The organism is Microcoleus sp. Pol11C2 (assembly GCF_036701505.1).
Classification (GTDB): Bacteria; Cyanobacteriota; Cyanobacteriia; order Cyanobacteriales; family Microcoleaceae; genus Microcoleus.
The window spans coordinates 1-47,905 of record NZ_JAUBQX010000047.1; the positions used below are offsets into that span (position 1 = coordinate 1).

The 47,905-nt window shown below is 46.7% G+C and carries 46 protein-coding genes and 2 pseudogenes; 28 read left to right on the forward strand and 20 right to left on the reverse strand.

Annotated elements, in window-relative coordinates:
- Window positions 1-164: 164 nt before the first annotated feature.
- The 5 genes from QUA42_RS21725 (at window position 165) to folP (ending at window position 3,432) form a co-directional block, all read left to right on the forward strand.
- A complete protein-coding gene (locus QUA42_RS21725; RefSeq protein ID WP_333139978.1) occupies window positions 165-671 on the forward strand; it encodes a hypothetical protein in 507 nt (168 codons plus the stop codon).
- A gap of 100 nt (window positions 672-771) precedes the next feature.
- A complete protein-coding gene (locus QUA42_RS21730) occupies window positions 772-957 on the forward strand; it encodes a PCP reductase family protein (RefSeq protein ID WP_006633749.1) in 186 nt (61 codons plus the stop codon).
- A 68-nt stretch (window positions 958-1,025) separates the two neighbouring features.
- Window positions 1,026-1,751, forward strand: a complete 726-nt coding sequence (gene tpiA, locus QUA42_RS21735) for a triose-phosphate isomerase (protein ID WP_445301349.1) — start codon at window positions 1,026-1,028, stop codon at window positions 1,749-1,751.
- 115 nt (window positions 1,752-1,866) lie between these two features.
- On the forward strand, window positions 1,867-2,427 hold the full coding sequence (locus QUA42_RS21740; protein WP_333139982.1) for a Uma2 family endonuclease: 561 nt from the start codon (window positions 1,867-1,869) through the stop codon (window positions 2,425-2,427).
- Between the two features lie 135 nt (window positions 2,428-2,562).
- Window positions 2,563-3,432, forward strand: coding sequence for a dihydropteroate synthase (gene folP / locus QUA42_RS21745; RefSeq protein ID WP_333139984.1), 870 nt, complete (start codon window positions 2,563-2,565; stop codon window positions 3,430-3,432).
- On the opposite strand, the gene QUA42_RS21750 is transcribed toward folP, so the two are convergent.
- On the reverse strand, window positions 3,423-4,262 hold the full coding sequence (locus QUA42_RS21750; protein WP_333139986.1) for a stomatin-like protein: 840 nt from the start codon (window positions 4,260-4,262) through the stop codon (window positions 3,423-3,425). The genes folP and QUA42_RS21750 overlap by 10 nt on opposite strands.
- Before the next feature lie 191 nt (window positions 4,263-4,453).
- Here QUA42_RS21750 and QUA42_RS21755 point away from each other — a divergent pair, with 191 nt between their 5' ends.
- On the forward strand, window positions 4,454-5,224 hold the full coding sequence (locus QUA42_RS21755; RefSeq protein WP_333139988.1) for a tetratricopeptide repeat protein: 771 nt from the start codon (window positions 4,454-4,456) through the stop codon (window positions 5,222-5,224).
- 96 nt (window positions 5,225-5,320) lie between these two features.
- On the opposite strand, the gene aroB is transcribed toward QUA42_RS21755, so the two are convergent.
- Window positions 5,321-6,415 carry a 3-dehydroquinate synthase gene (gene aroB, locus QUA42_RS21760; RefSeq protein ID WP_333139990.1) on the reverse strand — a complete coding sequence of 365 codons (1,095 nt, stop codon included), beginning with the start codon at window positions 6,413-6,415 and terminating at the stop codon, window positions 5,321-5,323.
- A gap of 77 nt (window positions 6,416-6,492) precedes the next feature.
- On the opposite strand from aroB, the gene petL reads away from it, so the two are divergent.
- Entirely contained in the window at window positions 6,493-6,594 is a 102-nt protein-coding gene (gene petL / locus QUA42_RS21765) for a cytochrome b6-f complex subunit PetL (RefSeq protein ID WP_190741595.1), read from the forward strand.
- 387 nt (window positions 6,595-6,981) lie between these two features.
- Here petL and QUA42_RS21770 read toward each other — a convergent pair whose 3' ends face one another.
- The gene (locus QUA42_RS21770; RefSeq protein WP_333139992.1) at window positions 6,982-7,107 is read right to left on the reverse strand and encodes a KTSC domain-containing protein; all 126 of its coding nucleotides are present in this window, start codon (window positions 7,105-7,107) and stop codon (window positions 6,982-6,984) included.
- 201 nt (window positions 7,108-7,308) lie between these two features.
- Between QUA42_RS21770 and QUA42_RS21775 the strand changes: the two genes are divergently transcribed.
- The 9 genes from QUA42_RS21775 (at window position 7,309) to QUA42_RS21815 (ending at window position 18,671) form a co-directional block, all read left to right on the forward strand.
- Window positions 7,309-7,899 (forward strand): chromophore lyase CpcT/CpeT, encoded by a 591-nt coding sequence (locus QUA42_RS21775; protein ID WP_333139994.1) that lies wholly within the window; start codon window positions 7,309-7,311, stop codon window positions 7,897-7,899.
- A 110-nt stretch (window positions 7,900-8,009) separates the two neighbouring features.
- On the forward strand, window positions 8,010-9,158 hold the full coding sequence (locus tag QUA42_RS21780) for an NAD-dependent epimerase/dehydratase family protein (RefSeq protein WP_015175194.1): 1,149 nt from the start codon (window positions 8,010-8,012) through the stop codon (window positions 9,156-9,158).
- 517 nt (window positions 9,159-9,675) lie between these two features.
- Window positions 9,676-9,840 (forward strand): hypothetical protein, encoded by a 165-nt coding sequence (locus QUA42_RS21785; RefSeq protein ID WP_333139996.1) that lies wholly within the window; start codon window positions 9,676-9,678, stop codon window positions 9,838-9,840.
- A gap of 28 nt (window positions 9,841-9,868) precedes the next feature.
- On the forward strand, window positions 9,869-11,002 hold the full coding sequence (locus QUA42_RS21790) for a glycosyltransferase (protein WP_333139998.1): 1,134 nt from the start codon (window positions 9,869-9,871) through the stop codon (window positions 11,000-11,002).
- Between the two features lie 578 nt (window positions 11,003-11,580).
- A complete protein-coding gene (locus QUA42_RS21795) occupies window positions 11,581-14,232 on the forward strand; it encodes a GAF domain-containing protein (protein WP_333140000.1) in 2,652 nt (883 codons plus the stop codon).
- A gap of 151 nt (window positions 14,233-14,383) precedes the next feature.
- Complete coding sequence (locus QUA42_RS21800) at window positions 14,384-15,526, forward strand: hybrid sensor histidine kinase/response regulator (protein WP_333140002.1); 1,143 nt, start codon at window positions 14,384-14,386, stop codon at window positions 15,524-15,526.
- Between the two features lie 150 nt (window positions 15,527-15,676).
- Complete coding sequence (locus QUA42_RS21805; protein WP_333140003.1) at window positions 15,677-16,507, forward strand: GUN4 domain-containing protein; 831 nt, start codon at window positions 15,677-15,679, stop codon at window positions 16,505-16,507.
- 734 nt (window positions 16,508-17,241) lie between these two features.
- The gene (locus tag QUA42_RS21810) at window positions 17,242-17,832 is read left to right on the forward strand and encodes a YdcF family protein (RefSeq protein WP_333140005.1); all 591 of its coding nucleotides are present in this window, start codon (window positions 17,242-17,244) and stop codon (window positions 17,830-17,832) included.
- Between the two features lie 293 nt (window positions 17,833-18,125).
- Window positions 18,126-18,671, forward strand: a complete 546-nt coding sequence (locus tag QUA42_RS21815) for a GAF domain-containing protein (protein WP_333140007.1) — start codon at window positions 18,126-18,128, stop codon at window positions 18,669-18,671.
- Window positions 18,672-18,938: 267 nt separating this feature from the next.
- Here the strand turns inward: QUA42_RS21815 and QUA42_RS21820 are convergent, their stop codons facing one another.
- The 3 genes from QUA42_RS21820 to QUA42_RS21830 form a co-directional block, all read right to left on the reverse strand.
- On the reverse strand, window positions 18,939-19,472 hold the full coding sequence (locus tag QUA42_RS21820) for a hypothetical protein (RefSeq protein ID WP_333140009.1): 534 nt from the start codon (window positions 19,470-19,472) through the stop codon (window positions 18,939-18,941).
- Window positions 19,473-19,626: 154 nt separating this feature from the next.
- Window positions 19,627-20,265 (reverse strand): lysophospholipid acyltransferase family protein, encoded by a 639-nt coding sequence (locus tag QUA42_RS21825; protein WP_333140011.1) that lies wholly within the window; start codon window positions 20,263-20,265, stop codon window positions 19,627-19,629.
- Between the two features lie 233 nt (window positions 20,266-20,498).
- Window positions 20,499-20,915: a substrate-binding domain-containing protein gene (locus QUA42_RS21830; protein WP_333140043.1), complete on the reverse strand. Its 417-nt coding sequence runs from the start codon at window positions 20,913-20,915 to the stop codon at window positions 20,499-20,501.
- On the opposite strand from QUA42_RS21830, the gene QUA42_RS21835 reads away from it, so the two are divergent.
- From QUA42_RS21835 to QUA42_RS21845, 3 genes are all read left to right on the forward strand, one after another.
- Window positions 20,905-21,327, forward strand: coding sequence for a hypothetical protein (locus tag QUA42_RS21835; RefSeq protein WP_333140013.1), 423 nt, complete (start codon window positions 20,905-20,907; stop codon window positions 21,325-21,327). The genes QUA42_RS21830 and QUA42_RS21835 overlap by 11 nt on opposite strands.
- A 204-nt stretch (window positions 21,328-21,531) precedes the next feature.
- On the forward strand, window positions 21,532-22,425 hold the full coding sequence (locus QUA42_RS21840) for a hypothetical protein (RefSeq protein ID WP_333140014.1): 894 nt from the start codon (window positions 21,532-21,534) through the stop codon (window positions 22,423-22,425).
- Between the two features lie 328 nt (window positions 22,426-22,753).
- Window positions 22,754-23,038 (forward strand): pentapeptide repeat-containing protein, encoded by a 285-nt coding sequence (locus QUA42_RS21845; RefSeq protein ID WP_333140016.1) that lies wholly within the window; start codon window positions 22,754-22,756, stop codon window positions 23,036-23,038.
- Here QUA42_RS21845 and QUA42_RS21850 read toward each other — a convergent pair.
- A complete protein-coding gene (locus tag QUA42_RS21850; RefSeq protein ID WP_333140018.1) occupies window positions 23,013-23,609 on the reverse strand; it encodes an IS630 family transposase in 597 nt (198 codons plus the stop codon). The two genes, QUA42_RS21845 and QUA42_RS21850, sit on opposite strands and share 26 nt — an antisense overlap.
- Window positions 23,606-23,959 (reverse strand): IS630 transposase-related protein, encoded by a 354-nt coding sequence (locus QUA42_RS21855; RefSeq protein ID WP_333047421.1) that lies wholly within the window; start codon window positions 23,957-23,959, stop codon window positions 23,606-23,608. The genes QUA42_RS21850 and QUA42_RS21855 overlap by 4 nt, the downstream gene beginning before the upstream one ends.
- Before the next feature lie 55 nt (window positions 23,960-24,014).
- On the opposite strand from QUA42_RS21855, the gene QUA42_RS21860 reads away from it, so the two are divergent.
- Window positions 24,015-24,461, forward strand: coding sequence for a pentapeptide repeat-containing protein (locus QUA42_RS21860; RefSeq protein WP_333140020.1), 447 nt, complete (start codon window positions 24,015-24,017; stop codon window positions 24,459-24,461).
- Between the two features lie 111 nt (window positions 24,462-24,572).
- On the forward strand, window positions 24,573-25,079 hold the full coding sequence (locus tag QUA42_RS21865; RefSeq protein ID WP_333140022.1) for a hypothetical protein: 507 nt from the start codon (window positions 24,573-24,575) through the stop codon (window positions 25,077-25,079).
- A gap of 103 nt (window positions 25,080-25,182) precedes the next feature.
- On the opposite strand, the pseudogene QUA42_RS21870 reads toward QUA42_RS21865, so the two are convergent.
- The 7 genes and pseudogenes from QUA42_RS21870 to QUA42_RS21900 all read right to left on the reverse strand — a co-directional run.
- Window positions 25,183-25,387: pseudogene (locus QUA42_RS21870) on the reverse strand (photosystem II q(b) protein); the annotation flags it as partial.
- Window positions 25,388-25,411: 24 nt separating this feature from the next.
- Window positions 25,412-26,188, reverse strand: a complete 777-nt coding sequence (locus QUA42_RS21875) for a DUF6816 family protein (protein WP_333140023.1) — start codon at window positions 26,186-26,188, stop codon at window positions 25,412-25,414.
- Between the two features lie 244 nt (window positions 26,189-26,432).
- On the reverse strand, window positions 26,433-26,840 hold the full coding sequence (locus tag QUA42_RS21880; RefSeq protein ID WP_333039443.1) for a ChuX/HutX family heme-like substrate-binding protein: 408 nt from the start codon (window positions 26,838-26,840) through the stop codon (window positions 26,433-26,435).
- Window positions 26,841-27,018: 178 nt separating this feature from the next.
- Window positions 27,019-27,972 (reverse strand): PhoH family protein, encoded by a 954-nt coding sequence (locus QUA42_RS21885; RefSeq protein WP_333039441.1) that lies wholly within the window; start codon window positions 27,970-27,972, stop codon window positions 27,019-27,021.
- A gap of 374 nt (window positions 27,973-28,346) precedes the next feature.
- Window positions 28,347-28,898, reverse strand: coding sequence for a KH domain-containing protein (locus QUA42_RS21890; protein WP_190663637.1), 552 nt, complete (start codon window positions 28,896-28,898; stop codon window positions 28,347-28,349).
- Window positions 28,837-29,121, reverse strand: a complete 285-nt coding sequence (gene rpsP / locus QUA42_RS21895) for a 30S ribosomal protein S16 (RefSeq protein WP_006633724.1) — start codon at window positions 29,119-29,121, stop codon at window positions 28,837-28,839. Before rpsP ends, QUA42_RS21890 begins: the two co-directional genes overlap by 62 nt.
- A gap of 81 nt (window positions 29,122-29,202) precedes the next feature.
- A complete protein-coding gene (locus QUA42_RS21900; protein ID WP_333140025.1) occupies window positions 29,203-30,537 on the reverse strand; it encodes a D-alanyl-D-alanine carboxypeptidase in 1,335 nt (444 codons plus the stop codon).
- A 214-nt stretch (window positions 30,538-30,751) separates the two neighbouring features.
- Here QUA42_RS21900 and plsX point away from each other — a divergent pair, with 214 nt between their 5' ends.
- The 4 genes and pseudogenes from plsX to QUA42_RS21920 all read left to right on the forward strand — a co-directional run bounded on the left by plsX (window position 30,752) and on the right by QUA42_RS21920 (window position 36,099).
- Window positions 30,752-31,801, forward strand: a complete 1,050-nt coding sequence (gene plsX / locus QUA42_RS21905; protein WP_333140044.1) for a phosphate acyltransferase PlsX — start codon at window positions 30,752-30,754, stop codon at window positions 31,799-31,801.
- Between the two features lie 163 nt (window positions 31,802-31,964).
- On the forward strand, window positions 31,965-32,966 hold the full coding sequence (locus QUA42_RS21910) for a beta-ketoacyl-ACP synthase III (RefSeq protein ID WP_333140027.1): 1,002 nt from the start codon (window positions 31,965-31,967) through the stop codon (window positions 32,964-32,966).
- 405 nt (window positions 32,967-33,371) lie between these two features.
- On the forward strand, window positions 33,372-34,253 hold the full coding sequence (gene fabD, locus QUA42_RS21915; protein WP_333140028.1) for an ACP S-malonyltransferase: 882 nt from the start codon (window positions 33,372-33,374) through the stop codon (window positions 34,251-34,253).
- A 349-nt stretch (window positions 34,254-34,602) separates the two neighbouring features.
- Window positions 34,603-36,099: pseudogene (locus QUA42_RS21920) on the forward strand (IS5 family transposase).
- A gap of 716 nt (window positions 36,100-36,815) precedes the next feature.
- On the opposite strand, the gene QUA42_RS21925 reads toward QUA42_RS21920, so the two are convergent.
- From QUA42_RS21925 to QUA42_RS21945, 5 genes are all read right to left on the reverse strand, one after another.
- Entirely contained in the window at window positions 36,816-37,370 is a 555-nt protein-coding gene (locus QUA42_RS21925) for an NYN domain-containing protein (protein WP_333140030.1), read from the reverse strand.
- 180 nt (window positions 37,371-37,550) lie between these two features.
- On the reverse strand, window positions 37,551-38,390 hold the full coding sequence (gene murI / locus QUA42_RS21930; RefSeq protein WP_333140033.1) for a glutamate racemase: 840 nt from the start codon (window positions 38,388-38,390) through the stop codon (window positions 37,551-37,553).
- Window positions 38,391-38,528: 138 nt separating this feature from the next.
- Window positions 38,529-40,325: an N-acetylmuramoyl-L-alanine amidase gene (locus tag QUA42_RS21935; RefSeq protein ID WP_333140035.1), complete on the reverse strand. Its 1,797-nt coding sequence runs from the start codon at window positions 40,323-40,325 to the stop codon at window positions 38,529-38,531.
- 571 nt (window positions 40,326-40,896) lie between these two features.
- Window positions 40,897-41,271 (reverse strand): hypothetical protein, encoded by a 375-nt coding sequence (locus QUA42_RS21940; protein WP_333140037.1) that lies wholly within the window; start codon window positions 41,269-41,271, stop codon window positions 40,897-40,899.
- Between the two features lie 477 nt (window positions 41,272-41,748).
- On the reverse strand, window positions 41,749-42,771 hold the full coding sequence (locus QUA42_RS21945) for an alpha/beta fold hydrolase (protein ID WP_333140039.1): 1,023 nt from the start codon (window positions 42,769-42,771) through the stop codon (window positions 41,749-41,751).
- Window positions 42,772-43,188: 417 nt separating this feature from the next.
- Here QUA42_RS21945 and infC point away from each other — a divergent pair, with 417 nt between their 5' ends.
- The 3 genes from infC to QUA42_RS21960 all read left to right on the forward strand — a co-directional run bounded on the left by infC (window position 43,189) and on the right by QUA42_RS21960 (window position 47,476).
- Window positions 43,189-43,725 (forward strand): translation initiation factor IF-3, encoded by a 537-nt coding sequence (gene infC / locus QUA42_RS21950; protein ID WP_006635262.1) that lies wholly within the window; start codon window positions 43,189-43,191, stop codon window positions 43,723-43,725.
- A 107-nt stretch (window positions 43,726-43,832) separates the two neighbouring features.
- Window positions 43,833-46,877 (forward strand): HEAT repeat domain-containing protein, encoded by a 3,045-nt coding sequence (locus tag QUA42_RS21955; RefSeq protein WP_333140041.1) that lies wholly within the window; start codon window positions 43,833-43,835, stop codon window positions 46,875-46,877.
- A 122-nt stretch (window positions 46,878-46,999) separates the two neighbouring features.
- Complete coding sequence (locus tag QUA42_RS21960) at window positions 47,000-47,476, forward strand: Crp/Fnr family transcriptional regulator (protein ID WP_333042796.1); 477 nt, start codon at window positions 47,000-47,002, stop codon at window positions 47,474-47,476.
- Window positions 47,477-47,905: the final 429 nt, after the last annotated feature.

Below are 47,905 nucleotides of genomic sequence, written 5' to 3' on the forward strand. Positions count from 1 at the left end.
GGCTTAACTGCTTATCAAGCTATTCAACAAGCCCTCTCTATTCATGGCTCCCTTTTTTCCCCTAGTTGAGCAATTACTTTTTGGCTAAAGTCCCACTATTAAGAACAGAAGCTATACTATAATCACTGGGAAACAGTAAATTACGTTGATAGAGGTCACTTACTATGGAAGTAGCACTGTCTAAGGTGGGAAACATGAGCGATGCCACTTCCAATGCCCTTCAAAGTGCTATCGCTGGTACTGTTGAAAATTGGATGTATGCAAACCCTGTAGTATCCTGGGTGATGAGTCACCCGTGGTGGATATCTTTAGTAGTGGTGGTGCTATGTATATGGATTATCAAGAGGTTATTACAGGGTTTAGGTAACTTTTTGGAAAAAGGATTGTTATTTATTCTGCAAATTCCTTTAAAATTAATGCAAGGGGTTTTGAGTCTCGGGTTGAAATCTGTAAGTAATCTCAGGGGAGTAGTTGTAAACTCATTGGTTTCAAAGAATCCCAAAGACAAAAATAATTCAGTTTTACAATTGAGGGCAGTTGAATCAAACAGTTTGGAGTCTCAGGAACGAATTGCTAATATTTTGACAAGGTTGGAGGCAATTCGACAAGAGCAGAATCAGCTTTTACAAGAAGCGTCGGCTATTTTAAGCAACAAAATTAAGGCAGAGTGAGAAGGTGTGGCCCGATCGCAACTCGTGGTAAATTTAAGACATCCAGGCTTTCCATCAAAGCCAGATCCATGAAGGCTTGTAGTCGATCGCTCAATACCCCATGCCCGATTCCGAATTTTCCGATGATCTAAAATGGACGCCAGAAGCCAAGGCGAAGCTGAAAAATATTCCCTATTTTGTCCGGGGACAAGCTCGCGTCCGCATCGAGCAGTTGGCCCGCGAAGCCGAAACCGAAGTCGTCACCGTTGACTTAGTTGAGCAAGCTCGCATCGAGTTTGGGCAATGAAGGATCGAAAGGTACGCTAAAGCTTTAGACTATAAATTGCGTTGTAAGGACAAGGACTTAAAGAAATAGTGCGCAAAATAGTTATAGCTGGCAACTGGAAAATGTACAAAACTAGGGCAGAATCCCTAGAGTTTCTTCAAGGATTCATGTCCTGCCTGACAGAAACCCCAGAGGAACGGGAAGTCGTGCTTTGCGTTCCCTTCACTTCCTTGGCTGTCCTCTCAAAAAATTTGCACGGCAGCCGGATCAGACTCGGTGCTCAGAACGTCCACTGGCAAGAGTCGGGAGCTTTTACTGGGGAAATTTCCGGGCCAATGCTGAGTGAACTTGGTGTCCGTTATGTCATTATCGGCCACAGCGAGCGACGCCAATATTTTGGGGAAACTGACGAAACGGTGAATTTGCGGCTGAAAGCTGCTCAGAAATACGATTTAATTCCGATTCTGTGCGTTGGGGAAACCAAGCAGCAGCGAGATGCAGGCGAAACTGAAGCTCACATTTTTTCTCAATTGGAAAAAGATTTGGTTGGTGTTGACCAAAATAAGTTGGTAATTGCTTACGAGCCGATTTGGGCGATCGGCACTGGCGATACTTGCGAAACGAAGGAAGCTAACCGAGTTATTGGTTTGATTCGCAGTAAATTGACTAATCCTGACGTGCCAATTCAGTACGGCGGCTCTGTTAAACCGGAGAATATTGATGAAGTTATGGCGATGCCTGAGATTGACGGGGTTCTTGTAGGCGGGGCCAGTTTGGAAGCTGCTAGCTTCGATCGAATTGTCAATTATCAGTAATTGCTAATTGGTAATTGTTAATTGGTAATTGGAACAAGGGCGGCGGGAATTAAACAGCGATCGCCTACAATTGTGATGTGCCGTTCAGTGTTTCTCGGATCGGGAGAATTAACCTATGACTGCGATCGTTAAACCCAAACCAGCCTTAGACGAGTTCCTCAAACTTCCTGAAACTGGACCGGCCTCAGAATTTCTTGAGGGACAAATCATTCAGAAGCCCCTGCCTCAAGGTGAACACAGCGTACTTCAAGGTGAACTCTGCAAGACTATCAATCAAGTAGCGAAAACTCGGAAAATTGCCAATGCTTTTCCCGAGTTACGCTGCACTTTTGGCGGCGCATCAATCGTGCCAGATGTAGCAGTATTCCGATGGGAAAGAATTCCTTTTTTGCCGTCGGGTAGAATTGCTAACCGCTTTGACATTAATCCCGACTGGTCGATAGAAATTCTCTCTCCAAACCAAAGCCAAACAAAAGTGCTGAGTAACTTACTCCACTGTTCGCGACACGGAACTGAGTTGGGGTGGTTATTAGACCCAGAAGAAGAGAGTATTTTGGCAGTATTTCCAGGACAAAAAGTAGAACTGTATAAACGTGCAGCTCTGTTGCCAATCATTGATAAAATCGAATTAGAATTGACAGTTGACACTGTTTTTAGCTGGTTAAGTTTTGGTTGAACAGTCCTGAACGCATTAAGAATCAAAGAAACCGGGTTTTTTACAGAATCTGTGGGTTGCAACGAAATATTGTCGTGAAAAACCCGGTTTCGGGCTACCCGTGCGTTCAGTCAAATCTCAAATCCCCCGATCGCCATGACAAATAACCCAGAAAAAATTATTATTAGAAATAAAGTTTTCGAGTGGGGAAAACGCACTTATTTAATGGGCGTTTTAAATGTTACCCCTGACAGTTTTAGCGACGGCGGAGATTTCTATACCATAGAATCTGCTTTGGCGCAAGCGGAAAACATGGTAAAATCGGGAGTTGATATTATTGATATTGGCGGTCAATCTACTCGGCCTGGTGCAGCGGAAATATCTTTAGAAGAGGAGATTGATCGCGTTATACCTCTCGTACAAATACTCCGGCAAAAAGCCGAGATTTTTGGCTCAGTTCCTATTTCGGTCGATACTACCCGAGCGCAGGTTGCGAAAGCTTCGGTTGAGGCGGGAGCTGATATAATTAACGATATTTCGGGAGCTACTTTTGACTCAGAAATGCTGTCAACCGTTGCTAAGTTAAAACTGCCAATAATTTTAATGCACATTCGGGGAACTCCCCAGACGATGCAACAACTGACAGATTATCAGGATTTAATGGGGGAAATTGGGGAATTTTTCGAGAGTCGAATTGCTGCTGCAGTGGCTGCGGGGATTGACAAATCTCAAATAATTCTCGACCCTGGTATTGGCTTCGCCAAGACTTACAGTCAAAACTTAGAAATTCTGCGAGATTTGCGAAAATTCCGTGTTTTAAACTGTCCGATTTTAATCGGAGTATCGCGAAAAAGCTTCATCGGTCACATTTTGAATCAGCCAGAAGCGAAACAAAGAGTTTGGGGGACAGCGGCGGCTTGTACAGGTGCGATCGCAAATTCGGCAGATATCTTGCGCGTTCACGATGTCAGAGAAATGGGCGATGTCTCTCAGGTAGCCGACGCTATCTTCAGGAATCAGTCTTGAGAAGTGTTAGTCTCGATAACTGTTATTTGGCTGCCCTCAGAAGGAGGCGTCACATCGGGCATAGAACCCATCAGCTCGCCCAGAGCTTCGCTCATGCTCCTCGGGTCCATAAACAGAATTTTGGCGTTGTCGCTTTCGCCCAATTTTTGTTGAGCGTCTAAGTATTTTTCGGTTACTAAGTAATTCAAAACTTGCTTGCTATTCGGATGAGAGTCTAAAGCTTCAACTAAGAGCCTCATATACTCCTTAGTGCCGATCGCCTTATTGACCATTGCTTGCCACTCGCTCTTGGTGGCGCGCTCCAATTCCATAGCTTCTTGCACCCTTTTCGGAGGTGTTATGCTTTGAATTTCCACCCGAATTACTTTGACACCCCAAGTTTCGGTAGCTTCGTCCAACTTTTTGAGTAACTTTTTATTCATGTCATCTCGGGAACCCAAGATGTCTTGCATTGGCAATCGACCAATTTCAGCGCGAAACGTCGTTAAAACTAAGTTGGCTATCGCATTTTCAATTTGATCTATTCCATAATAAGCTTTCTGTAAATTCACAACCCGCCAATACACAACGGCATCGACTTCGAGAGCCACATTATCTCCCGTGATCGCTGACTGAGGTTTAATGTCTAAAACTCTTTCACGGCTTGTGTCCACGCAGACGACTTTTTCGACCAGGGGGCTGATAAAGTGGAATCCTGGCTTGAGGGTGCGCTTGTATTGACCCAAACGTTCCACTAAAGCTTCGTCGCCACCGCTGACTATTTTGACGCTTGAGTTAACAGCGTAGCCGAGGATGAGCGCAAAGAGCATGGTAAGAATAGACTGCCCCATTTCTATTTTCCTGCTAAGGTTGACTGAGAATCGATCGGAATTCTACTCTAATTTAACTCAAACTCGGCCACACAGTGCTAAAATATCTCGACTGTTAATAACTAACTATTTCATCGGGTGGGCCCCATCGGCTCCGACTCTTACGGCGCTAGTGAAACCCAGCATATCAACAACACGTTTCCACAAAAGACATGAAAAACGATCGAGAGTTTCGCTGGTTCAAACCTTTGAGGTGGATTGCCCCAAGCATTTTGGTGGGTGCAGGAATCTGCAGTGTCGCAGCGGCGCAATCGGTACAAGCTGAGCCAATCGCCCTGCAACTCTCGCAAAACTTGCAGTCGCAGAACTTGCAGCCACCGCGCCGAGGCCCTGCGGTTCGAGAAGTTCTGTCCTACGAGATGAAGGGAGACGAACTCAGGATTTGCAAGCAGCAAGGCAACTCCGAGAAAAAGTGCCAAGTTGTAGGTAAAGGCTACACGATGGGTTTGAGAACTGCCAACGACCTTTACGGTCAAGGAAATGCTGTCAATGCCGAAGCTTTGTACCGGCAACTAATCGCTCGCTATCCCAAAGAAGCGGATGCTTATTACAAGTTGGGAAGTATGCTGTCGGGGCAAGGTAAAATGAGCGATGCGATCGTTCTATTCCAAAAAGCAATTGAAGTCAACCCGCAGCACGCCAAAGCTCACAACGATTTAGGCGTGGCGATGGCAAGTCAGGGGCAGTTACCCGAGGCAATTGTTCAGTGGAGACAAGCCGTTAAAATTAACGATCGATATCCCGATGCTTTAAACAATTTAGGAGTCGGTTTGTACCAGCAAGGAGACAAGGAAAACCAAGCGGAGGCCGTAGCCAGCCTGACAAAAGCTAAGGAGTTATTTATCAAGCAAGGTAGAACTCAAGCTGCTAACAGAGTAGATAAAATTTTGGAGGAAATTAATTCGCAGTCGAGCGGTTCCTAACTTCAACCGCCGATCCCCCATTGAAAGAAAAAACATCTTTGGCGATCGGCGTTAATGGGCGTTCAGCGACGGTTAAACACCCCCAAAAACGAGAATCTAAAGCATTTCCTTCAAAACTTGTATAATTAAATCCCCATCCACCCGATCGCTCACAGCAGCCTCACCCAAGCGCACCGGCAGCACAAACCGCACCTTGCCATCCTGTACCTTCTTATCGAGTTGCAAAGTATGCAAAATTTCCTCAACATCGACACCCGCCGGCAATTTGGCAGGTAAACCCGCTTTTTCAATCAAAGCAGACTGGCGGCGATCGCACTCAGCATCCCACATTCCCAACTCCACAGCCAACCGGCTTGACGCAGCCATGCCGATTGCCACTCCTTCCCCGTGATTTATCACCTTGTAATTGGTCAAACTTTCCACAGCATGACCAATGGTGTGCCCGTAATTCAAAATCGCCCGCAAACCCGATTCCTTCTCGTCTTTGCTAACCACCTCAGCCTTAGCTTGGCAAGACCTACTCAAAATTTCAGCCAACAAATCCGCCTTTACATAGCGCATTTGATCCAAACGCTTGCAATTCTCCAACTTCCCGAAAAGTTCAGCATCCCAAATCACCCCGTACTTGATGACTTCCGCCATCGCCGAACGAAACTCCCTCGCCGGCAGAGTTTTGAGTACATCCGGGTCAATTAACACCAAACGCGGCTGGTGAAAAGCCCCGATTAAATTCTTTCCTAAAGGATGATTTACCCCCGTTTTGCCACCAATAGAAGCATCAACCATCGCCAGCAGCGAAGTCGGAACCTGCACGACATTAATTCCCCGCAGCCAAGTCGCCGCAGCAAAACCCGTCATATCGCCCACAACCCCGCCGCCCAAAGCCACCATTGTCGAGGAACGTTCTAAACGGTTTGCCAAAGCCGCCCCGTAAATTTTCTGCACCGAATTTAAAGTTTTGTACTGTTCTCCCGGTGGTAAAATGCAGCTACTGACTTCCAGACCGGCCGATTCGAGGGCTGCTGTTGCTCTTTCGCCGTACTGCCGAAAAATCGACTGATTCGACACCAGCAGAACTTTTTTGCCCAAACTTAGATCGCCCATCATACTGCCGAGTTCGTCTAAACCGCCCGATCGCACGCAAACATTGTAAGATTGTGGCCCCAAGTCAACTTTAATTATGGATTGCATATTTATCTAATTTAGATATTAGATTTTAGATTATAGTTCTTATATGTCTTTTTATTGATTGTTTTGGAGAAATTGCAATGACTCTTAGCGGAGCAATAACTTATTTCGGGCTTTTCGGCGGAATGGTCGGCTTGGCGACAGTGCTGATGTTTGGTCTGCGGGCTGTCAAACTCATCTAATTTGCTAATTTAGATGTCTCAACCAGAGGATTTAATCTCTGGAAAAAGTATCAGTTGGACAAAGTATTTGCGCCCCAAATCTCTAGGTTTATCTGTAGATTGACGGCGCAAATGCTTGGAGTAATCTAACTTTAGGCGGCTAGAATTGATTAATTTGATATTTTATCGAAAGTAATTTGGTTAATGCTTCAATCTAAAATCTAAACTCTAACTAAAATCTAAAATCGCTCGATTCCCCACTTATCTAAAGATGAAAATCAGAAGTATCCCAAGCGGAGATTAAGGCCGTACTTATCGTCGCCGTTTCTTTACTTGTTCAGAGGGGAAACAATCAATAATGTCAGATAGCTTATAACTACCTTTGGAATCAGATTCCATCAGTTCCAACTAGACAGTCTTGGGAACTAAGTATCGATAGGTTTTGCCACTATTAAAAACAACTTCGAGGGTGTAGCTTTCCTCGTCATAACCAGCAGATTGGAGCCTGCTAGATTCAACAGGTTCTAGTTTCATGGTAATTCTGCGATGCTTTTCTGTAACTATTTATAGCCGATCGCCCTGCAATTTAAGTTTGCCCGAATAAAAAAACAGAATACCCAGATCCTCGACTTCGCAGAAGTCCGGGATGTAGCGCGCGATCGCGCATTAGATACCCTAAAATAACTTTTACCAGACCCTCAATCTAAAATCTAAAATCCCAAATCTAAAATCGAAATGACTCATTCCACAGATATCGTCACCCTCGCCCGCTGGATGGCAGCCGATTTCAGCAACCAAGCCCAAGCCTTTGAAAACCCGCCATTCTTCGCCCACATCCGCGTTTGCATGAGGCCTTTGCCGATCGAAGTTCTGGATGGGCTCAGCTTGTATCTAGAACAAGCCTACGATATTGAACTGAATGTACCGTACCGAGTCCGAGTTTTGAAATTAGTCCCGGTGGGCGATCGCATCGACATCGAAAATTATGCCATAGAAAACGAAGAACAATTCTACGGCGCTTCCCGCGACCCGCAACGGCTGCAAGAAATCAAAAAAGCACAACTGACACTCCTTCCCGGCTGCACCTTTATTACGCAGTGGACGGGCAACAGCTTCAAAGGGTCTGTCGAACCCGGAAAAGGCTGCATGGTGGTCAGAAAGGGCAAAAAAACCTATCTAGACAGTGAATTCGAGATTGACCAAGACAAATTTATTAGCCACGATCGGGGACGTGACCCAGAAACCGACGCCCACGTCTGGGGAGCCCAGGCCGGCCCCTTTGAATTCACCCGCCGGGCAAGTTTCGCCGACGAAATTCAGGTTTAATCTAAAAAAACAGACTCCTTCCTAGGCGAACAGGCTTTATTAAAGGTTCAGAATGCACCAATACCTGGTACATTAACCCAGTATTGGCAAGCAAGATTCACCGTTGATTTATGAAAGTCCTGGTTATTGGTGGCGATGGCTATTGCGGTTGGGCAACCGCACTCTACCTTTCTAACAAAGGTTACGAAGTTGGCATCCTCGACAGCTTCGTGCGGCGGCACTGGGATCTGGAACTGTGCAGCGACACCCTCACTCCCATCGCACCGATTCAGCAACGACTCCAGCGATGGCAAGATTTAACGGGCAAGTCGATCGACTTGTTCGTCGGTGACATCACCAACTACGATTTTCTCAGCAAAAGCATGAGAAAATTTGCACCAGAGGCGATCGTCCATTTCGGCGAACAGCGTTCGGCACCTTTCTCGATGATCGATCGCGAACACGCAGTCCTCACTCAAGTCAATAACGTCGTCGGGACACTCAACCTGCTGTACGCCATCCGCGAAGACTTCCCCGACTGTCACCTAGTGAAATTGGGGACAATGGGCGAATACGGCACGCCGAATATTGACATTGAAGAAGGCTACATTACGATCGAACACAACGGGCGCAAGGATACACTACCCTATCCCAAACAACCAGGCAGCTTCTACCACCTGTCAAAAGTCCACGACTCCCACAACATCCATTTTGCTTGTAAAATCTGGGGTTTAAGAGCCACCGACTTAAATCAGGGCGTAGTCTACGGCGTGCTCACAGATGAAACCGGCATGGACGAACTGTTGATCAACCGTTTGGACTACGACGGAGTATTCGGTACAGCGTTGAACAGATTTTGCATCCAAGCTGCGATCGGTCATCCTTTGACGGTTTACGGCACTGGCGGACAAACCCGCAGCTTCTTAGACATTCGGGATACCGTGCGGTGCGTGGAATTGGCGATCGCCAACCCCGCCGAAGCCGGACAATTCCGCGTCTTCAACCAATTCACCGAACAATTCAGCGTCGGCGACTTAGCCTCCTTGGTGCAAAAAGCAGGCATGGCAATGGGATTAAAAGTAGAAATCAACAACATCGAAAATCCCAGAGTCGAGAAAGAAGAACATTATTTCAATGCCAAAAACACCAATTTGCTAGACCTCGGTTTGCAACCGCACTATCTCTCAGATTCCCTGCTCGATTCTTTGCTGAATTTTGCTACAAAATATCAGCACCGTGTCGATAAAAACCAGATTTTGCCGAAGGTTTCTTGGAAGTAAGTTCTGGTATCTACCTGCGGGGTAAGAGATTTTTTAACGAACCGCGAAGGCGCGTTAGCGAAGCGGCGCGTAAGCGCTAGGGCGCGAAGTAAGAGAAAAGAAGGGAAGAGAAGAGAAATGTTTGCAAGTTCAGAAGGGATTTCGTTGTAGATTAATTTTTTCATATCTATCTTTTTGATCTTTTGTTTTGTGTCCTATGCGTCCTCTGCGCTTAATTGCAAAATGGCATAAGGTTTTTTGTGCCGGCTTTTGGGGAATAAAGCCGCACAAAGTCAAATTCTCGTTCTGTTGCTTTTGGTGGTTCTGCCGGGATTGTCAGCGAGGGCAGTTTGTGCTTATTATTTAATAGCGGAATGAGCTGCTGTAACGCCAAGTGATCTAAATTAGTGGCGAGTTAGCGAAGGCTTATCTGCCACTTAAAAAGCAAGATAAATTGCTGGAACAGCAGAGGAAATTCACAGAATTAATTGCTTGACCGAAAGTGTGGGAAGGCTTTTAGGTGGGATAATTGTATCAATTGGCATTCAGGGAATTGGCATTTTATCCCAAAAACCTCTCGCTCGAAATTAGCCGTCGTGCAACAGAAAGAAGAAGTGTAGAAAAGCAGCCGATCGCACGCCATGACTTAGCTCCCCGCGACACAGTGTATCCTGTTACCGATGACCTTGACCCCTGGCTATGATTATCGGCTCCCTAAGTAACTTATTTTTATGAAAATTGCTCTTTTCACTGAAACATTTCTGCCGAAAATAGACGGCATTGTGACGCGCCTGATTCACACTGTAGATCACTTGCAGCGCGCGGGCGAACAAGTTCTGATATTTTCTCCAGATTACGGGATTAAAGAGTACAAAGGCGCCCGAGTTTACGGTGTGGAGGGTTTGCCTTTGCCGATGTACCCGGAATTAAAAATGGCACTTCCTTCTCCGGCGGTCGGTCGGCAATTAGAGCAGTTTAAACCGGATATTATTCACGTTGTCAATCCCGCTATTTTGGGATTGGGCGGTATATATTACGGGAAAAAGTTCAACATTCCGATTTTGGCTTCTTATCACACGCATTTGCCCAAATACTTGCACCACTACGGTTTCGGAGTCCTCGAACCTTTATTGTGGGAACTACTCAAAGGAGCGCACAACCAAGCAGAATTGAATCTGTGTACTTCTACAGCAATGGTGGAAGAACTCAGAAACCACGGCATCGATCGGGTAGATTTGTGGCAGCGGGGCGTAGATACTGAAATGTTTGTCCCGGAATTGGCAAGTCGAGAAATGCGATCGCGCCTTTCTCAAAATAACCCAGACAGTCCCCTGCTGCTGTACGTCGGCCGCCTCGGTGCAGAAAAAGAAATCGAACGCATCAAACCAGTCCTCGCAGCGATTCCCGATTCCCGCCTCGCCTTAGTGGGAGACGGCCCGCATCGGCAAACCCTTGAACAATATTTTGCCGGTACACCCACCAATTTTGTTGGCTACCTCAAGGGGCAAGAACTCGCAACAGCTTACGCATCGGCCGACGCCTTCATTTTTCCATCCCGCACCGAAACCCTGGGCTTAGTGCTCCTAGAAGCAATGGCTGCGGGGACGCCTGTAGTGGCGGCGCGCAGCGGCGGAATTCCCGATATCGTCACCGACGGTGTTAACGGATATTTATTTGACCCCGCCGACGAAGAAGGATCTCTGGCTGCCACCAAGCGTCTGTTTGCCAATCCCGAAGAACGGGAAACCCTGCGCCAAAACGCTCGCCGAGAAGCCGAACGCTGGGGTTGGGCCGCCGCCACCGCACAACTGCAGCGCTACTATCAATCGGTGGTATTTGCCGAGTCTGTGCCCAGAGCGGCCTAAATTTCAGGATCTGTGCACCTTTAAACATCACCGCCAGCTTAGCTTCGCTGTTTGATCGTCATTTGGTAGCGAGGAGGGATGTCCTCAAAGATCGATCCAACTTTTTTGCTGCATAAATTACCGTCGCTATCCTGCTGTTGCGTTTACCATTAAACTATGAGTAAGCTCTGTAGGAATGCCTTGCGCGCTGCTTTCATAGCGCCCTTTACCTGACCGGATACGGTCGCCGAGTGCGCTAAAACAGTCACACCGCGCGCTGGCAGAGCACAGAGCGTCAAATCCACACTGCACTCTCGATCGAACTAAAGCCTGTCACCTAATTTTCAGGCTAGCAGTTTTGCGAACTCAAGTTCAGCTTGAATGGACGAACCCTCATCAGTATCATCGAGGTTGTAAAAAAGATCGAGCATACATAACAAGCAAACTGAAGTTGCGTGCGCCACTTTTGAACTCAGGATTCATTAAAACGGCAAGCGAGTGCCGACGCGCTTGCAAACAAATTCAAGAGTGTGCACTGCCGCCGAATCTAGCGCGGCTCAACCAGCAGTCAGTTTACCCTTCTGAGCAAGCAGTTAATCATGACCTTCTCCAATACTGGTAGCGTTCTGGCTACACTGACTCAAGTCAATTTTATGGGGGCATTGACCTCCCGTGTTAAGAGCCTGCCAGTTCCTGAATTAGTGTGCCTGCTGGACTTTATCACGGCTGAATTTCAGCAGTTTATCCGGGCGATGGACCTGATTAACAATGAAGCACTCGAAAGTCTCTTAGAGCAACTTTTAGATGCCTTCACTGTCAAAATTGGTCAAATTTTGCAAGCAGACCGGACAACAATTTTTTTGGTTGACTCCAACAAAAATCAACTGTGGCACAAAACAGTCGATCCACTTACGGGCGAGGATGTAGAAGTGCGCTTGCCTATGGATGCAGGCATTTTAGGCTACGTAGCAACAACCGGAAAATCGATCAATGTCGCCGAAGCTCGATCGCACGAGTATTTTAATACCGAAGTAGACGAGCCACCGGGCTACCAGATCGAGACCATCCTCTGTATGCCGATTTTTAGCAGCAAGAGCCAACACGAACCCGTAGCGGTGGTCAGACTGTTAAATAAAGCTGGCGATGCCCCCTTTAACGAGGAGGACGAACAGCAGTTCCAGGCTTTTGCAGATTCGATCGGGATTATTCTCGAAAGCTGTCAGTCTTTCTACGTCGTGGCCCGCAACCAGCGAGGGGTTGCCGCACTTTTGAGAGCCACCACGACTTTGGGTCAAAGTCTTGACTTGGAAACAACTTTGCGTTCTGTCATGGATCAAGCTCGCGACTTGATGCAAGCCGATCGCAGCACGCTATTTTTGTTAAATCGGGAAACCAACGAACTTTGGACAAAAGTCGCCAAGGCCGACGGCAAAACGATGGTAGATCTCCGCATTCCTGCTAATAAGGGAATTGCTGGCTACGTGGCTTCGACCGGTCAACCTCTAAACATTACAGATGCTTACGACGATCCCCGCTTTGACCCCTCTACAGACCAGCAAACGGGATACCGCACTCGGACTGTCTTGTGTATGCCGGTGCATAACGCTAAAGGTGAGCTGATCGGGGTAACTCAGCTTATTAATAAGAACCAAGGTACTTTCACCCCTTCTGACGAAGAGTTTTTGCGAGCGTTTAATTCCCAAGCGGGAATGGCGTTGCAAAATTCTCAACTGTTTCAGAACGTGATGGTGGAAAAGCAGTATCAGAAAGATATGCTGCAAAGTCTTTCTGATGCAGTGATTTCCACGGATTTGAAGGGGCGAGTTGTGACGATTAACGAAGCAGCCCTAGAATTGTTGGGCTGTCCGGTAAATCAAGCTAAAAGCAAACCAAATCCCCAGATTTGGGAAGATAAACTTGTGAATCGCTATGTTTGGGAAGTTGTGCCGATCGACAATTTGCAATTTCGACTAGAAGACAGTCTCAGAAATGCTGCCAGACATTACGTTCCCGAACAAAGTTTAACTGTGGGACTGTTGGTAGAAAAAACGTTAAATTCCCAACAAAAAGAAGAAGAAGAAAGTTATATTTTGGCCGTGCCCGATCGCGCCGATCCTAATTTCTATTACGCTTGGGGCGAAAACCGCGCGTGGACAGAGGAAGTAGCGCTGGCAGAATTAGCTAATGCTCAATCTCTCTTTGCGCTGCGAAATTCTGCCCTCTATCACCCTTATTGTCCGCTGCCCATTCCCGCCTCTAGAATTAAACTAATTGAACGCAGTTTGAATTTGACTGTCAACCCGCTGATCAATCCAGAAGGCGGCGTGCGCGGCGGTTTAGTGGTACTCGAAGACATCAGCCGCGAAAAGCGGATGAAAAATACGATGTACCGCTACCTGACTCCTGGAGTCGTCGATAAAGTGATGGCTTTAGGTGAAGGCGCCATGATGGTGGGCGAACGCAAAGAAGTGACTATTTTATTTTCCGACATTCGCGGCTACACCACGCTGACGGAAAATCTGGGAGCGTCCCAGGTGGTATCCCTGCTAAACGAATATTTTGAGACGATGGTGGAAGCCGTTTTCCACTACGAAGGCACTTTAGACAAGTTTATCGGCGATGCTTTAATGGCGGTGTTCGGCGCGCCCCTGCCGCTGAATCCCCCGGAAATTCACGGTTGGATGGCGGTTCAGTCGGCTTTAGATATGCGCCGGCGTTTGAAAGAGTTTAATGATTCTCGCCCCGGCGAAGTTCCGTTTCGCTTCGGAATTGGGATTAGTTCCGGAGAGGTGGTTTCGGGAAATATTGGTTCCCAGAAGCGGATGGATTACACGGTAATCGGGGATGCGGTGAATTTGAGTTCGCGATTGGAACAGCTTACGAAGGAGTACGGTTGCGATATAATTTTGAGCGAATTTACATACAGTTTGTGCCGCGAAGGGATTTGGGTGCGAGAGTTAGACAAGGTGCGGGTTAAGGGCCAAAATCAGCCAGTGGGTATTTACGAGTTGCTGCAAAATAGTTCTGAACCAATTGATGGGGAAACCCTTCGGTTTTTAGAACTTTACAGTAACGGTAGGGATGCTTATATTGCTAGAAACTTTCAGAAAGCTATTAGTTATTTTGAAGCGGCTTTAGCAATGCGACCCAGCGATCGACCTGTGGAAGTTCACCTCGACCGATCCCTGAGCTATTTGGTAGTACCCCCGCCCGAGGATTGGGACGGCGTGCATACGATGACAACCAAGTAGTAAAGTATATTACATCCGAGTGCTCAAAAGTAAAAAGATTTGATAAAGTCGTGAGATCTTCCTTATGACAGAGTTAAGAACTGTAAAAATGTGAAAACATAAATCGGATGCCATATTAAAGTTTAGTATTTATTTCCCGGTTAGCAATTAAATGAGTTATTTATCTGTTCCGAATGCCACAAAAGCCGATCGGATTCTGGTGGTAGACGACGCACCAGATAATGTTTTGTTGGTTCAGACAATCCTAGAAGAAGAAGGTTACGAAATTAGTACGGCCGAAAACGGCTTTTCTGCCTTGAGTCAAATTGACAAGTCAGCCCCGGATTTGGTACTGCTAGACGTGATGATGCCGGGAATGGACGGTTACGAAGTTACTAAACGAATCCGACAAAATAAGGAATTGCCTTTTATCCCGATTTTGCTGATCACGGCTCACGACAGTGCGAGCGTAGTGCAGGGATTGGACATGGGAGCAGATGATTTTATCCGCAAACCAGTCGAAATGGATGAACTGCTGGCGAGGGTACGATCGCTCCTGCGGCTTAAACACAGCGTAGACGAGCGCAATTCGATCGCCCTCCAGCGCGAAGATTTTGTCTCCCGACTCGCTCACGACTTGCGGACGCCCCTCGTAGCAGCCGATCGAATGCTAACTTTAATGCAGCAGGGAGCTTTGGGAGAAATTTCCCTTCCCATGCGTGACGCTTTCGGGACGATGGTTCGCAGCAACAAAAACCTGATCGCGCTCGTAAATATGCTGCTGGAGGTCTACCGCTACGAAGCAGGCGCCAAATCCCTAAGTTTCGCTGCAGTGGACTTGCGCCAGCTTATTACTGAGGTAGCTGAAGAACTAGCTCCCCTAGCGGATGCTAAAGGTTTGTCGGTAAATTTAGACTTGACAGAAAGTGCAGAAAGTGCACCGATTGCGAAGTATCCCGGCGATCGTCTGGAACTCCACCGCTTGCTGACAAATCTCATCGGAAATGCGATTAAATTCACCGACAACGGCTCAATAGATGTCAGCTTAAAAGCTGCCAATTCACCTGCTTATACGAGCTTCAAAAACCAACCGCTGGCATGGGTGATAATAGAAATAAAAGACACTGGTGCCGGTATTTCTCCCACCGAAAAAGCAAAGTTATTTGAAAGGTTTGGTTCGGGAACTCACAAGAGATCCGCTACAGGTTTGGGACTACACCTCTGTCGGCAAATTGTCGAAGCTCACCGCGGGACGATCGAGGTAAAATCAGATTTGGGCAAAGGCAGTTTGTTTACTATTCGCTTGCCTTGTTAGAGCGGTATAAATAACTCTAACTTTCGGGTGCTAAATGCCCACATAAGTACAGAAAAACTCTCATGGTAGGGTGCAAAGTGCGTACCTAATAGAATTAGGGTTAATTTACGCGATGTCATATAATTACTTGGCAACCGAATTTATGGCAATATGTCTAACTGTCCAGTGTGCGGTGCTGAATACATAGAAGAAAAAGCAGAGTTTTGCTCGATTTGCGGCTGGGATTTGACTCCCTACCCGCAACGTGCTAAGCCTTCCAAAACTTATTTAAAAAAAGAACAAGTTAGATTGCAGTGGGCCAAACAAATGTGGGAATTGGCTCGCAACCAACAAAATTGGTCAGCTAAATTTGATCAGTTGCAGAGCGAATTTCAGGAAGGTGCGATCGCCCGCACATACATTCAATCTCAGTTAGAATGGGTTCTGTACCGCCTCGAACAACTAAACCCCGAATTGATTGTCAGCACTCTACTGCGACTGGAAGACAAAATCGGCGCAATACCTGACTCAACTCCGGCTATTTCCGAAGTGGGGATGGACTACCGCCAACTGACAAAGCTATTAGAAACCGGAAAATGGCGCAAAGCTGATGAACACACTTGGGAAATCTTGCTGAAAATCGCTGTCAGGGAAGACGAAGGCTGGCTGAGTGCAGCCGATATTAACAGTTTTCCTCCTACAGACCTTCGCACGATCGACCAACTTTGGCAACAATACAGCAGCGGGCGGTTCGGGTTGAGCGTGCAGCAGCAGATTTGGGAAAGTACCGAGGCAAATTATACTGAATTTTGCGATCGAGTCGGCTGGCGAGTCAAGGAAAATTGGAAATATTACAGCGAACTCTCATTCAACGAAGATGCTCCCCCCGGACATCTCCCCGTCACCGCATGGAGGCAGCGCGCCTGTTACGGTGCTGGTAAACTCACCGCAGCAGAAAACTTTGCCCGCATCGCTGCGAAACTCGCAACTGGCGATCGGTAATCATCCTGAATAAACAAATCAAAATCGACATTAACTGCTATAATCAAAACGGTTTAGCAACTGGGGCTGTGGCTCAGATGGATAGAGCAAGCGCCTCCTGAAGAATCGGGCACCCTGCGAGGAAACTCTGGGAGTGAATGTGGTCAAATTTGGTGAAACCTAAAGAGTTCATGGGTTCCTATGACTCTAAGGCAATACCAAGCCAAGCCTGAGTTCATGGCGATTAAAGGATTGCCTATATTGAAATCAGGAAGGTTTAGAGACTAGACGGTCACCACCTAAAGGCTGCAAGCCTATGGTGAAGGTATAGTCCAGAGAGTGGGGAAACTCACACAAATCTGAAGCGCTAGGTCGCCGGTTCGAACCCGGCCAGTCCCGTTAAAAATCAAGAAAAAGTAACAGCAGGAGGGGTAAGCCTAAGTTTTGCCCCTCTTTTTTGCATATCCGCTAACTAATGCGCCCACAGACGAATACTTGCTTGAAGATGAGGACTTACGCAGAACCTCTATAGAATCCATCTGAAATCTAAAATCTCAAATCTAAAATCACCTGTTTAAGCCCCACCACAAGCGTAGAGTCAATCTAAAATCTAAAATCTAAAATCTAAAATCTAAAATCTATGATCCCCCGACCCTTTTTTAAATTTTAATTTTTAATTCCTGTTAGTGGGCTATACGTGCGGTATTTTTTGTTATGGTTCCTTTGTGAGTTACATAAAATTTTTATAGGTTTAGATGTGGTTAAGAATCAACTCAAACACTCAGCGTTACAAGCGTTTGAACACTTCACGCAGTTTTTGGTTCCTAGTAGGGCTTTTGACGGCGTGCTGGTTTGGCTATCAGCAGGTTAAGAGCGAATTTCAGAGACCCCAAGCTTTGTTAGTTCTAGGTGGGGCTACGGAGCGAGAGGTGTTTGCCGCCAAATTTGCTCGGGCTCATCCTGAATTGCCGATTTGGGTGTCGTCTGGGAGCAATCCGGAGTTCGCGGAATGGGTATTTTCAGAAGCGGGAATTGAGTCCGATCGCCTGCACTTAGACTACAGAGCGGTGGACACGGTAACAAATTTTACCACCCTGGTAGATGAATTGAAAGCTCAAGGGATTGAGAGCGTGTATCTGATCACTTCTGACGATCATATGCGGCGAGCTCAGATTATCGGCGAAATCGTACTCGGAAGTCGAGGCATTACCTTTAAGCCTGTGGCAGTTCCGTCTGGGCGAACCCCCGAACCGGTGCAAAAAGCTGTTCGCGACGGCGCTAGGGCTATTCTTTGGCTGACAACCGGTTATACGGGTGCTGACTTCAGCCAAGCCCGAATTGAATAAACCCAGGAAAGCATTGAGCAAGTGTTAATTTTTTGCCATTGGCTCAGGTTTTAAAACTTGTTTTCTATAACTATTTAAGGAACCGGGAAGATGCTGATGATAAATGCTTCAGTTGACAGTTGACAGTTGACCGCTTTATAGCGATCTCTAACTGGAAGGAAGAGGATTGGAGTAATGAATAGTCTTCTTTTAATTTCCCCCGCTTATGCTTGGGGCTTTAAACCAATTCTTTCTGGTAACAGAAGAGAACGAGTAGTTTAAAATTAGTAGATGAACTTCAAAAGCTAAAGTTAATGACCGACCAAATTCTGCCGCAAGTTCTGGATAAAATTTTGAGTAACACCAAAACGCCGGATGCTGTTTTTTCGGCTTTGGTGCCGGCTTTAGGCGAGGTATTAAATTGCGATCGCGTCTTTCTCTACCTCCGCAATCCTGAAACGCAAATGGGCAGAGTACCTTACTGCTGGCGTCACAACTCGAACATTCCAGAGGTTTGGGACGCAGAATGGAAAAAAGAACCAGAATCTTTAGGGGAAGAAGACCCTTTGTTTGCAGCAGCTTTACGAACTGAACCTTCGATTTTTGTTGAGGATGTTGAAACAGCAAATCCTGAAGTTGTCAACAAAAATTTTGAGGCAAAAGAGTTCGGACATCGAGCTTTGATTCACGCTCACCTTTGTGCTAACGGCTTATTGTGGGGGGTTTTGCAACCTTGTATGTTCGATCGCCCCAGAGTGTGGACTGAGTTTGATCGTCAAGTTATCGCAGCAGTTACAGAAAAAATTTCGCCTTTAGCTGTCGCTTATGTCACCGCCTCAGCATCAAAAGATGAGCGATAAAAATCAATAATTTACCTGTAGGGAGCGCGTGGGCAATGAATGAATGTCCACTTCAGACTAAAACCGCGTCTAGAGCGCGGTTTTAGCCGAATCTCAATCCCCTTCCCGGCAAACGAAAGATTGTTTCCGGTCCCCCCCTTTTTTAGTGAGGGGGGATCGATGTGCTAATTTTCACACCAAAGTCGGGTACTAAATTTGAGCTGATTGTTATCACCAATGGTGAGGTGTGCATTGCCCTACAGATAGAGTTTGGTGCACAATTCCTATTTAAAAAACGCCCCAATTTTGAATGCCCCGACTGCTGAAAACCCCTTGAGCCCGACTAATATCATCCTCAGTGCCATCTACTACCACCAAATAATCTCCCGCCCGCAGGCGATCCGTGTAAGTTCTAGCTGTTTCTTCGGGAATTCCCAAGTCAGTCAAGGCCTTCACCACTCCACCGAAAGCCACAGCCGCGACGCCAGTGCTTGCTACGCTAGCCACCAGTGAGGCGCCCAAAGTACCGGCTGCAATTATCGGCCCGATTCCGGGAATAGCTAAACTTCCGAGACCCACTAGCACGGTGGCTAAAGCACTATTTGTCAGAGTGTCTGCTACCACTCCTGCTCCTGTGTCTAGATTTTTATCGCCCACCTGAGCGATCGTTTCAGTCTCGCCTACAGACTCGCCTGCATCCCTAGCAACAACCGAAACTTTATCCATTGGAAACCCGGAAGATTTCAATTCTGTCAGAGCTTGCTCCGCATCTTCGCGGTTAGAAAACAATCCCAACGCGCGGCTTTGATTGCTTGTTACCATATCTTTCTTCTTATCTCCTGTCCAATTAAACTCAAATTCAAGCCTAATTATTGCGCTTGTTTTCAATCACTTATATTGATATTTTTCGATGTTTATCTTCAGCATTCATCTATCTGTAGATATAACCTGAAAAACAGCAACAAAAGTTATAAAATCAGCGACCCAAATCGTGCATGGCATTAATCTCGATCGCACATCTTTGAGTCAGCGCTTGCAACTCCTCGCGATCCGAGGAACCGGGCGCTTCAATTAGCTTGCCAATTCGCACCGTCAGCGGCACCGGACGCGGCACTGCCGAACCTTTCGACGAAATCGCGTGAGTTCCCCACAAACTAACAGGTAACAGCGGCGCTTTAGCCTTAGCAGCTATCAGCGCAGCACCTAATTTCGGTTCAGTAATTCTGCCGTCTGGGGTGCGAGTTCCCTGCAAAAACACACCCGTCGCCCAGCCATTTTCCAAAGAATTGATCGCCGAGCGAATAGCACTGCGATCGGCACTTTCCCGCTTCACTGGATAAGCACCGTAAAGCGTAATTGCCTGCTTCAAAATAGGAACTTTAAATAACTCTTCCTTTGCCATAAATGCGACAGGCCGCCTCATGCAATTCGACAAAATCGGCGGGTCAAAATCGCTGGCGTGATTGCTGACTACTACCACAGGCCCATCTGTCGGAACATTTTCTGCACCGTAGATGCGGCCTCGAAAGTAAAGGTGCAGCATCGGGCTGACAATTGACCATTTGAATAAATAGTAGAGAAGTAAACTTTCGACTGGTTCGCGACTTTTGCTCACAGAAAAACCTTAAGTTTTAAATTACATCGAATATTAGCCTATCAGTTCAGCAATGACAAATGAATAGTATTTTGAGGTTTGTAGGGTTGCGGGCGGTTGGAAACCGCGTCTAGACAAACAAAACCCACCTACGTGGGTTAAAGAAGAAGTCCGCCTGCGCGGACGCAAGCTTGTGTAGCACCAGACTTCTGTCTGGTGGACTATTTCACTGAATGTCGGAGGTTTGCAAAGGCTCAATTTCCGGCCAGCATAGCTTTCTGTCCTTCCGAAGAAGTTGCATAGCCCAAGAAATCCTTAACTGCTTGGCTAGGAGGATTTTTGTAGGCGTAGTACAACTGCCGCTTGTAAGGATAGTTACGCGCATCCGGCGTCGCACTGTTGACTGGAACAACGCGCACCGCTTTCTGATTGACTATTTGAGCAAATGTGGCATAACCAATGCTGTTCTTGCCTAAAGCTTGCAGCAGGGGAGTTGTCGCATCTCGATCGAGCGTGGTAATATTTGACGCCCTGCCAAACTCGCCACCTCCGAGCACTTGTTCTTTAAACGTTTGGTGAGTGCCGCTAACTGCCGGTCTGTTAATTACTTTAATTTGGCCCGCCAGGCCGCCGACTTTTGACGAGTCTTGAGTATTTCCCTTGAAGATTATCTTGAACTTGAGCGGAGGAACTTATACCCTTACGGTGTCAGAAACCAATACGACAAAATCTGCGTATGGAGGTCAGTTGCGCCTCTATGACGTGCATATCGCCAAGATGTTTGAGGTGACATATTCGGACTGTCAGGAGATACCCAACGCTGGCGCTAGAACTTGGTATTACCGCGCCGGAAATGGTAAAATTGACATGGGGCAAGTCAGAATAAACTGTCAGTTGGCTAGCGATATTGCTAATACTTATGGTTTAGGAAAACCAGAGCGTAGTGCGATCGAATATTCTCAGGGCGAGGCTGGGCGGCCAATATCGAGGAGTCATTCTCTCCCAATTTTAGATATTACAGGTAATAAAGTTCCGCGCTGGATGACTTTTGTGCAGGCTTTTCAACCAATTCACCTCCTGTGATTACGGTTGGCAATGCTGATAGATTAATGAATGATTCAGAATATCGAGAACTTTGTGTTGAAGGTCTAATTGAGAGTGTGCTTAATATTAAGGGCTATATGGGGGTGAATCGGCTTTTCATCCTATGAGGGGGGAGCTAGATTGTTGAAGAAGTGCGATCGCAATTTGATTGCCACTAAATTTAGTGTTTAAAAAGTGATACCCATGTTAAAAGAATTAAAAACCATTACTCTTGCAACTCTGCTGGTATTAGGAACAGCTAAACTGGGATCTACTGCACCTCTACCAAGTCCTAATAATCAAGGGGATTATATAGGAAGAACTTATCATACTTATTGGGAAGTAGTAGACTCAGACCCAAAGGGGTTAAATTGTCGCATGAATTCTTCTTTTGAAGAATTTATGCGTGTTGACAACCGCACTCCATTTGATGTTTTTAATTGGTCTGTAGTTGGTGTTTTAAAACAGGGACAAAGTTTTGAAAGCTTTCCTGGTAATGCTGGTGTTACTTTCCGGGATACCAGGGGTTTACCTTGGCTTTTTGTAGGAAAAAGCTACGCTGCTGGTGCGGCGCAAGGTTGTTTTATTCGCGCTAATAGTCAATTTGTCAAACCAATACAGATGTCACCGACTCGCGTACAACCTCAAGCGAGTCAACCGCTCACAAGTTCCACAGCACTCCCGATGGATCTTGGTTTTGACGAAGGATTTGGATCGATTGTAGTACCAGAAAGCGATACCACAGCATCGGCGTATGGAGGACGCTTAAGGCGATATGACGTTCACATTGCCAAAATGTTTGAAGTCACCCACTTTATGTGTCAACAAGAAAATTTAACACCCGGTATTACTTGGAATTACGAGGCTGGAGGTGGCAGGATTAATATGGGAAGTTTTGTAATAACCTGCCGACTTGCTAATCAAATAGCTAGTGCCTATGGTTTAGGTAAGTCGGAACCTACGAATGTGACTTTTTCGGCTGGTGAAGTCGGTCGCCCTGCTGTCAGAAGTTTCAACATTCCCATCCTAGATATTACAGGTGATAAAGTACCACGCTGGGTGAGTTTTGTGCAGGGATTTCAGCCAGTGAGAAGGTAGGGTCATCGCATTTGTAAGATGTAGGGTGTGTCATAAGTAAAATTATTCTTTCATCTAAAATTACTCTCAATTTGATGCACCCTACATCTAAGCTTGTGATTAAACTGGTTAAAATGGCTAATTTTGCTATTGAAGCTCGGTCTCGTTAGCTAAAGGTTCGATAACACTGCCTCCTCGCAAGTCCTATTCTCAAATTGGAGATTTATTTTCCCTGACGCATCGTACAAGTGCTAAACTGTAAGAACTTAGTGCGATCGGTGCTGGAAGTCTGCCGACGTTAAGTTAATATTGATAATTTTTGATTTGGTTGTAGAGGCTCACTCACGATATGTATACTCAGGAACTTTTAAATCATTACCAAACAGGCAAAAGGGATTTCTCAGGTATTTACTTAAGCGATACCGATTTGAGTGGTGCTAATTTTACTTGTGCTAATTTAAGCGGTGCTAATTTAAGCAATACCGATTTGAGTGGTGCTAATTTTACTTGTGCTAATTTTACTTGTGCTAATTTGTGGAAGACTGATTTGAGTGGTGCTAATTTAAGCGGTGCTGATTTGTGCGACACTGATACAGCACTTCCGGATGTTATGAGGTACAGTAGCAGCAATTAGTAAACCAGTTTTTAAGATGTTTCGGATTAATTAAGTCAAGAGCCACAGCAATTATGGTGTCAACCTTTTTAGTGGTGGTTGGTGAAAACTGGATCAATAAAGATTTGAGTTGCGACCACCATAATTCAATTGGATTAAAATCAGGAGAGTATGGGGACAAACACAAGATAGAAGCACCTACCTCTTCAATCATGGGCTTAATTGAATCTACTTTATGCGCTGGTAAGTTATCCATCACTACTACTGCTCCCGACCACAATTGTGGCACTAAGCATTTCTCGATAAACACCTCAAATGCTTGGCTATCCATCGAGTTGTCTATGGTCATTAATGCCACTACTCGCTGGAAACTAATTGCACCAATTACTGTGACTTTCTTTCCTCGATAAAAAGGTTTGACTGCATAGGCTCTCGTTCCTCGTTGGGAACGTGCATGAGTTCTGGTTAAACCTAGCAATACTCCAGTCTCATCTAAAAATACTAGATTTTTGGGGTCGATATGCTTGACTTTTTCCCAATACTCTAACCTTAATTTCATGACTCTTTCAGTGCCGCCTTGGCTACTTCTCACTGTTTTTTTTTACGATTTAATCCCAACTTTTGTAAGGCGTTACACATAGCTGTTCTACCCACCCAATTTCCCGTCTTCTGGGCAAATAACTCACACAATTCTAGTAAGGTTGCATCGGGATGTGCTGCCACTATTTCTCTCAAAGAAGCTGTGGAATTATTCAAATGACTGTATCTCGGTTTCCCCCTGGGTTTCGGCTGTAAATTTCCCTCTATTTTTTGTTGCTTGACCAGTTTCTGAACTAAGCTTTTACTGACGGAAAATATCGCTGCTGTTTTTCTGATCGACAGCTTCTGATCTTGATGGGCTGCTACTATTTTTGTCCGCAAATCTACTGAATATGCTTTCATTGGTGTATTTTTTTAATCTATTCTTATTGTACCTCATAACACCCGGAAGTGCTGTATGTCTGGTGCTTACTTGAGAGGTGCTAATTTATGTGATGCTAATTTGTCGAATACTGATTTGTCGGGCGCTGATTTGTCTCTCACTTATTTGAGTGGTGCTAGCTTGTGTGGCGCTAATTTAAGCGGTGCTAACTTATGTCGTGCTGATTTCTCGGACACTGATTTATCTGGCGCTGATTTGAGTAGTGCTGATTTGAGTAGTGCTAGGTTATGTGGTGCTGATTTAAGCGGTGCTGATTTAACAGAAGCCAATCTTCAATCCGCGAATCTCCAAAGGGCACACCTCATAGCAGCGGATCTCACAGATGCAAATCTTGAAAGAGCATATATAAACCAGGCGAATTTTACAGAAGCTTACCTCACCAATGTAAATCTAGAATTAACCATCTCTGAACCGAGAGCAACAAACACCAGTGGGACTCAGCTAAAGTTAAATTTTACATAGGGAGAGACTTCTGACGCTAATATTTCTAAGCACACAAATGAAGAGACTTCTGACGCTAATATTTCTAAGCACACAAAAATACAGGGCATATTAGCTGAGCTGGGAAAAAGTTTGGGTTTTACAGTATGGATTGCTAGAAATGACCATCTAAACAAATATAAAAATCAACAACTAGGAAAACTTAGCTCAAAGAACTTTCCTTTAATAGTGCCTCAATATTTTCCTCGAAAAACTGAGAAAAATATTCAGCTCATAGATGTTATTTTGTTCCGAAAAGAATTTCAGCAAATTGAAGCAGCTTTTGAGGTGGAATGCACTACGAGGATTTACTCAGGTTTGCTGCGAATGGCAGACCTTTCACTTTGTTTAAAACGTGTGCTGTTGGCATATAATGCTCCTGATTGTCCTTGCTATATAGTTCTTCCTAAAGCAAAGAAAAAGCTTTTTGAAAAACAGTTAGGCAGACCCATATTTCAAGAGCTTCAAATCTTTCAGCTTTGCAAAGCAATTAATATTGAAGATATAGAATCCAAATGGAAAGAATCCAAGTGGAAGAGTGACCCAAATATTATTCAGAAGATATCTTATGGTTTGGGTCAAGATGCACCCATCAATTGATCGATTGGTAGCTACTTACCTCTTGACCTCATAATGGAGCGATACTTTAAACAAAAAGCGCTTATATTACTACGAGCGCTCTTTGTCAATCAAAAGCTAAAACTTAGCCATTGATAGAAGGAGCAACCATTGCTACTGGGGTGGTTTCACAAGCAGCCAAATCAAGCGGGAAGTTGTGAGCATTGCGCTCGTACATCACTTCACTACATCACTTCCATACCCCAGTTAGCGCGGTTAATCACATCAGCCCAAGTATTGATGACACGACCTTGCGAGTCGATAATCGATTGGTTGAAGTTGAAGTTGCTAGGTCGATCGAGATGACAGCTTAATTATGCCCGCACCAACTCCAACCGATATCGATACAGAGCCACAGGATGCCCCCCAGCAGCAAAATAATCCGGGTCTTGCGGCGACAAATAAATCGCTGTCATCTGATCGGCTTCAATTCTTTTACTCGCAGAATCGCCATTTTCTCCGCCTCCAACCACTCGATAAGCCGTTGTAGTTTCCACCTCGTTTAAATAAATATCAGACTCTCCCCGAAAAATCTGCTGAGAAATCTCTGTAGACACAAATTCGGGAGGATTCGGCGTTTCAGTGCCGCGACTGGTAACAATCGATATTAATTGGCGTTCCCCTTTCAACACAGTAATTTGGCGGTTGGGATTGGTCGGATCGACTTTCACCGAAACTACGCCACGATCGCCTAAATAAGCCTTGGCAATATTCAAACCGTTAAAAGTGCGATCGGCTACAATCTTTTGAGCCTTTTTAAAGGAATAATTAGAAATCAAGCCAATATTTTTTTCCTGTTGAAATCGCACTTTAAATAATACCGGGTGCTGCAAATACTGGCGGTTGCTTTCAAACCCTGGCGTGACAATATTTGGCGCTAAAGGAGCGGCTAAGTCTACCAAAGTGCTAGCAACATTCCAATTCCCCGCCATCCAGTCGGGATATACCAAATCTCCCTTAGCTACAGCGATAGGAGGCTTGCTTTCCCAATTGGGAAAACTTGATATGCGATCGCCCAAAACCCCCGCCCTCGCACCGCCACCCCACAGCAACACCAGAAAAACCAAACAAAAACCCCAAATTACCTTCATACCCAATTACATTCAAACAACTCACCTTAGATTTCTCTTTCTCTTTTCTCTGCGAGTTCTGCCCCCTCTGCGGTTCATCAATTCAAAAATTAGACAACAAATCCGTTAAACATCATATTTTATACCATTTTCATAAACAGGCAATATGCCTGTTTATGAAAATAAATATTCTGCTTGTGGGGAGTAGGGGTTGGGCATCCTACCCGCCCCCAATATGCAATTCAAAGGTGGAAAAGCCTATGTTTTAAAGCGCCTCAACAGGTGCGGGTTCCCAAACTTCCCCGTATTTTTCCTTCAATTCGTGCCAATTTTCCACCTGTCCTGGTTCGTATTCCCCCGGCTTTCCCCACTGCAAAAACGCGCTCAAAGCAGCCTCATTCTGTTCGTCCAGAAAACGGATTGCATAAGTAGTGAAATTGCCTCTTTTCGCCTCACCAGTTTCAAACTTCACCTGTTTTATTTTGTCCATATTTAGGTGAAACTCAAATATTTCGGCGTGCATATTGGCATACTTTCCCTTCGGCAACTCCGCATAAAACAGCTTGTGAATTGAACCGCGCACTTCCAGCACAGCCGCGCTGCTAGTCACGATTAAACGCAACGTTCCCAATTGTTCGCAAGCTTCCAAGAATTCTTTCAGAGTCGCAGTCATATCAATTTTGGATTGTGGATTGTGGATTAAATCGATAAGAATCAAATGGGAGTTAGGAATTAGGAAAAGGAATTATAGAAAAAAGGATAAATTTTCCTTCTCCCTTCTATCCCAGATAACTAAAGCCTTCCTTCTTCCTTATTTTTACCCGATCGCGAAGTCGAAGGGCCTTATTCCTTCATGTTTCGTGCAGTTCGTAAGCAGCGACGATCCGCTGCACTAGAGGATGTCGCACCACATCCGCCTGAGAAAATTCGCAGAAAGCAATGCCCTCAACGTTGCGTAGAATGTTTTGGGCGACTGACAACCCCGACTGTTGGTTTGGCGGCAAATCTGTTTGAGTGATATCGCCCGTTACTACCATTCTCGATCGAAAGCCCAGACGAGTCAACACCATTTTCATCTGAGCTGGGGTCGTATTTTGAGCTTCGTCCAAAATTACGAAAGCATTGCTGAGAGTGCGCCCCCGCATATAAGCTAAAGGAGCTACTTCGATCAAGCCTCTTTCCATTAAATCGGCCATTTTTTCAGGGTCGATCATTTCTTGCAGGGCGTCGTAAAGCGGGCGCAAATATGGATCGACTTTTTGCTGCAAATCTCCCGGCAAAAACCCTAATTTTTCGCCAGCTTCCACGGCTGGCCTGGTTAAAATTAGCCGTTCGTACTGCTTGCTTAACAGCGCTTGCACGGCGAAAATAGCAGCTAGAAATGTTTTGCCAGTACCAGCGGGGCCAATGCAAAATGTCAGGTCATGCGTGCGTACTGCTTGGACGTATTGCCGCTGCTTGAAGGTTTTGGCTCTAATTTCTTCGCCACGGCGGGTTCTGGCGAGAACGTCTCGCTGCAAGTCTTGTAAATCGCCTTGGCGGTTGGTATCCAAAGCTTGGCGCGCCGTCTGGATTTCAACTCCGGTAATATTTTTGCCTGATTTCCAATAGTCGGAGAGCGATCGCACTAATTTATGACACAATTCTACTTGACTTTTGGTGCCGGAAATCAGCAGTTCTTGCCCTCGCATTACCAGGGTAGCACCGGTTTGCTTAGAGATCATTTTCAGGTTTTCTTCTTGATTACCCGCCAGCGACATTGCGCTTTGAATGCTCGGTAACTCTATTGTTAGTTTTTCATTCATGCCAACATAAGCTCCTCCAAATAAGCAATTAAAAGTTAACAACTAAACGTTCAACCAGTCACTATTTGGGAACAAAAAAACGCCCGTTACTAGGTTTTACCTAGTATCTAAGGCGTCTTTTAGATTTAGCTCCCAAATGAGTTTGGTGCTTGAGGCACAAATCAAATCTCCCTTCTATTAAGTCAGGCAATTTTAGATTTTAGATTGGAAATTTTAGATTTTAGATTAACCTGATGCCGCTGACATTTGAAATTTTAAATTTCACATTTGTTTCAGATCGCAAAACCGGCAATTTCAAACCAAACGGGGCTTGTAATACAAAGTCTACAACAGGAAATCTAAAATCTAAAATTCTTTCTGGGCTCTGCAGTTAGTTAATAACCGGGAGTATTTCGGCTCGTTCTAAACGTAGGTGTGTTAGTACGGCGAGGTTGTTCTCTCGGAGTTCTGCTAGCTAAGGGACTCGGCGACGGAGGTGGCGTCCGGGGTCGGAAGTCGCCTCGCGGCTCCCGCGAGCCACGATCTGGGCGGTCGCGATCTGGGCGGTCGCGATCCGGGCGGTCGCGATCCGGGCGATCGCGATCGCCCCTAGGCGGGCCAGATCCACGATCGCCCGCTTCACCATCGTATATATCTAAGTAGAGGGACTGACCCGCCGTCTGCGCCACTGCTTCGAGCGTAGTTCTAATTGCCTGAATATTGCGTCCGCCCCTACCGTAAACCCGGCCTTTGTCGGGATCTTCAAAAGCAAGCCTAACCCAGACCCGCGATTGGCGCGGGTGCAGTTCGCAATCAACCCGCAAAGAGCCTGGGGTCTCTAAAAAAGGCCCAATTAAAAACTTAACCAGTCCAGCATAGTTGGGACTAGCTGACTGTTGCTGTGCTGGATTCAACGTTGGCTCCGGCTCCGACTTGTTCAAATACATGGGCTTTTCTCAGGATGTCACGCACGGTGTCAGTTGGCTGAGCGCCTTCTTGCAGGCGCTTGACAATCGCTGGAACATCCAGCCTGGTTTCGTTATTTCTGGGGTTGTAATAGCCGAGCTCTTCTAGGGGACGGCCGTCGCGGCGAGTAGAACTGTTCATCGCTACAATCCGGTAGCTTGTCTCGCGTTTTTTCCCGTATCTCTTCAATCGCAGTTTGATCATCTTCTTGCACAATAGTCTTGTTCCAATTCTAAGCTATTTTGTCAGCGCTCCTTCCCCGAACTCCAACTCAACCCCTATTTCTTAACCTCCCACCAAAATATCGCTACGATTTGCTGCCCCCAAGGCAGGTCTAGCGCCGTCAATGTGCGGTGTAATTGCTAGTGGCAAAATCGATGCACTTCCCCACTGCTGCACCAATTTTTGCAAAAATATATCCTGCTGCGCTCTCAAAGAGTCCCAATCGGTGCCGCGATTAATAATTGCAAACCAAACTAAACCCCGATCTCGCGTGGGTATGGCTCCAGCCAAAGCAATCACCGTGTCCAAAGTACCAGTTTTCACCACAGCAGATCGCGGAATGTGTCGGTTTTCCAAAGTTCCTCGATCGCGCCCGGACACCGGAAACAAGTCAGCAATCGTCAGCCCTGTAGTCTGAAGGTTGCGGGCAATCGCCTGCATCATCCCACAAGCCGCCCTCGGAGACATCTGATTTTCCACTCCCAATCCCGAACCATTAACTAATTGAAGTTCCTCCTCCGGCACCCCCGCAGCCCAAGTCGCTTGCTGCTGCACTATCTTGGCCCCGCCCAAATCGTCTGCCAGCATCTGAGCCATTTCATTATCGCTGTGGACGTTCATCTGCTTGAGAATTTCGGCTAAAGGGAGCGATCGGCGTTTCAGCAACAAATGCCCCGAACTCACAAATTTCTCAGCAATGACGCTGCCGGCAACCGTTACTTGCGGCTTTCTAGTTCCCGGAGCCATCTTAGAATACATGGCCACCACTTCCGCAGGCCAATTGCTACCCTCAAGAGCTTGCCGCAGTATCTCCCCGGCCGCCAAAGGATCGGACTCGTAATTCATGCGGAAATTGCCTGTCACCACCAAATTTCCCGCCACGCGCTCGATACCCATTTGATTGAGAGCATTGCCAACGGCGATCGCCTCCTCCCACACAAACAGCGGATCGCCCCCGCCGCTGACCACCAAATCTCCCTGCAACACCCCATTCCTAATCGGCCCGGTTCCCCGGAACCGTGTTTCAAACTGATAATCCGCGCCCCAAGTTTCCAGCGACGCCAGAGAAGTAGCAATCTTAGTCAACGAAGCCCCAGGCATCAGCGTCTTGCCCTGCTGACTTACCAGCGGCACCATTCCCGCTTGCACCCAAATTCCCTGATTCCCATCAATCAGGTTCTTGTCTTTCAAATCTTTTAAATATTCCCGCACCGTCGCTTCTGCTGGCAAGTCTGGATGTGCCGCATTAATTCCCCCAAAAGCCAAATCTTCAGCCACCACTAACCCAGGTATCCCTCCCCGCCAAGCCAGCACTGACGCAGCATTAGGCGCGGCACTGCCTACCCCAGCCATGTCCAGCCACAGAGATATGATTCCTGAGCTAAATAAATCCAGCATTTTTTACTCCTAAAGTCATGTAAACTATTGCATTGATTTTTTCAATTTGCAGTCAAAAATAGTAAAGTAGTGACAAAACAAGTTCTATCAGAGTAGTCGGAAATGAGAATTGTCCGATCGCCCTAGCGAGCGGATTTTAGTTCTTTATTCAGACTTCTGGATTCACGCTCCTGACTTCCTGGTAGAATTTTTAGTGTTTCTCAAACATTGGTCAATGGGATCGACACGCGCAAGAATTGCAATAGACGCTATGGGTGGGGATCATGCCCCCGCCGAAGTTGTAGCTGGAGCGCTTAAGGCACAAGAAGAATTAGGCGTAGAGATTTTGCTCGTGGGCGACCCGCAGCAAATAGAAGACTCGCTCCGGCAACAAGACGCGATCGGCCGCGTCTCTACAGGTCAGCTAGAAATCGTTCCTTCTGAAGGAGCGGTGGAAATGCACGAAGAACCTTTGAGTGCCCTCAAACGCAAGCCCAACGCTTCGATTAACGTAGCGATGAACTTGGTAAAGCAGCAGCAAGCTGATGCTGTGGTGTCCGCAGGTCACTCGGGCGCGGCAATGGCTGCTGCCCTGCTCAGGTTGGGCCGGCTCCCCGGAATCGATCGCCCTGCGATCGGTGCGGTTTTACCGACAATGGTACCGGGCAGCTCTGTACTCATTCTCGATGTCGGCGCTAATGTGGACTGCCGCCCCAAATTTTTGGAGCAGTTCGCTCTTATGGGAACTATTTACAGCCAGTGCGTGCTGGGCGTCGCCGAACCTAAAATCGGCCTGCTCAACATTGGCGAAGAACCTTCTAAAGGCAACGACGCGGCAGTGCGGACTCACCAGTTATTGGTGGACAACCCGAACATTCCTTTTGTGGGCAATGCCGAAGGCCGCGACGTGCTGTCGGGGAAATTCGACGTGATCGTCTGCGACGGATTTGTCGGCAACGTGTTGTTGAAGTTTGCCGAAGCGGTGGGCGAAGTTGTGGTGCAAGTTCTTAAGGAAGAATTAGTCAAAGGACTCCAACATCAAATTAACGATCCTCTGCTGCAAAAAAGCTTGCAAGGATTTAAGCAGCGGGTAGACCACGTTGAACACGGCGGCGGTTTACTATTGGGCGTTGCTGGAGTTTGCATTATCAGCCACGGTTCGTCTCAAGCTGGCTCGATTTTTAATGCCATTCGTTTGGCGAAGGAGGCTATTGACAACCAAGTGCTGGAGCGAATTCGATCGTCCAATCACCAAAGCGCTCTGGAACAAGAAGCTGTGAATTAGAGGCAGTAAGTAGGAATTAAAAATTAAAAATGTAAAATTAAAAATGTCAGCTTAAACCCACTGTTTTGCTTTAAAAAAAGTAAATTCAGCAGTTTAAAAAATAATTTTAATTGGTAGTTTTTAATTTTTAATTTCTCGATCGATCGCTCATAAATGGAGAGGAATGTTGCAGCAATCAGGGTTCGGCATTGCCGTCACAGGTAGCGGTTCTTGTACACCGCAGGTTTCGCTGGATAATAACGGTTTGAGTCAGATAGTAGAAACTTCTGACGAGTGGATTGGGGCGCGGACGGGCATTCGCTCCCGTAGGCTGGCGGACGCTCGTACTTCTTTGTGCGATTTAGCCTCGGAGGCATCGCTTCAGGCGATCGCAATGGCAGAAATTTCGCCGACAGATATTGATTTGATTATTTTGGCGACTTCGAGTCCTGACGATTTGTTTGGCACTGCCAGTAAAATTCAATATCAGTTGGGCGCCACAAAAGCTGTGGCTTTTGATTTAACAGCAGCTTGTTCGGGCTTTGTTTTTGGTTTAGTTACAGCCTCGCAGTTCATTCGGACAGGGGTTTATCAAAATGTTTTGCTGATCGGAGCAGATATTTTATCTCGGTGGGTGAATTGGTCGGATCGGGGTACTTGTATTCTCTTTGGAGACGGTGCAGGTGCGGTGGTATTACAAGCTTCAGAAGTCGATCGCTTTTTGGGATTTGAACTTCGCAGCGACGGCACACAAAATTCGTCTCTAAATTTGGCTTACAAAGCCGAGTCAAAAGAATTAATTGAGGGCGTCAGCGTCGGAGTTGGCGGCTTTAATCCCATCACAATGAATGGTCAAGAAATTTATCGCTTTGCCGTAAAAAAAGTGCCGGAAGTCATAGAAAAAGCTATGTTTCGGGCTAATATTAACGCTGCAGAAATTGACTGGCTGCTGTTGCACCAAGCCAATCAGCGGATTCTCGATGCAGTTGCCCAAAGGCTAAAGATTCCCCCCGAAAAAGTAATCAGCAATTTGGCGAATTACGGCAATACCTCAGCGGCTTCAATTCCCCTTGCCTTAGACGAAGCCGTGCGTCTGGGTAAAGTTAAACCGGGCGATACTATTGCTGCGGCTGGTTTCGGTGCAGGTTTGACTTGGGGGGCGGCGATTTTTCAATGGGGAAGGTAATATTTGGCGGCCGGCTGTAAACTTGCCGTGCTTATTGTCGGGGCTGTGACACTTGCAAAATACAAATCCTTGAACACGCCATACATAGGGCAAGGTGCACAGCCGCACACCCCCGGGGCAGGTGTTATTGACAAGCACGCCCAGAAATAGAAAATCCTCTATTCTTCGATAAACTTTCCCCGGCTAGAAGGTGGAAAATTTTGTTACTGCTATTAATTTAATTAAAGTAGCAAAAAAAATAGAAACTTCGTAAAAACTGCAATTATTATGTTATAATTGTGAGTCGCGAGTAGATAGTTCGTTAACCGAAAGATAGCGGATACCAGCGAGCGAACTTAGAAGCGGGAAAGAAAGAATTTTTGCAATCACCAATTAGCAACCACCAATTAGCAGATTACCGGAAAAATGACTAAAACAGCATGGGTATTTCCCGGACAAGGTTCCCAGGCGATCGGGATGGGTGCAGACTTATTAAACTTGCCAACAGCAAAAGCCAAATTTGAGCTCGCTAAAGAAATTTTAGGTTGGTCTGTCTCGGAAGTTTGCCAAAAAGAAGAAGCAAAACTATCTCGGACTCTCTACACTCAGCCTTGCTTGTTCGTAGTAGAAAGTATTTTGACCGACTTAATGCGAGAAAAAAGCGATCGACCAGCAGTGGTTGCCGGTCACAGTTTAGGAGAATATGTTGCCCTCTACGCAGCAGGCGTCTTTGACTTTGAAACCGGATTGCGCTTAGTCAAACGCCGCGCCGAACTCATGGACACTGCCTCCGGCGGGCAAATGGTGGCTTTGATCGGGTTCGACAGGCAGGAACTAGAATTGCAAATTCAATACAGCCGAGACGTAGTGCTGGCAAACGACAACAGCGAAGCACAAGTCGTGATTTCTGGAACGCCCGCAGCAGTAGAAGATTTGCTTGCCAAAATCAAAGTCAAACGCGCCGTTAAATTGAATGTTTCCGGTGCGTTTCACTCTCCCCTGATGGCATCAGTGGCGGCAGAGTTTCAACTAGCCTTAAAGTCTGCCAGGTTTTCCGATGCTAAAATGCTGGTACTCTCGAACGCAGAACCGTCAGCCACTACCAGCGCAGCCACTTTAAAGCAGCGGTTGACTCAGCAGATGACCAAAGGCGTGCGCTGGCGAGAAATTTCCCTGCAATTGCCACAACAAGGAATCGATCGCGTAGTGGAAATTGGCCCCGGCAAAGTTCTCACAGGTTTGATCAAACGGACTTGTCCTGATTTAGCGCTGGTAAATGTTAGCAGTTTTGCAGATTTGCCCGCTTAATCTATGTTTAACCTGTTATTAAACGGCAGGTTATAAAATTGAGAGTTAACAGGCATGAAGATTGCCGAAAAATGAATCGCACAACAGGCAAATCCGAATATTGCCTGTTGTGTAAATTGGGGATAGACGATCCAGACACTTAGAAAATATGTTGCTTAATCCGGGTATTAAAAAAATCAGTTGAAGATCCAGAAGCTTTGTGGATACTGGTTTCTATGACTTGCTATTTAGGGCTTGCTGAATAATCGATCACATATTGGGTGGTCTGGGTTTCGATAGCGCGAGCGAGAAAAAAGTGCAAGATCAACAGGTAAAATAGGTCAAAACCCGTGCATCACCACCTGCGAACGTGTACAGAAAAGCTGAACTTGCTACCCACTCACCTTCTGACTTTGAACTCCCCTCCTGTGGAAAATTGTCACTCCTTAACCGTTGGGTAAAAATGGCCGAACTTATCCCGTGGTCAGAATTTGAAGCAGAATATGCTAAAAACTTCCCCGATCGAAATGGGGGTACCGGCCAAATCCTTTCGGAGGGCGTTGGGGGCATTAATCATCAAAGAAAAACTCGGAATTAGCGATCGGGAGACCGTCGAACAAATCCGGGAAAACCCATATCTGCAATACTTTATCGGTCAATCAAGTTACATTAACGATCTGCCATTTAACCCATCACTATTAGTTCACTTTCGACGGGCGTATTAGTCCCAACCTAATTAATCAAGTGAACGAGCGAATGGTCGAAAAAATACGCTCCCTCACCCCAGTTAAAACGGAAAAAAAAAGGATTCGGACGCCAAAAATAAGTCAGTCAATAGCGGAAAATTCATCATATATCCTCCCTCTGCCCCAGCCGACATTAGTTACCCGACCGACTTAGGACTATTAAGCGGAGCCAGAGTTCATACCGAAAAAATTATAGACATCCTGTATAAACAGATCAAATATCAAACCAATAAAAAACCAAGAACCTACCGTAATCTCGCTCGAAAATATTACTTATTAATAGCCAAACAAAGAAGACCATCCAGAAATAAAAAAAGACAAGCCATTAAAAAACAACTCCAATATATTAAAAGAAACTTGGCTCATATTGAACAGCTAATTGATTCAGGTTCTCCCTGAGAAGGTTTGAATAAAAAGCAATATAAAACTTTGCTAGTCCTCACAGAAGTTTATCGCCAACAGCAATGGTTATTTGACAATAATAAACAGAGCATTGAGGATAGAATAGTAAGTTTAAGCCAACCCCATATCTGTCCCCTAGTCAGAGGAAAAGCCGGAAAAAGCGTAGAATTTGGAGCTAAACAAGAGCGCAAGCTGTTTTGAAGGATATGTATTTTTAGACCGGATGAGCTGGAATAATTTCAACGAATCAGGAGACCTAAAAGCACAAGTAGAAGCATATCATAGCTTCACAGGATATTATCCAGATTCCGTTCATGCAGATCGAATTTATCGAAGCGCTAGAAAACCGAGCTTGGTGTCATGAAAAAGGCATTAGAATCAGTGGACCGCCTTTAGGAAAGCCTCCAGTAAATGTTAGTAAAGAAAAAAAGAAGCAAGCATTGGAAGATGACAGAATTAGGAATGCGATTGAGGGTAAATTCGGGGAAGGTAAAGGAAGATTTGGTCTCAATCGGATCATGGCAAAACTTGATAATACTTCACAAACAACTATTGCTATCACTTTTTTAGTCATGAACCTTTCTACCTGGTGGCGCCGGGTTTTTTATGTATTTTTATGTCGAGCTGATCAAACAATGCCTGTTTTTGGACTTAACATAATTTGCACTTATATTTTTTTCGAACTCAGGCAGGAAAAACTCATCTTTAACTCGGCTTGAATATATTGCTCACTCCTGCTAGTGGTCTGCGAGCAATTATTCAGCAAACCCTAGCTAAGGGTGGGTAGTACTACTCTTAGCTTCTGTCAAAGGGAGTTCTGACGCAAGTCAGACTCCCTCTTTTTTATCCCATCAGCGCTTGCTTAGTCTAAACTCCAGTATTATAGAAAAACCTATCTGAAAATAAAAACAAAAAATCTGAAGCTGGAAAATGCCAACTTCAGATTTTTACTAACTCCCCGGGTAGGATTTGAACCTACGACCAATCGGTTACACTTATCCCAACGTTTCCGAAGGGGGCGGACTATTTCATCATCCCTACAAATCATGTTTGTGATCTGTCGTCGGATGTCGGGCGCTATGAGATTTATTGGTTAGGCTCCTCATCTCTAGTCTCTGCACCTTTCCGGCTACTTGCGATCGTAACCGCTGCCTTTCGCCAGACTTGGCTCAAGATTGCCGCCACCCGAAGTGCTGCGGTTTCCTTGAATTCACCCGATTTTTCAGTATCCGTTACCGGATAGAGCTGCTATGTCACTAGGGCTTTTGGTTGATGCCAAAGGCTTGCATTCATTACAGCCGACCGCTCTGCCACTGAGCTACCGAGGATTGGGGGTTTTTGTTACCCACAATTACTAACAATAGCTGAACTTACTCGATTTGGCAAGGCCTTTGACAAACTTTTTTTTTGTCATACAGCGAGGGGGTTTCAGCAGCTAATGCAGCCCCATTCTCAACTTGGCGAGGCGCTGCTGGGATTCGGGATCGAGGGAATTGGCGAGAAAGCGACTGGAGTTGTGTTTGCGGGATTTGTGCTGGCGCTCGCTGCGACGGGCAGTGGATTCTACGTCAGCCGCTAGTTGTTCGGCGGACATCCATTCGGCACCGTAGCCGACTACGGTCAATTGCTGCGCTCGGTCTGAGGTGGCGACAATCATGCGGCCTTTGCCTTTGACCGATCGCAACTCGTACCGCAAATTAGCACAAGATTTTTCAATATAAGTATCTGCAGTCTGACCGAAGTCAGTGTAGTGCACCGATAAATTTTTAGTAATAATTTCTTTAACGCCGGGAGTATCTCGATAGTGTGCGTCAAACACCAGTCGAGCCTCAAAATCTTGAACAGCGCTGTAGTTAACTAAAACCTCTATTAACTCGCGGCGAGCTGTTTCGAGTTCGTCGCGATCGCGCTTCTCTCGGAGTCGAGGCCAAAGTCCAATTATGTTATAGCCGTCTACAAGTAAAACTGCTTGTGATACATAGGGTGACATGGTTCAAGGCTGAAGAGCTCCAGCACGTATAGGACATTATTTGCATTGTTCATCAAAGCTTTTGTTCAATAATATTACCTATTGATGTGTAATTGCTAGGTTACATCGCAATAATTAAACCCCCCAGAGCCAGCTTTACCTGAGTTTTGGGGGGTTAGATTAACCGATAAATTTTCTGGCTTATTCGCCAGATTCCAGCGATACTGGCGATCGTACAACTGTCGGCAGGGATATTTTCTCAACAGCAGGAGTACAACCGAGCCACTGCACCGACAACTCCGCAAACTGCTGCGGGGGGCCACTCACGCAAAAACGAGTCGGTAGCGCAGTACCAGGATTCCGCAACCCTAAAAGCTCCAATTCTCTGGCAGCAGCAGCCACCACCCGTACCGCAGGATCGATCAATGTCACCCCAGCAGGCAAAAGCGAGCGAAGCACAGGAGCCAACAGCGGATAATGAGTGCAGCCGTAAATCAGCGTATCGATGCGCTGCTGAATCAAAGGAGCCAAATATTCCCGAGCCACCTCACAAGTATAAGGGTCGTGAATCCGGTTTTGCTCCACCAGCGGCACAAAAGCCGGACAGCTAACCTGCCACACCACGCAAGAATCGTCCATCTCCAAAATCGCATTTCGATAAGCATTGCTAGCAGCCGTAGCAGGAGTTGCGATGACCCCGATCCGCTTGCCTTGCTGCACCGCAGCCTGCGCCCCCGGCAGAATTACTCCCAGCACCGGGATATCAAACTCAGCCTGCACCATCTCCATCGCCAAAGCAGAACTGGTGTTGCAGGCCATAATGACCATTTTCACATCCTGTTCCACCAACCAGGCCATAATTTCGCGGACAAACTCCACAATTTCTGACGGCGTGCGAGTGCCGTAAGGCAGCCTCGCCGTATCTCCAAAATAAAGTATCGATTCGTTAGGCAATTGTCGGTACAACTGGGTCAAAACAGTCAAACCGCCCACGCCGCTGTCAAAAATACCAATTCTTTGTTGTCCAGAGTCTGTAGTCATTTGTTAATTGTCAATAGTCGGTTGTCACTTGGCACTGGGCAGTGGTCAGTTGGCAGTGGTCAGTTGTCAGTTGCTAGCAATAACAAATAACAAATAACAAATAACCAATTACCCATTACCAATCCCTGCGGCCATATATTATCTTTGTTGAAGATAAACTAAAATGCCGCGAGCGATCGAAGCCGCCATTTGACTGCGGTAAGCTGGGTCAGAAAGCCTAGCAGCATCTTCAGCACCCGTGACAAAACCCACCTCCAGCAAAACAGAAGGCATAGAAGTCTTCCTCAAAACGTAAAATCTCGCCTGCCGCACTCGGCGGTCTGTCGCCCCCGTACCCTCCAAAATACTGGCGTGAATCACCCTGGCCAAATCTTGGCCGTTATTGAAATAATAAGTCTCAATCCCGCTAATATCCGGCCGACTCATATTAATCGCATTAGCGTGAATGCTGACAAACAAACTAGCATTCACCCGTTCCGCCAAAGAAACTCTCGGTTCCAGGTCGATTTCGCTGTCGTCAGTCCGAGTCATCACCACCTGCACGCCCTGCTGTTCCAGCAGCCTCGCCACCTGAAACGAGATATCCAAAACAATCTCCTTCTCCTGAATGCCCTGAATCCCGACTGCCCCCGGATCGCGGCCACCGTGACCAGGATCGATCGCTACTACGGCGCGGCGGTTAGAAGCTTGGGGCAAATCGTCGCTTCCGAAAGTCCTTCTCGGCAAAGGCTGCTGCTGGCTGGGAGTGCGAGTGAAAGGCTGCTGCGCGCTAGCATTCGATCGCAACTGCAAAGACAGCAACTGCGGGTTCGGTCTCGTCACCCTGCCTACCTCTACCCCCGATCGCGGCTGCACCCAAATCACCACAGTCTCCGAGTCTTCTTGGCTGGCAGTAAACGATACAGGACTGTTGGCATCGAGCTGAGGAATTTCCCCCGTTAGCACACCAGAGGCGATCCTGATCCAATAAGCTCTCGACCCCTGGTCCCAGCCACTGGTATAGGAGACTTGGCGGTCAGTTCTCACCACCAGTTGCGTCCCGTTACTGGCTAAATCAATTGACTGAACTCTCGCTAAATTTCCTTGAGCTTGTCTAGCGGGAGGATCTACAGTCAGGCGGCGGGAAACCGAGGGCTGTCGTACTACAGTTCCAGGCAAGAGCACAACCCCGCCCAAATTGCTCACAGATGCCCGCCACTGAGTATTAGAATTCTTCATCCGCAAAGTCACGCGGGTAACGGGCGGGTCTGTTGGCAGTTGCCGGACTTCAATCTTGTCAACCCCGTGCTCACCGTTCGTTTTAGGCTGTTGGCTGCTTAGACCCGGAGCTACACTAGCTCCTTCAATATCGAGGGTAGCGATGTCCCCAGCCCGACTTTGTTGAAAATTAATTTGGGGGCGACCGCCCGCAGTGCGGACTAAAAAACCGTCCGCTGTCGCCTGAACGTTCTGAACTACAGTCGCCTGGGCTGACTCGGCTTGGGGTGCTGAAGATTCAACCGATAACCTTTCTCCCCCTGGCTCTGAAATCGGATTTTGAGTTTCTCCCGGCACCGGCGTTGGCAAATCCACTGTCCACTCGCTCGGAGAAATCCCCCGGAATTTTACTTGCTGAGGGTCTATAGTAAACCCGTCTTTGATCTCGACCACAATTCTGGTCGTATCGTTGTCAAACTGTCCTACCCGCACCGATTCGATCGCCCCTGAGAGCGGTTTGCTGACCGAGGGACGACCCAGACTCGTCCCCGGCAAGTCGATTACCAACCGCATCGGATTGAAAATCAGTTGAGCCTTGGGTTGTACTCCCCCGTCTGTTGTAATGTAAAGCCGGTTCTCTGAAGCATCAAACCGCCAAGATTGCAGTCTAGCTGCTTCGGCGGCTCCGGCGAGCAAAAATACACTTAAGAAACTCGGTAGTAGCCAGTGGAATTTCACGACAGTTTTTTCCTCGTTTGCGTTACTGCCAAAAGCTGGAAGGGCGCTGCTTGCCCGATCGGCTTTCAGCAGTTAGCCGCCAGCAGACCGGGGGCACGGGGGCCGTCAGTTGTTGGCTAAATTGACTTTTTTATGCGTTAACAAGCTCCCAAATGCCAGATCCCGGCATTTTTGAACTTTCCCGTATAATTGGGGGCGATCGGTTATAAGCAGACTGAAAGATTGTGGGCACAAAGGAAGGTATTTATTTTTAGGAGCAAGAAACAAGGTGCTTCTTGAAGTTAGAAAGTACAAGTTAGAAGGTAGAATTTTACCGTTCTTCCAGGGAGGGGTTTCATAGCTCTTTAATGTTGGCGAAGCTCGTTGTGGCAAGGGTTATAATCCGCTTTACACTTGCGTTTTGTTCTAACTTTTCCTAAACTACCTCAATAACTTAACAACTTACCTGGGGAACAATCCGGATTTCCAAGATTTAGGTAACTTTTCCAAGCCGCCAAATGTTAGTCCCAAACCAACTGACATATTCTTTGGAAAAATCTTTTTTGCTAATTTTTTGCTAACAGATTCACAGTTAAATACAACTCCATATCGCCCCCAATCTCTTTTTTTCTGAATTTTTAGTCAGGGATTTTCGGTGCTGCTTGAAACTTAGTGGGGCGATCGCGATCGCGCCCGCCAATTTGACACTATGATAGCTAGTCCATATTTTCAGCAGTAACGGGAGAGTTTTGTGTGTTACTTGGGCGGGCAATGCTTTGTCCTTTAGACTCTTTTTGAGTGGACTCTCGACAGCCAGAGCATTGGTTTGTTGACCTGAAAAAAAGTTTTGACCGTAGATGATAGAGTTATCGCAGTTGTAAAGTTTGTTGGACAGCAAAGATAATCGATCGGCTTCTGGGTAAAACCTGTGATTTGGTTTAATGACTTGCCTTTCGACTAACTGCATAACTTGGATGTGTACTACCAGTTAGAGAAGATACACTATCTTGGTGATTGTGTCAATCTCTGACCTTCTAAAAAAAGGGCAATCAATAACAGTAGATAGATGACATCACAGAAAGACGGAGACTTACTTTTCTGCAGGAGTCGTCCACAGCAAACAAGTGGTTTAGGTTAGTTCAAGCCTCTAGATAGCGGCTGAGGAGTCAATCTCGAACCTCAAATCGACTGACTCTCAAGATAGCGAAGTTTTGTAATATAGCAACCGCCCTGACGGTGAGGACGTTCTTAATTTTTGAAACCTAATCGCTCGATTGCGCCTTCCCTCGGACTTCTTTTTACCCGCTCCGCTTCGCCGCTACAGCCTTCAACATCTGCTATACCATACCACCGGTGCGATCGAGTTCTAGCAAATTTATTTTTGAGCGGGATCGATACCTGCAAGTTGTTTTTTTCCCTTAGTAATCCACGACCCCAGGTCTAATCAACAGTGCTGCAATTCGCTCTCGCCCATAGGTGCAAAATTCCGGCTCATCCAGTTCAAAATTGCTTGATTTACTTGTTCCGGGCATTCATCCTGGGGACAGTGGCCCGCATTGTCTAATTCAACTAGCTCTACATAATTAGGATTGCATTCGACAAATTGATGGGGTCGGGCAAACCGAGGGGGAATCATCCGGTCTTGTTTGCCCCAAATTAACAGCATGGGGATTGTTAAATTTCGCATCACAATCTTGACACTGGGGCAAAATTTTGAACTACCTACTGCCTTAAATAAAGCGCAGAAGGCGCGGGCTGCTCCCCGATCGCCTGCTGGCCCTGCTAGAATTTCCACTAATTCGTCGGTAACAGCTTCGGGGCTGGCGTAGGCAAAGCCAACCCAGCGGCGGACAAAGGAAGGCTTGCGGGCTAAATAAAACAGAGGCCTGAGTACGATCGGAGAAACAAACAAACTTTCAACCGCTTCGATCGCCGGAAGCAGCCATCCGGGCACCGCCTCGGCTCGCACAGATGGGTCTGGGAGGCTAATCATCACCGTGCCGGCCACCATGTCCGGGTGAGCCGCGGCTACGGCCAGACAAATTAGCGAGCCGATCGAGTTTCCTGCCAATATTACTGGCTCTCTGATAAAAGTTAGCCAAAAATCATAAACTTGATCGACCCACAAAGACACAGAGTAGTTGACCGGAGCTTTTTGGGAAGCCCCAAACCCTAACAAATCCAAGGCATAAACGGTTTGGTTTTCGGCGAGTTGGGCTAGATTTTGTCGCCAGTGACCGATCGAAGCTCCAAACCCGTGCAGTAAAATAATCGGCGTTCCCGATGCGCGCGGGGCCATTGGTTTGGCCGCAGAATCTTGAAATTCCAGCGCGCCTTGATTTCGCACCCCATCGGGCCGCAAATAAGTGTAGCGAGTTTGCCAACCCCGCCACATCCAGTCTCGTTGAGTTCCCACCCGTTGGTGCCACAGCAGAGAATTTGTCAATTTTGCCTCAGCTCGCAACATAAATTTACACTTGCTTATACCTATTCTACAAGGCAAATCAGGCGAGTTGGGGGACTTGTCCGACCCGGCGAGATGGGCTAGGAAAAGCGACTTTACCTCATCCTTAAGCTTTTACCCTGAATTTTTGACGGTTTTGTCATCAATCGGGCAAGGGGGCGGGCGATCGTGTGTGAAGTTAAAATAAAACTAAGCAGAAACTCAGCCAGACTGAGTAGAATAGCAAGTATTGTAAGAATTCATTTACGATCGTCCAAATATTCCCCAAGGCTTTAGCGGAGGGGACACAGGGCGCGGTAGTACGTCCGGTAAGGGTAACACCTTATAAAACAGTTCGATCGTCAATCGTGAAAAGTTGACCGATCAAACCTGTAACTATCAAGAAGCTTCGCTATTAAACTACTGCTTGTAAAACCATTCATGCCTGTGATTGAAAGAAGACAAAATCGCAACCTACCCCAGATCAACGAAAATATTCGATACCCCAAAATCCGGGTAATCGATACCGACGGCGCGCAACTAGGGATATTGACGCCTGCAGAAGCGCTGCGCCTGGCAGAAGAAAAAGAACTCGATCTCGTACTTGTCAGCGACAAAGCTGACCCGCCCGTATGCCGGGTAATGGACTATGGGAAGTACAAATTCGAGCAGGAAAAGAAAGCGCGAGAAGCAAAGCGGAAGCAGCACACTGCCGATGTTAAAGAAGTGAAGATGCGCTACAAAATTGAAGAACACGACTACCAAGTGCGCCTCAAACTAGCAGACCGCTTTATCAAATCTGGGGACAAAGTAAAAGCCACGATCATGTTCAGAGGTCGGGAAATCCAACACAGCAACCTAGCAGAGGACTTGCTTAAGCGCATGGCGACAGATTTGCAGGAAATCGCAGAAGTGCAGCAAGCCCCCAAAAAAGAAGGACGCAGTATGATGATGCTGCTGTCGCCCAAGAAAGTATAAATACATAGTCATTAGTTAGCAGTCATCAGTCATAAACTGGTGACTGATAGCTGATGACTTCCGAAGTTAGTCAGGAATAAGCTACCACACAGGGAAATCAACGCTGCATGGAAAATTTTCAAATCAGCGGTTCGGCGGGAGTAAGACAAGGAGTGCTGCGATCGCTCAACCTGCGATCAGAAGAAGTAGAGCGAACCGTACTGATGTTCGTCGTCTACACTCTAACCTCCGTCGGGCTGATCTGGCTGGAACTCAGCACAGTAGGTCTTTTTCTAGATGAATTTGGTGCAGATAAAATGCCCTGGATTTACATAGCCAGCGCGTTTATCGGTTCTGGCTTGGGATTTGTCTACTCGTGGCTGCAAAAAATCCTGCCGCTAAGGCGCACCGTAGTGGTTGTTCTGGCAATGATGTCGATACCGCTATTTTTGTTTCGATTCGGCATCGGCTACGAAAATACTCAGATAGCTGGCGTCAGCATAGCTTTTATTACTATTTTTTTGATGTGGCTGTGGGTGGAAGCTTGCTATGTCCTCAATGACCTCAACACTTCTATCACTTCCAACCAACTGTTTAATATTAGAGAAATCAAGCGCACCTATCCGCTAGTCAGTAGCGGCTATCTAGTAGCTGGAGTAGTCAGCGGATTTTCTCTGCCTGTTTTGCTGTACGTAGTCGGACTCAAAAACGTTACCCTCATATCGGGGTTGATGGTGGCGACAGGCTCGGTGTTGCTCTACTACCTCACGGAAAAATACAGCCAAGCATTCCCGGAAACGGCTCACTGGACGGATGATGACGAAGACGACGACCAAGAAGAATTTACCGCCCGCAAAGTTACAGGCCCACTTCAAAAATACGCCGTACCTCTAGTCAGTTTCTTCATCCTCGCAGAAGTCGTCTACGTGCTGGTAGATTTCCAATTCTACAGCCAGCTAGAATACCAAAACCCGGGGGATGGAGCTAGCTGGATAGCTAGCTTCCTGGGCATTTATGAAGGCATACAAGGCTTGTTTCAAGTGGCGACTCAGTGGTTCGCTTCGAGCCGGTTGGTGGAAAGAATCGGTGTATTCGTGACGGCGATGATTTTGCCGGCGGGCATCGCTATACTCGGGGTGCTGACCATAGGAGCATCTCTAGGCCAGCTAGTATCTGTGTTTATCGGGCTAATATTGCTGAGATTTTTAGACGAACTGCTGCACTACACTCTTTTGGAAACTGTTAGCCCGGTTTTATTTCAACCGATTCCCGACAATATTCGATCGGGAATTCAAACTTTGGTCAACGGTGTGGGCGAACCTTTGTCCTGCGGAGCTACAGGAGTAGGCATCCTGATTATGCTGTGGGTGACAGGCAAGATACTGCCCCAGCAAGACGAGAATGTATTTCACGACCAGCAAAGCTTGATATTTATTGGCGTGATCGTCATATTGGCACTGTTGTGGGTGTTTGTCGTATGGTTGATCCGCTCTCAATACGTGGGTTTGTTGGTCAAAAGTGCGGAGCGGGGACGCTTGGGCGTCACAGACGTTGACCTGAAAGCTCTCAAGCGGGCAGTGGTGGAAACTCTACAAAAGCCGGGGGGCGAAGATGAAAAGCGCTCTTGCATAGAACTCCTGACGCAAATTGACCCCAAAAATGTCGGAGAAGTTCTGGCTCCCCTCCTCGATTCGCTGTCCCCTGGTTTGCAGCGCCAGAGCTTGGAAACGATGCTGCAACACCCGAACCCCGCATATTTAGAATATGTCCGCGCACTTTCGCAGCAATCCTTGCCACCGGAGGTGCTGGCCTTGGCTTTGCGCTACATCTGGCTGACGGAAACTGAACCGAATATTGAGAGCTTGCGGCCTTACTTACAGCCGACGGTCGATCCGGTGGTGCGGGGTACGGCGGCTGCTTTAATTATGAGAAGGGGCGATCGCCAGCAAAAGGCAGAGGCTACTAACACACTGCGCCAAATGCTGACACACAAGCAAGAGCGGGAACGTGTTATGGGGACACGGGCTCTTGGAGAAGCGGATTATTTACAAGGGCTGCGGCTGCATATCCCCAATTTGTTGCAAGATGAATCTCTGCGAGTGCGCTGCGCTCTGTTAGATGTGATTTCGTCTACTCATTCGGAAGAATATTATCCTTCGCTGCTGCGCGGACTTGGTTACAAATCGACTAGGGAAGCGGCTTTGCAGGCTATAGTCAAACTTCACAACGACGCCATTCCTTTGCTCGTGTATTTGGCTGAGGATATCCACAAGTCGGATTTGGTCAGGTTGCAAGCTTGGACGGCTCTCGGTCAAATTGGAACTCCGGAGGCGATCGACATTTTGGTCAGCAATTTGATGACGGCTTGGGGAACGACAAGGCGCAATATCCTCCGCATCCTGTTAAAAATGCCTTCGGAAGCGGGGATAGAAGGGGTTCTAGACCGCATCGGCCGTAGCGGCTTGGAAACTCTTATCGAACAGGAATTAATGTTTATCGGTCAAATTTATGCAGGTCTGGTAGATTTGTCTGGGGTAACAAGCTACGGCAATTTCTCAGAGCGAGAGGCCAACAGCGCCCGGGAACCTGGGAACGATACGGCTCAATTGTTGCAGCGTGCTCTGGCGGGGTTGGAAGCTGATGCTAGGGAGCGGTGTTTTTTGCTGATGAAGTTTCTTTATCCGCTGGACACCGTACAAGCCGCTGCTTTCAACATTGCTTCTGGCCAACCTTCTTTGGTTGCTAGGGGATTGGAAATTCTCGATAATACTGTAGATATAGCTAGGAAGCGATCGCTCATCAATTTGTTAGATCAACACTCGGAAAGAGAAAAATTGAGCAATCTCTCGGAATTGATGGTTTACAAACCTCTAGCCCCTAGCGATCGTTTGCGCCGCTTGCTAGAATTGCGCCACTTCCTTTCGGATTGGGCCTTGGCCTGCTGCTTTCACTTGGCGAGAGAAGCGCGCTGGAGTCTTACGGCTCAACAAACTCTTGTCTGTCTGCAACACCCGACGGGTTTTGTCCGCGAAGCAGTGTTAGCCTATTTAAAAATAGCTTCGCCGCGGGCTTTGGTCGAATTGTTGCCCAGGCTGCAAAATGACCCCGATAATTTGGTATCCGCTCAAGTTGAAGAGATGATGGCAGAGTTCGGTGCTGGGGGAAAAAGGTAACATTAGTCAGTTGTCAGTTGGCAGTTGTGATTGTCAGTCAACAGTTAACCGTCAACCGTCAACGGTTTTTATTCCCCTTCTCCTTCCTGTTTTTAAGTTTCAATTAATCACTGCATCTCATTATGTTAACAAGCGTCGAACGCCTATTGTTTGTGAGGGAGGTTCCGATTTTTAAGGAACTGCGGGATGATTTTCTCGTCCGTCTAGCATCGGTAATGGATGAACTTTCTTTTCCTTCCAAGCACAGGATTTTTACGGAAGGACAAGAAGGTCGATCTCTCTATATTTTGGTATCGGGAACGGTGCGGGTGCATATAGGCGATCGGGATTTAGCACAATTGAAAGCGGGGGCTTGTTTCGGGGAAATGTCGCTGTTTGATGCAGAACCTCGATCGGCTTCTATTTCTACTGTCGAACAATCCGAGTGTTTGATGCTGACTCAAATGCAGCTATACGACGCGATTGATGAAACGCCAGGAATTGCTGTGAATATTATTCGCTTGCTGTCGCGCCGGATTCGAGAGTTGAATCAAAAGTTGAATGCTAAAGAGGCAATTATGCCTCCTACAGAGACTGTGAGAGTTCCTGAAATGCGATGAAATTGGGGAATTGGGAATTGTGTTTTTAGTCGATCGGTAATTCTGCACAATTTATCTTCTGTAATGTGCCAATAGCGATTACGAATACGCACAATTTTTCTGGTAGATTACACAATGCCAGGGTAATCGCATCTTAATAGAGATACCTAAGAGCGGGAAATTATTAGACCTCTTGCAAAAGTCATTATGAAAGGTTAAGTTCATAGTTACAGCACTTTGCTTAACAATTAGGTACAATAGTAGAGGTGGTAAAAAAGAGCAAAATGAAACCCTACTCCCTAGATATGCGTCAAAATAGCGTTGACACTTACGAGGCAGGTAACACCTCTATTCGGAAAGTATCAGAAAGATGTCAAGGAGCGTAAAAGTACGGTACAAGCACTACTAAAGCGAAAAAAAGAGACAGGAAGATTACTTCCTAGTCAGGCA

Excerpts from the sequence above, each read along its gene's own strand:
- QUA42_RS21725 (WP_333139978.1), top strand. The coding sequence starts at position 165 with ATGGAAGTAGCACTGTCTAAGGTGGGAAACATGAGCGATGCCACTTCC.
- QUA42_RS21730 (WP_006633749.1), top strand. The coding sequence starts at position 772 with ATGCCCGATTCCGAATTTTCCGATGATCTAAAATGGACGCCAGAAGCC.
- QUA42_RS21740 (WP_333139982.1), top strand. The coding sequence starts at position 1,867 with ATGACTGCGATCGTTAAACCCAAACCAGCCTTAGACGAGTTCCTCAAA.
- folP (WP_333139984.1), top strand. The coding sequence starts at position 2,563 with ATGACAAATAACCCAGAAAAAATTATTATTAGAAATAAAGTTTTCGAG.
- QUA42_RS21750 (WP_333139986.1), bottom strand. The coding sequence starts at position 4,262 with ATGGGGCAGTCTATTCTTACCATGCTCTTTGCGCTCATCCTCGGCTAC.
- QUA42_RS21755 (WP_333139988.1), top strand. The coding sequence starts at position 4,454 with ATGAAAAACGATCGAGAGTTTCGCTGGTTCAAACCTTTGAGGTGGATT.
- aroB (WP_333139990.1), bottom strand. The coding sequence starts at position 6,415 with ATGCAATCCATAATTAAAGTTGACTTGGGGCCACAATCTTACAATGTT.
- petL (WP_190741595.1), top strand. The coding sequence starts at position 6,493 with ATGACTCTTAGCGGAGCAATAACTTATTTCGGGCTTTTCGGCGGAATG.
- QUA42_RS21770 (WP_333139992.1), bottom strand. The coding sequence starts at position 7,107 with ATGAAACTAGAACCTGTTGAATCTAGCAGGCTCCAATCTGCTGGTTAT.
- QUA42_RS21775 (WP_333139994.1), top strand. The coding sequence starts at position 7,309 with ATGACTCATTCCACAGATATCGTCACCCTCGCCCGCTGGATGGCAGCC.
- QUA42_RS21780 (WP_015175194.1), top strand. The coding sequence starts at position 8,010 with ATGAAAGTCCTGGTTATTGGTGGCGATGGCTATTGCGGTTGGGCAACC.
- QUA42_RS21790 (WP_333139998.1), top strand. The coding sequence starts at position 9,869 with ATGAAAATTGCTCTTTTCACTGAAACATTTCTGCCGAAAATAGACGGC.
- QUA42_RS21795 (WP_333140000.1), top strand. The coding sequence starts at position 11,581 with ATGACCTTCTCCAATACTGGTAGCGTTCTGGCTACACTGACTCAAGTC.
- QUA42_RS21800 (WP_333140002.1), top strand. The coding sequence starts at position 14,384 with ATGAGTTATTTATCTGTTCCGAATGCCACAAAAGCCGATCGGATTCTG.
- QUA42_RS21805 (WP_333140003.1), top strand. The coding sequence starts at position 15,677 with ATGTCTAACTGTCCAGTGTGCGGTGCTGAATACATAGAAGAAAAAGCA.
- QUA42_RS21810 (WP_333140005.1), top strand. The coding sequence starts at position 17,242 with ATGTGGTTAAGAATCAACTCAAACACTCAGCGTTACAAGCGTTTGAAC.
- QUA42_RS21815 (WP_333140007.1), top strand. The coding sequence starts at position 18,126 with ATGACCGACCAAATTCTGCCGCAAGTTCTGGATAAAATTTTGAGTAAC.
- QUA42_RS21820 (WP_333140009.1), bottom strand. The coding sequence starts at position 19,472 with ATGGTAACAAGCAATCAAAGCCGCGCGTTGGGATTGTTTTCTAACCGC.
- QUA42_RS21840 (WP_333140014.1), top strand. The coding sequence starts at position 21,532 with ATGTTAAAAGAATTAAAAACCATTACTCTTGCAACTCTGCTGGTATTA.
- QUA42_RS21845 (WP_333140016.1), top strand. The coding sequence starts at position 22,754 with ATGTATACTCAGGAACTTTTAAATCATTACCAAACAGGCAAAAGGGAT.
- QUA42_RS21855 (WP_333047421.1), bottom strand. The coding sequence starts at position 23,959 with ATGAAAGCATATTCAGTAGATTTGCGGACAAAAATAGTAGCAGCCCAT.
- QUA42_RS21860 (WP_333140020.1), top strand. The coding sequence starts at position 24,015 with ATGTCTGGTGCTTACTTGAGAGGTGCTAATTTATGTGATGCTAATTTG.
- QUA42_RS21875 (WP_333140023.1), bottom strand. The coding sequence starts at position 26,188 with ATGAAGGTAATTTGGGGTTTTTGTTTGGTTTTTCTGGTGTTGCTGTGG.
- QUA42_RS21880 (WP_333039443.1), bottom strand. The coding sequence starts at position 26,840 with ATGACTGCGACTCTGAAAGAATTCTTGGAAGCTTGCGAACAATTGGGA.
- QUA42_RS21885 (WP_333039441.1), bottom strand. The coding sequence starts at position 27,972 with ATGAATGAAAAACTAACAATAGAGTTACCGAGCATTCAAAGCGCAATG.
- QUA42_RS21890 (WP_190663637.1), bottom strand. The coding sequence starts at position 28,898 with ATGTATTTGAACAAGTCGGAGCCGGAGCCAACGTTGAATCCAGCACAG.
- rpsP (WP_006633724.1), bottom strand. The coding sequence starts at position 29,121 with ATGATCAAACTGCGATTGAAGAGATACGGGAAAAAACGCGAGACAAGC.
- QUA42_RS21900 (WP_333140025.1), bottom strand. The coding sequence starts at position 30,537 with ATGCTGGATTTATTTAGCTCAGGAATCATATCTCTGTGGCTGGACATG.
- plsX (WP_333140044.1), top strand. The coding sequence starts at position 30,752 with ATGGGATCGACACGCGCAAGAATTGCAATAGACGCTATGGGTGGGGAT.
- QUA42_RS21910 (WP_333140027.1), top strand. The coding sequence starts at position 31,965 with ATGTTGCAGCAATCAGGGTTCGGCATTGCCGTCACAGGTAGCGGTTCT.
- fabD (WP_333140028.1), top strand. The coding sequence starts at position 33,372 with ATGACTAAAACAGCATGGGTATTTCCCGGACAAGGTTCCCAGGCGATC.
- QUA42_RS21925 (WP_333140030.1), bottom strand. The coding sequence starts at position 37,370 with ATGTCACCCTATGTATCACAAGCAGTTTTACTTGTAGACGGCTATAAC.
- murI (WP_333140033.1), bottom strand. The coding sequence starts at position 38,390 with ATGACTACAGACTCTGGACAACAAAGAATTGGTATTTTTGACAGCGGC.
- QUA42_RS21940 (WP_333140037.1), bottom strand. The coding sequence starts at position 41,271 with ATGCAGTTAGTCGAAAGGCAAGTCATTAAACCAAATCACAGGTTTTAC.
- QUA42_RS21945 (WP_333140039.1), bottom strand. The coding sequence starts at position 42,771 with ATGTTGCGAGCTGAGGCAAAATTGACAAATTCTCTGCTGTGGCACCAA.
- infC (WP_006635262.1), top strand. The coding sequence starts at position 43,189 with ATGCCTGTGATTGAAAGAAGACAAAATCGCAACCTACCCCAGATCAAC.
- QUA42_RS21955 (WP_333140041.1), top strand. The coding sequence starts at position 43,833 with ATGGAAAATTTTCAAATCAGCGGTTCGGCGGGAGTAAGACAAGGAGTG.
- QUA42_RS21960 (WP_333042796.1), top strand. The coding sequence starts at position 47,000 with ATGTTAACAAGCGTCGAACGCCTATTGTTTGTGAGGGAGGTTCCGATT.